General features: G+C 43.1%; 36 protein-coding genes and 2 pseudogenes. 17 read left to right on the plus strand and 21 right to left on the minus strand.

All coding sequences use genetic code 11. From position 1 onward, the window contains the following. Positions 1 to 195 (plus strand): annotated as a pseudogene (locus CKO50_RS24285) (hypothetical protein); the annotation flags it as partial. Between the two features lie 24 nt (positions 196 to 219). Here the strand turns inward: CKO50_RS24285 and CKO50_RS24910 are convergent. Further along, the gene (locus tag CKO50_RS24910) at positions 220 to 1,479 is read right to left on the minus strand and encodes a hypothetical protein (protein WP_255230516.1); all 1,260 of its coding nucleotides are present in this window, start codon (positions 1,477 to 1,479) and stop codon (positions 220 to 222) included. An 81-nt stretch (positions 1,480 to 1,560) separates the two neighbouring features. Continuing rightward, positions 1,561 to 3,123 (minus strand): hypothetical protein, encoded by a 1,563-nt coding sequence (locus tag CKO50_RS24915; protein ID WP_255230518.1) that lies wholly within the window; start codon positions 3,121 to 3,123, stop codon positions 1,561 to 1,563. Between the two features lie 371 nt (positions 3,124 to 3,494). Between CKO50_RS24915 and CKO50_RS19270 the strand changes: the two genes are divergently transcribed. Then, positions 3,495 to 4,325: a polyphosphate kinase 2 family protein gene (locus CKO50_RS19270; protein ID WP_095729470.1), complete on the plus strand. Its 831-nt coding sequence runs from the start codon at positions 3,495 to 3,497 to the stop codon at positions 4,323 to 4,325. A gap of 3 nt (positions 4,326 to 4,328) precedes the next feature. Next, the gene (locus tag CKO50_RS19275) at positions 4,329 to 5,636 is read left to right on the plus strand and encodes a DUF2252 family protein (RefSeq protein WP_095729471.1); all 1,308 of its coding nucleotides are present in this window, start codon (positions 4,329 to 4,331) and stop codon (positions 5,634 to 5,636) included. 2 nt (positions 5,637 to 5,638) lie between these two features. On the opposite strand, the gene CKO50_RS19280 is transcribed toward CKO50_RS19275, so the two are convergent. Further along, on the minus strand, positions 5,639 to 6,592 hold the full coding sequence (locus CKO50_RS19280; RefSeq protein WP_217989663.1) for a ribonuclease Z: 954 nt from the start codon (positions 6,590 to 6,592) through the stop codon (positions 5,639 to 5,641). A gap of 103 nt (positions 6,593 to 6,695) precedes the next feature. Between CKO50_RS19280 and CKO50_RS19285 the strand changes: the two genes are divergently transcribed. From CKO50_RS19285 to CKO50_RS19310, 7 genes and pseudogenes are all read left to right on the plus strand, one after another. Then, a complete protein-coding gene (locus CKO50_RS19285; protein WP_255230521.1) occupies positions 6,696 to 7,235 on the plus strand; it encodes an isochorismatase family protein in 540 nt (179 codons plus the stop codon). Between the two features lie 44 nt (positions 7,236 to 7,279). Beyond that, complete coding sequence (locus CKO50_RS19290; protein WP_095729474.1) at positions 7,280 to 7,543, plus strand: DUF3081 family protein; 264 nt, start codon at positions 7,280 to 7,282, stop codon at positions 7,541 to 7,543. Then, a complete protein-coding gene (locus tag CKO50_RS19295; protein WP_095729475.1) occupies positions 7,536 to 7,865 on the plus strand; it encodes a hypothetical protein in 330 nt (109 codons plus the stop codon). The genes CKO50_RS19290 and CKO50_RS19295 overlap by 8 nt, the downstream gene beginning before the upstream one ends. Further along, complete coding sequence (locus CKO50_RS24920; RefSeq protein WP_255230524.1) at positions 7,858 to 8,343, plus strand: deoxyribodipyrimidine photo-lyase; 486 nt, start codon at positions 7,858 to 7,860, stop codon at positions 8,341 to 8,343. The genes CKO50_RS19295 and CKO50_RS24920 overlap by 8 nt, the downstream gene beginning before the upstream one ends. Continuing rightward, positions 8,270 to 9,340: an FAD-binding domain-containing protein gene (locus CKO50_RS19300; RefSeq protein ID WP_255230526.1), complete on the plus strand. Its 1,071-nt coding sequence runs from the start codon at positions 8,270 to 8,272 to the stop codon at positions 9,338 to 9,340. Before CKO50_RS24920 ends, CKO50_RS19300 begins: the two co-directional genes overlap by 74 nt. 124 nt (positions 9,341 to 9,464) lie before the next feature. Further along, a pseudogene (locus tag CKO50_RS19305) lies at positions 9,465 to 11,058 on the plus strand (AbgT family transporter). A 222-nt stretch (positions 11,059 to 11,280) separates the two neighbouring features. Beyond that, the gene (locus tag CKO50_RS19310) at positions 11,281 to 11,898 is read left to right on the plus strand and encodes a glutathione S-transferase family protein (protein WP_095729476.1); all 618 of its coding nucleotides are present in this window, start codon (positions 11,281 to 11,283) and stop codon (positions 11,896 to 11,898) included. Here the strand turns inward: CKO50_RS19310 and CKO50_RS19315 are convergent. The 3 genes from CKO50_RS19315 to CKO50_RS19325 all read right to left on the minus strand — a co-directional run bounded on the left by CKO50_RS19315 (position 11,895) and on the right by CKO50_RS19325 (position 13,643). Then, on the minus strand, positions 11,895 to 12,344 hold the full coding sequence (locus CKO50_RS19315) for a DMT family transporter (protein ID WP_095729477.1): 450 nt from the start codon (positions 12,342 to 12,344) through the stop codon (positions 11,895 to 11,897). The two genes, CKO50_RS19310 and CKO50_RS19315, sit on opposite strands and share 4 nt — an antisense overlap. Positions 12,345 to 12,346: 2 nt before the next feature. Beyond that, complete coding sequence (locus CKO50_RS19320; protein WP_095729492.1) at positions 12,347 to 12,982, minus strand: nitroreductase family protein; 636 nt, start codon at positions 12,980 to 12,982, stop codon at positions 12,347 to 12,349. A 61-nt stretch (positions 12,983 to 13,043) separates the two neighbouring features. After that, entirely contained in the window at positions 13,044 to 13,643 is a 600-nt protein-coding gene (locus tag CKO50_RS19325) for a Crp/Fnr family transcriptional regulator (protein ID WP_095729478.1), read from the minus strand. 53 nt (positions 13,644 to 13,696) lie between these two features. Between CKO50_RS19325 and zapE the strand changes: the two genes are divergently transcribed. Further along, on the plus strand, positions 13,697 to 14,779 hold the full coding sequence (zapE, locus tag CKO50_RS19330; protein ID WP_095729479.1) for a cell division protein ZapE: 1,083 nt from the start codon (positions 13,697 to 13,699) through the stop codon (positions 14,777 to 14,779). Between the two features lie 435 nt (positions 14,780 to 15,214). Continuing rightward, positions 15,215 to 15,646: a nuclear transport factor 2 family protein gene (locus CKO50_RS19335; RefSeq protein WP_095729480.1), complete on the plus strand. Its 432-nt coding sequence runs from the start codon at positions 15,215 to 15,217 to the stop codon at positions 15,644 to 15,646. Between the two features lie 68 nt (positions 15,647 to 15,714). Here the strand turns inward: CKO50_RS19335 and CKO50_RS19340 are convergent, their stop codons facing one another. The 6 genes from CKO50_RS19340 to CKO50_RS19360 form a co-directional block, all read right to left on the minus strand. Further along, the gene (locus CKO50_RS19340) at positions 15,715 to 16,911 is read right to left on the minus strand and encodes an alpha/beta hydrolase-fold protein (protein WP_095729481.1); all 1,197 of its coding nucleotides are present in this window, start codon (positions 16,909 to 16,911) and stop codon (positions 15,715 to 15,717) included. Between the two features lie 263 nt (positions 16,912 to 17,174). After that, a complete protein-coding gene (locus CKO50_RS24925; protein ID WP_255230532.1) occupies positions 17,175 to 17,972 on the minus strand; it encodes a S41 family peptidase in 798 nt (265 codons plus the stop codon). Between the two features lie 16 nt (positions 17,973 to 17,988). Next, the gene (locus CKO50_RS24930) at positions 17,989 to 18,957 is read right to left on the minus strand and encodes a tetratricopeptide repeat protein (RefSeq protein WP_255230534.1); all 969 of its coding nucleotides are present in this window, start codon (positions 18,955 to 18,957) and stop codon (positions 17,989 to 17,991) included. Between the two features lie 131 nt (positions 18,958 to 19,088). Beyond that, entirely contained in the window at positions 19,089 to 19,985 is an 897-nt protein-coding gene (locus tag CKO50_RS19350; protein ID WP_095729493.1) for an AraC family transcriptional regulator, read from the minus strand. Between the two features lie 245 nt (positions 19,986 to 20,230). Then, on the minus strand, positions 20,231 to 21,514 hold the full coding sequence (locus CKO50_RS19355) for a DEAD/DEAH box helicase (RefSeq protein WP_010605367.1): 1,284 nt from the start codon (positions 21,512 to 21,514) through the stop codon (positions 20,231 to 20,233). Positions 21,515 to 21,569: 55 nt separating this feature from the next. Continuing rightward, on the minus strand, positions 21,570 to 22,484 hold the full coding sequence (locus tag CKO50_RS19360) for a dihydrodipicolinate synthase family protein (protein ID WP_095729482.1): 915 nt from the start codon (positions 22,482 to 22,484) through the stop codon (positions 21,570 to 21,572). A 174-nt stretch (positions 22,485 to 22,658) separates the two neighbouring features. On the opposite strand from CKO50_RS19360, the gene CKO50_RS19365 reads away from it, so the two are divergent. Then, positions 22,659 to 23,312, plus strand: a complete 654-nt coding sequence (locus CKO50_RS19365) for a DUF6058 family natural product biosynthesis protein (protein WP_095729494.1) — start codon at positions 22,659 to 22,661, stop codon at positions 23,310 to 23,312. A gap of 46 nt (positions 23,313 to 23,358) precedes the next feature. Here the strand turns inward: CKO50_RS19365 and CKO50_RS19370 are convergent, their stop codons facing one another. Continuing rightward, positions 23,359 to 23,613: a hypothetical protein gene (locus tag CKO50_RS19370; protein WP_010373062.1), complete on the minus strand. Its 255-nt coding sequence runs from the start codon at positions 23,611 to 23,613 to the stop codon at positions 23,359 to 23,361. A gap of 457 nt (positions 23,614 to 24,070) precedes the next feature. Here CKO50_RS19370 and CKO50_RS19375 point away from each other — a divergent pair, with 457 nt between their 5' ends. After that, positions 24,071 to 24,328, plus strand: a complete 258-nt coding sequence (locus tag CKO50_RS19375) for a type B 50S ribosomal protein L31 (RefSeq protein WP_010373063.1) — start codon at positions 24,071 to 24,073, stop codon at positions 24,326 to 24,328. Positions 24,329 to 24,333: 5 nt separating this feature from the next. Beyond that, complete coding sequence (gene ykgO / locus CKO50_RS19380; RefSeq protein WP_010373066.1) at positions 24,334 to 24,474, plus strand: type B 50S ribosomal protein L36; 141 nt, start codon at positions 24,334 to 24,336, stop codon at positions 24,472 to 24,474. Between the two features lie 342 nt (positions 24,475 to 24,816). Here ykgO and CKO50_RS19385 read toward each other — a convergent pair whose 3' ends face one another. From CKO50_RS19385 to CKO50_RS19400, 4 genes are all read right to left on the minus strand, one after another. Then, positions 24,817 to 26,892, minus strand: a complete 2,076-nt coding sequence (locus CKO50_RS19385; RefSeq protein ID WP_095729483.1) for a basic secretory protein-like protein — start codon at positions 26,890 to 26,892, stop codon at positions 24,817 to 24,819. 17 nt (positions 26,893 to 26,909) lie between these two features. Then, positions 26,910 to 29,738 (minus strand): TonB-dependent receptor, encoded by a 2,829-nt coding sequence (locus CKO50_RS19390; RefSeq protein ID WP_095729484.1) that lies wholly within the window; start codon positions 29,736 to 29,738, stop codon positions 26,910 to 26,912. 195 nt (positions 29,739 to 29,933) lie between these two features. After that, positions 29,934 to 31,382 (minus strand): basic secretory protein-like protein, encoded by a 1,449-nt coding sequence (locus CKO50_RS19395; RefSeq protein ID WP_095729485.1) that lies wholly within the window; start codon positions 31,380 to 31,382, stop codon positions 29,934 to 29,936. A gap of 279 nt (positions 31,383 to 31,661) precedes the next feature. Further along, positions 31,662 to 32,054, minus strand: a complete 393-nt coding sequence (locus CKO50_RS19400) for a cytochrome b562 (protein WP_095729486.1) — start codon at positions 32,052 to 32,054, stop codon at positions 31,662 to 31,664. Positions 32,055 to 32,254: 200 nt separating this feature from the next. Here CKO50_RS19400 and CKO50_RS19405 point away from each other — a divergent pair, with 200 nt between their 5' ends. Both CKO50_RS19405 and CKO50_RS19410 read left to right on the plus strand, forming a co-directional pair. Continuing rightward, a complete protein-coding gene (locus tag CKO50_RS19405) occupies positions 32,255 to 33,316 on the plus strand; it encodes an ABC transporter substrate-binding protein (RefSeq protein WP_095729487.1) in 1,062 nt (353 codons plus the stop codon). A gap of 142 nt (positions 33,317 to 33,458) precedes the next feature. Next, positions 33,459 to 35,102: a S8 family serine peptidase gene (locus CKO50_RS19410; RefSeq protein WP_095729488.1), complete on the plus strand. Its 1,644-nt coding sequence runs from the start codon at positions 33,459 to 33,461 to the stop codon at positions 35,100 to 35,102. Between the two features lie 26 nt (positions 35,103 to 35,128). Here the strand turns inward: CKO50_RS19410 and CKO50_RS19415 are convergent, their stop codons facing one another. The 4 genes from CKO50_RS19415 to ybaK form a co-directional block, all read right to left on the minus strand. Next, positions 35,129 to 35,707: a hypothetical protein gene (locus CKO50_RS19415; RefSeq protein WP_255230549.1), complete on the minus strand. Its 579-nt coding sequence runs from the start codon at positions 35,705 to 35,707 to the stop codon at positions 35,129 to 35,131. A 241-nt stretch (positions 35,708 to 35,948) separates the two neighbouring features. Next, the gene (locus CKO50_RS19420) at positions 35,949 to 36,887 is read right to left on the minus strand and encodes a phosphotransferase (RefSeq protein ID WP_095729489.1); all 939 of its coding nucleotides are present in this window, start codon (positions 36,885 to 36,887) and stop codon (positions 35,949 to 35,951) included. 346 nt (positions 36,888 to 37,233) lie between these two features. Next, complete coding sequence (locus CKO50_RS19425) at positions 37,234 to 39,489, minus strand: acyl-CoA dehydrogenase (protein WP_095729490.1); 2,256 nt, start codon at positions 39,487 to 39,489, stop codon at positions 37,234 to 37,236. 278 nt (positions 39,490 to 39,767) lie between these two features. After that, the gene (gene ybaK, locus CKO50_RS19430; RefSeq protein ID WP_095729491.1) at positions 39,768 to 40,226 is read right to left on the minus strand and encodes a Cys-tRNA(Pro) deacylase; all 459 of its coding nucleotides are present in this window, start codon (positions 40,224 to 40,226) and stop codon (positions 39,768 to 39,770) included. Positions 40,227 to 40,418: the final 192 nt, after the last annotated feature.

Raw genomic sequence — 40,418 nt, forward strand, 5'->3', positions numbered from 1 at the left:
TCCCCAGAACAGGATCCTAAAGGGCCAAAAGAAGGCACAAAAAAGGTCATGCGTGGCGGGATGTTTTTAGAGTCTCCCCGTGGCAGTAATGTATATACACGGCAAGAATCTGAGAAACTAAAAAAGGCATACAGGGCAACTGGATTTCGCTGCGTGCTCAATCAGTCTATGCCTTTAAATGAGCAACCAAAGTAGCTAACTTTGGTTGCTCATACGCTGTTATGCCAGTGCTACAAATGGACTGATATTAAGCATCGCGACAGCAACCGAACCGGAGCGAGCTCGGCTTGGTAGTTTGCGTCGCCATGCATCAAACTCTCGCTGCTGAGCACCTTCTAAAATACTATTAAGCTGAGATAAGCCCTCTTCTTGGCTACACTTAGTTCCTCCTTTACCCATATGCTGCAACACCTCGTCTAATTCCTCTGTGCAAAGTATATGCTTGAGTATGATAATAATCGTATTTTCACGCTGCTCATTTAAGCCCTGCCAGCTGTAGGTCTCTGAGTCGATAAGGCTAGCGAGGTTAGGGTTCGCTAATAAGTTTAGAAATGCCCCCTTGGACTCAGGTACCGTAAACTTCAACATTTCGGGTGCTTGTTCAACTCTTTGCATGATAGCCTTGGCTTGTTCATGAATTATTACTTTAGTTCGCCACCATTCATCTATGTCTTTAGCAGTTCCACCAACAAACTCAGTAATATCTTTACCTGTTGCTATATGCATGGCTACTGCTTTATAAAGCACGTTAAATGCCAATGGCTGTATAAACTCGAGATAATCATAATCATTATTTTTAAGCTGGTGATAAACAAATTGGGCAAGCGTGACGATTTCATCGACACCTATCTCACAGACTAACTCTCCGCCAGCACCTACGCCCCAGATAAGTCCCAATTTCGCGCGAAGTATAAACCTTCCGTCTTCATAACCAATAAAACACCCGGCATGTGCACCGGCGCCAAATGCGCCTTCTGCCTTTCCACCTAATTTAGCTAAATCACAAAAGCTAGATTTACCGGATTTTTCTGGGTTATCCCATTGCAAAGCACCTGTTAACTCACAGCCTGCGGATACCCCAGCAAATGCACTGAGCTCGCCTTTTACAGGTTCAAACTTGCGATCGGCGCGGCTAAGTGCTTTTACTTGTTCAGGGGTTAATCCCTCAAGCATCATTTTACCTTGCTTTACTGTACAGCCTATATTTGCCGCCGCTTGTAATTTAGCGCCTGCATAGCCAAAAAAGGCAATGGTCGCATTTAATCGGAGCGCGCCTAAGTTTATCTCACGCTCTTTGGTCGTATTTTTAAGCGGCATCATAAACTTAAATTCATACCCTTTGTTATTAGGGTAGTAACCACTTATTGCAGCTTTTGCTTCACCGACAGCAAAATCGACTTTGCCATCAGCTTGAAATGAAAAGACACCATCCTTTGGGCTAAAGTTTGCAGCAATGCCTGCACCATGGGTGTAGCGCATTAATCGCGCCTCTGCACTGGCATCAAAATAGTCGCTTTTTTCAAACCTTTTTATCTTTAGATCTTCATTTAGCTCCCTAGCTCATTCGCCCCATATGGTTGTATACGTGTCGACAAGCTTCTTATCATACTTAAAATTGACCTTTAGCTTGCTCAAATCATTTTTAAGCGCTTTGTTCAGTTTGCTACGGTCTAAGTTGCCATTCGCATCGCTAAAACGACGACCGTTTCGAATGTCCGTATCAATTTTATAGCGTCTAGTATGATTGGCGATTTTATCACTGCGCACATAGGTATACTTTCGGCCTTTAAAGCCAATGACTTCGGTAATTTTATTAGCGGTAGGGCCTGAAACAAGTGGTTTTAGGGTCTCGTTTAACGCCTTTTTTGCGTCAATTACTTTATCATCTTGCTTCGAGAGGTCTTGTTGTCCAGCCAGCGCTTGCTTTAGCTGCTCCATGGGAGGGTTAAGTACTTCCATTTCTTGCTCTAAAATATCGGCAAGTGACTGCGTGACCGCTATAAAGCTGTTATCTTCTGGAATATATATAAAATCAATAATTTCCAGTTGGTCTTCGGATTCTTCAACCGAAAAACTCACGGAGTGCGTCGCACCTCCGGCTTCAGCGGTTAATGTGTATTCCCCCGCCACAAGCGGTAGCGCCAACTCCCAATCATAACCTCTGTCTGGTATGTAGTTGCCATTCACTTGCTCCAATATGGCTGATTTTGAACCCGACGTTGGCCCTTTCCAGATTAGGTTAACGCTGTTGCTATTATAGAATTGTCCTTTAACTAGTACGTCAAAGCCGGTATTCACCCTGACTTTATCACCCGCTTTGGGAGGATTTTTTATAGTAAACTGAGGATGGTTGAAGCCATATATACGGCTTTCATTTGGTGTGCCAGTATACTGCTCGACAACACTCGCGGCAGTTTCTCCCGGTCCTAATACATGATTTGCAAAACGTCTTTTAGTGGCTTGGTTTTGCTCTAGTTTTACGATTTGCTTTGGATTAGGTTGACCAATAATAACAGATGGCGCAATAGTATCTATGGGTTGTGCTGTACTTTCTAGCTTAGTGGGTGTTTTTTGAATGCCAGCGTTACTCTTACCCATTGACGGGCGCGTTGTACCTGCTCCTTGGCTACTATTGAAGCCCACACCATCATTTTTTGAGTAATCGCTTGTAGCAGCATATTTAGCTGCGGCACCTAAATGTGCACCGTTTTGGCTTAACTCTCCCGCCCCACCCGAGAAGCCTTTACTGCCACCAGAACCGAACTGACCTTCCACTTTAGCCTCAAGCGCTGACTTTTTAATAAACGCAAAGATCTCCTTTATATTGCCTTGAGAAACCGTTTTGAGACGTTGTACTTGGTTATTTGAAATAACAAGTAGTTGTCTATCGTCATGGTGATGAAGTCCACCATGCCAGTAACGAGCTTCTTTTGGGTCAATACGAATATAGTCAGTGTGATGGGGGTTAAGTGCTTTAAGAATGATGTTGGGCACTTTAGCCATCGGCAATCTGGTTGGTTGTGCCGAATTTTTTACGTCTGAATCTGACTGAAAAAGTGAATCATCGAATGTACCTTGCTGTGCGTCTTGCGCAAGCGCAGGCCAGTTGTCAAAAGGCTTCATGCCAATCCTTCCTTGTTTATTCCGGTTGTTCCTCATCAATGCAATTTGCTACTCATCAATGAGCGCGAGATATTATTCGGGGTAGATTTTATACTGATGGAGTTAGTTATTCAATCAAGGAAGAATTTTGCTATTTACCTGTTCTAAATGATGAGAAATTTTTAACGCCGTTAGCGCCTGATTAGCTCCCTCAAATTAAGGAAGTTTAAGACAAAATGGTATGACATATCATTGTCAAAAACTCCCTGTAGAGTTTACTCTAGGTTACTCTAACACGCTCAAAAGTTAGTTGGTGCGATAATATTTTCGCGTTGAACAGCACTTTGATGGCAACAGGGCCAACTTAACCAAAGGCGATTAAAGGAGTTAGCATGACCAGTTATGTATCAGAAATAAAGGCGCTAAATCGCGGGCTAAGTGTTAAGCCTCCCATGACACATCCTGCTATTGATTCAAAAAAACACTACAAAAGCGAGTTAAAGTACTGGCAAACCCAACTATTACATGTGCAACAAGCCTATTTTCATCAAGGGAAGCGCGCTATTTTAGTGTTTGAAGGCTGGGATGCGGCTGGTAAAGGAGGCGCTATTCGCCGCATGACAGAAAAGCTCGATCCGCGCGGCGTTAAGGTCTACCCAATCGCAAAACCAACGCCTGAGGAACAAGGCCGGCATTACCTTTATCGGTTTCAAACAAAGCTACCTCCTCGGGGTACTATGACTATTTTTGACCGTTCATATTACGGCCGAGTGTTGGTAGAACGGGTTGAAGCATTTGCTAATGAGCAAGAGTGGCACCGCGCCTATCAAGAAATCAATGAATTTGAACGTCTGCTGACAGATGATAATGTCCGCATTGTTAAGCTATTTTTACACATTAGCGAAGACGAACAACTCAAGCGCTTTACAGAGCGTTTAAATAATCCGTATAAGCGTTGGAAACTAACGGAAGAAGATATTCGCAACCGCCAGAAGCGACAAGATTATGAGCAAGCAATTGATGATATGTTTGCTAAAACCGATACAAATTTAGCGGGATGGCATTTGATCCTCGCGGAACATAAATGGTATACCCGCGTACAAGTGATGAAAACCATTGTCGAAGCACTAAGCAAGGGGGTTGATATTAGTCCCCCACCTATCGATAAAGCCGTTGTAAAACTGGCAAAATCTCAATTGGGTATTGTTCAAAGGGAGGACTAATCCATGAATCGTCACGACTATCTTGCATCGTACTTTAATGAGCGTGAAGGTATCCATGCAAACAGTGAGTGCAGTAAATTTGACAAAATGAGACTCAGTCCATTTCGGTTCTTCCGTGGTAGTGCCGCGCTTATGTATAAGGACTTACTGGAGCAACAACTGCAGTTACCTGAAGCGGCCACCAGCCTGCCACTCACCTACGTAATGGGCGATTGTCATACGGGCAATTTTGGCTTTCATAGCGAAGAAGGCAGCCACGGCGATACCCTAATCTTTGAACCTAATGACTTCGATGATGCCTGCGTCGGACACGCTGTGTGGGACCTGTTTCGCTTTTTAGTGAGTTTACCGCTTACTCAACTAGAAGGCGGGCGTATTCAAGAGCAAGCTCAGGATATTAAAGACCGAAGTAAACCTTTGGTCAGTAAAGAGCTAGTTGCCCAAGCACAATTGGACTTTTTACACAGCTACCTAAAAGCCTGTCAGTTGTCGCTGGAGTATAAGGTCGATAGCAACACAGGCTTAACCGAATTTGATAATAATCATATACTGCATAAACGATGGCAAAAAGGGTTGCAAAGAATGGCGGGTGGCGCCGCGTTTACGATAAAAAGCACACTTGCTAAGGAAATCGACCTCAGTATTAAGCCGCTACGTTTTCGCGAAGACAAGCTGAAGTTTAAGCAACTTGATCCCGATTTAAAAGAAAACCTTATTCATCACTTTGCGCCCTACGTTGATGACGAAATTTTAGATTGTGTTGAGCGTATCGACCAAGGCACAGGCTCATTGCATCTAAGCAGATATTATTTGTTGGTTGGCCCAAACGTACAAAAGCCGACTAAAGATATTTTGCCGCTATGCCACATTGTGGAGGTAAAACAACAGCAACTCGCTTCGCCTCTTGCTTACTTTGCAAATTTAAGCCCAGTGAATCGCTTAGATCCCGCACACTTAACCGTCAACAGTCAAAGAAAAATGCAGCGCCGTACCGATCTCATTTTAGATAATGCACTGTGGCAAGGCAGCCATTGGCTGGTACGCTCGCGCCATCATGCTCGCGTTGGTATAGACCCAGAAGACATCACCATTGGTAAGCGTGCAGCGACTAAGTCGGGCTTTAGCCAATATGCAGAAGCTTGCGGTGAAGCACTTGCCCTTTCACATATGCGAGCAGATAGACGATCGTTACAATTTCAGGAGGATGCCGTCGCCATTTTACCTAGTCTCATCGATGAATTGGTCAAATCGGCCAGTCATTACAGCGAGCAAGTCGTAGCCGACTGGCGTTGGTTTTGCGAGCAATCCTAGAGCTAAGCAGTTGCGCACTCAACTTGCTTTTGCTTTGGAATGTCTACAATCAGACCATCCTCTGCGATGATGAGTGCATTGCTAAAGTGCAACTTGGCCTCTTCAATAAGAGGCTGCAGCATGCCCTCACCATGATAGCGCACGCTAAAGTGAGTGAGCGCGAGCATGGGTACTTGATGTAATTGTGCAAATTGAGCGATGCGCTTGGCATCGCTATGCCCTGTATGAAAGCCCACTTTATGAAGATCTGCAGCGGTAAAGGTAGCTTCATGAACAAGCAAATCGACCTCTTTTATCATCTGCGATAGCAAGCCGGGCTTTTCGTTATCACCACAAATTATTGCAACTCGAGGTTGCCAACTATAAAAACTGTAGTCATCTGAGATTAAAAGTCGGCCTTGGTATTCCACGTCTTGGCCCTTTTGCAACAGGTTGTAGTGGCCGCCAGACGCAATGCCATCTTGCTGAAGTTGGTCTATTTTTAACTTGCGAGGAATGCACTTTTCCGTGAGCTTATAGCCAACACTGGGCACTCTGTGTTGTAGCGCTATGGTTTCGATATCGCAACATTCAAGCGGTAGCTTATCGTTTATTTCTTCAAGGGCGATGGTGATTAGGTCAAAACTTAGCCTCACCTCTGTCAGTGTAAAACAGCTTTGCACAAACTGAATAACGGCCCTCGGCGCAATTAATTTTAGCGGCGCTTTGCGAGAGTTTAATGCCATGGATGAAATGAGTCCGGGTAATCCATAGCAATGATCCCCATGAAGGTGGGTAATACAAATCGCTTCGAGATGATATAGGGTTAACTCACTGTGCAGCAGCGCATGCTGGGTTGCTTCGGCGCAGTCAATTAGTACCCAGGCTTTGGTATTTTCAAAGCTTACTGCCGCTGCCGACATATTACGTTGTTTAGTTGGGCTACCTGAAGAAGTGCCAAGAAAATGTACTTTCACGCCAAAACCGTTTACTTTTTAAGTGGGTATACCATTGTAACGAATAAATAACGTATTAGCGAAGCGCGCGTGCTCGCTTTGCAACGTAATCTCTAAGGAGAAGATGATGAATTTGATACCTTCGGACAGCATGATCTTAGTGATCGATATTCAAGAAAAATTTCGTCCTCATATTGAGGTATTTGGCGATATCGAGTGCCAAGTAACCACCCTACTACAAGCTGCAAAACATTTGTCTGTTCCCGCACTGATTTTTGAGCAATATCCCAAAGGGCTTGGCCATACAGCACCGAGTTTACTTGAATTTAATCTCCCGGTTATCGAAAAAACTGCGTTTAGTGCTTACCACGTTGAATCTTGCAAGCAAGCTATTCAAGAATATAAACGCGACACCATCGTCGTGGTTGGCCTCGAAAGTCATATCTGTGTACAACAAACCGTCAATGACCTGCTTGCGGACAATTTCAACGTTGTGATAGTTGCCGATGGTATTTGCTCACGCAATCCAAAACACACTGATTGGGCGCTAATGCAAATGCAGGCAGATGGCGCACGCTTTTTGGCTTTAGAGTCTATTTTATTTCAGTGGCTAAAATCGGCCAAGAATGAGCAGTTTAAGGCAATTTCAGCGTTAGTTAAGTGATCGGCTAGCACAGTGAAAGCGTATTCCAAGTATCGAAGTGAACAATGAAAAATGAATTAGATAGCAAGTTCTTGTTAACGGTGTTCGAGCATATTCAAAAGCACGGTGAAGTAACCGAGGAAGGCAAACGCTATGAGGGCATAGTGGCCTATTCAGATCCTGATGGTTACACCATATACCTGCAAGGCAGTGGTGTGTTGCTGCGCTCTGGATTTCATAATACTTACCACTTGGACTATGAACAGGATAAACACAAAGACGATTTTGTTAAGAAGCTAGACTACATTTTTAAAGAGGCGAATGAGTAGCTTATATCCAAATACCAACCGAGGACGTCGCGTTAGACGTCCCCGCCCCGAAAGCAAACAAACCCGAGCATACCTAAACAAGGTAGTCGAAGCGCTTAGGGAAAACCCAGATAAACTCAAAATAATCAAACAGAACTGCGATGAATTTCGCCAACAACGCTTTTTAAAACGTGGCTTTTTGCTCGCCATTGAACGCTTTGATTGGGTGTTTGCAGTGGACGATGATGTAGAGCGAATATGCCAGCAGATCCTCGCCGACGACTACATCGGCAAACGCCTACGCCGTTACCCTTTATTGTTTAAGGGGGTGTTAGATGATTAATCTCGTTTGGCTCAAACGTGATTTAAGAGTGTTCGACCATAAACCACTTTACGAAGCGTGTAATAATGGCAGACCAACCCTGATATTGTATGTTGTTGAGCCCGAATATTGGCAACTCCCCGATACCAGCGAAAGACAATTTCAATTTGTAAAAGAGTCGCTGCTAAACCTTGCTGAGCAGCTGCAGCTTTTAGGTGGCACGCTGACGATTCGCCAGGGCGATATCATTGAAATACTTGAAAAGATCCATCAACACATCGCGATCGCAACCCTTTATTGTCATCAAGAAACGGGGAATACATGGACATTTGAGCGCGATTTGCGTGTTATTGCCTGGTGCAAAAAAAGATACGTATCGTATGAAGAATATCGCCAACAAGCCGTATTCAGGGGAAAAGTGAATCGTGATAAGTGGCAACAGCAAGCCGAAGACTGGCTGCAAAGCGACNGACTGTCTACCAACGCCTTCAAAAATTAATCCTCTGCTGCAACAGCATAGTGGTATTGCACTTTTAAATGATTACCCTGGGAATGACAGCAACTCAGCGCTAAAGCCACAATTAGGTGGACTCAAAGCCGCGCAGCAAACCTTGTATAGCTTTTTTAATCATAGGATAGACAACTATTTATTTGGTATCTCAAGCCCGGTAAAAGCTGTAAACAGTAGCTCCAGACTCAGTCCGTATTTGGCCTATGGCGTGCTAAGCCTCAGGGATGTTTTACAACAAACTCTTGCATTAAATGTTGATTCAAAACGCAATAAGAGCGGTTTTTTATCACGGCTCTACTGGCATAGCCATTTTGTGCAAAAGCTAGAATCAGAGCCGCTTTATGCAGAGCGTGCTGTGCATGCATCCTTAATTGATATGCGTGCGAGTGAATTTAATCCGCAACGCTTTGAACTTTGGGCTCACGGTAACACGGGCGTCCCCTTTATTGACGCCTGTATGCGAATGCTGATCACCACAGGTTGGATAAACTTTCGCATGCGCGCCATGTTGATGGCGTTTTCAAGCTATCACTTATGGCTTGATTGGCAGAGGCCAGCCGCAAGACTTGCCGCTCTGTTTGTCGATTATGAGCCTGGGATCCACTATCCTCAGGTACAAATGCAGTCAGGCACTACTGGGATAAATCCGTTTCGTATCTATAACCCCATAACTCAGGGACAAAAATATGATCCTGAAGGCCAATTCATTCGCCGCTACATTCCTGAGCTTGATCATGTTCCTACACATTACTTGCATACACCTTGGCTTTATACTGGTTTAAAAGAAGACCAATATCAGCGCCCTGCCATATTACCCGATGACGCAGCAAAAATTGCCCGTGAAAAAATCTCTACGTTTTATAAACAGCACCTAGATAAAGACGAAACAGGCAGAGTGCGTCACACTCACGCTTCAAGACGTCGTTCAAGTCGTGAATGCAAAAAACAAGCAAGTCCTGATAAAAATCAGCTTAAGCTATTCTAACTGATTTGTTTTTGCACAACGCCCCACCTTTCAACCCAGAAAGAGGACAAATAGCCGCTTAAACATGACCTCATGTAAAAAAAATGCTAAGGTTGCGCCATTTTTTGGAACTGAGAATTTAGCTATGTCAAATGCTGTAGAGACGCAAGCTGATAGTCAGGACCAACAGGGGCAAAAAGGGGGATTATTTAATCGCTTCTTGGCAACTGTTGAGTTCTTAGGGAATATGCTTCCCCACCCTATTACTTTGTTTGCAATGTTTTGTATCGCCATCGTGGTATTCAGTGGTATTGCCGATTGGATGGGGTTATCTGCCATCGATCCTCGCCCAGAAGGCTCCGCTGGTCGCGACCCCGACGGTGTCATTGAAGTCGTAAGCTTGATGAGTGCTGAGGGTCTGCAACGCATTGTGACAGGTCTTGTAACTAACTTTACTGGCTTTGCACCACTTGGCACTGTACTTGTTGCATTACTAGGGGTTAGTGTTGCAGAACACTCAGGCATGCTATCTGCTGCAATGCGCGGCATGGTAATGGGTGCATCAAAACGCTTGGTTACGTTCATGGTTGTGTTTGCTGCTATCTTGTCTAACACCGCATCAGAACTTGGCTATGTAGTGTTGATTCCACTTGCCGCAATGATTTTCCATAGCCTTGGTAGACATCCACTTGCCGGTTTAGCCGCCGCATTTGCTGGCGTATCTGGTGGCTACAGCGCAAACCTATTGCTTGGCACAATCGATCCACTACTAGCGGGNCGCGGCGCAGATGATTGACCCTAATTATCAGGTGGGTCCTGAAGCGAACTGGTACTTTATGATGATTTCAGTATTCCTAATCGCTATAGTGGGAACCTTAGTCACCGAGAAAATCGTAGAGCCACGTTTAGGGAAATACGACTCTAAAGAAGCCAGCGTTGATTTAAGTGAAAATAATATCGAGAAACTTTCTGAAAAAGAAAAATCAGGCCTCAAATGGGCGGGCGTATCACTACTCGTAGTAAGCATTCTACTTGCCTTAACCATAGTGCCTGAAGATGGCATTTTACGTCATCCGGTAACAGGCGAAGTGGCAGGTTCACCATTTTTAAAAGGGATCGTGGTATTTATCTTCGTAACCTTTGCTATCCCGGGTTTTGTGTACGGCCGTGTGGTTGGCACCATGAAAAATGACCGCGATATTATTGATGCAATGAGTAAAAGCATGAGCTCTATGGGTATGTATATCGTGTTGGTATTCTTTGCCGCCCAGTTTGTTGCATTTTTTAAATGGACGAACTTAGGTACTATTCTTGCGATAAATGGCGCAGCATTGTTACAGGCGCTAAACCTAACCGGCCCAGAAGTATTTGTACTGTTTATATTCATGTGTGCACTAGTTAACCTAAGCCTTGGCTCATCATCAGCTCAATGGGCTGTCACGGCACCGATATTCGTTCCAATGCTTATGCTTATAGGCTATGCGCCAGAAACCATTCAAGCAGCGTACCGTATTGGAGATTCAGTTACTAACCTTATCACTCCCATGATGAGCTACTTTGGTTTGATATTAGCGGTTGCGACGAAATACAAAAAAGACATGGGTATAGGTACATTAGTAGCCACTATGTTGCCGTACAGCATGTTCTTCTTTATAGGTTGGGTAGCACTATTCTACGTGTGGGTATTTGGCTTTGGCCTACCAGTTGGACCTAACTCTCCTATCTACTACAATCCGTAGCTAATACTTTAAAATTATCTAAATGCCAGCATTTGCTGGCATTTTTATTTGTGAAAACCTCAACCCTCACCTAAGGTTGAATAGGAGACAGCGAAGAAGGAGCCGATTTTGGATACCAATAACCTTGCAATTATTACATTGGTATTAAACTAACTTCACGTGATCACTGTTATTTTATGCCCTGTTCCTGAGTGATACACGTGACCTAACATTAGGTGAATTATGTATACACTCTTTTACTATCCACAAAGTGCGAGCCTTGCGCCTCATATTTTATTAGAGCTCATTGGTGAGCCTTATCAACTTGAATTGGTGGATATCAAAAAAAATGCCAACCGCAGTGCACAATACTTAAAACTAAGCCCTGCCGGACAAGTACCAGCCCTCGTTGACGACGACTTTACCTTATTTGAAAGCGCTGCAATTTCTCAGTATCTTGCTGAAAAGCACACTGACAAGCAGCTTATCCCAACTGAGCTAAAACTAAAATCACAGTGCCTGCAATGGATGCATTTTATGAGCGCTTCTATTCACAGCGACTTATTGATGTACACCTACCCCGAACGACACACCCAAAGTGCTTTGATGTATGACGACCTTATTCGCTCGCAGCAAGGTCGACTAGAAGAAGGATTTGGAATTATTGATACCTTACTTGCAGACAATCATTACCTGTTTGCAAATCAATTTACGCTGTGCGACAGCTATTTATTTATGCTTTGTGAGCGTGCGAAGACATTTTTAGAAAAAACGCCTTCGCTTAAGAATTTGCGCCGTTATTATCGCCAAATTGCGGCAACACCAGCTATTAGCAAAGCCTTAGAAATGGCCGAGCTTTAGCCTGAACGATTAACGTTAATAAGTACTATACCGGTCAGCACAGCAATCACGCCCACGACTTTTTGTAGGTTAATAGGCGTATAAGGGACGCCAAAGAGACTAAGCTGACCGATCACCATAGCTACCACCATTTGACCACACAAGTAATAAGCCATTAAATTACCTATACCCATTTTAGGAATTAAAAAATAACAGAGTCCCACCCCAGTTGCACTTAGCACCCCACCTAAACACCACAAGTACCAAGGCACGGCTTTTAGCTCTGAGGCTGCTGGCAGCACGTTATCAGATACCCGAAAGGCAATAAAGGCATAGAATGCGCTGACGGTAAACGCCACTCCAGCTGCCAATATCGGACTTTTTAATAAACCGCCAAGCTGTGCATTCATGCTTGCTTGCACCGCGATTGCCCCCCCTGCAAAAACAGCTAATATGGCAAAAATCATCGTCACACCTCAATATGTAGCAAGTCTCTCGATTTCCTTACTTTGCTTGTATTCGCGTTCACATCCGTACTGTCACGAATGCCAATCGGCGCAATTAATACCGTGCGTAAGTTTAAGGATGAGAGACCCAGTACGTCATCGTAGGCAACCTTATCGATACCGGTCATTGGGCAAACATCAATTTCCATACTGGCGGCTACCAGCAGTAATGTACCGAGGGCCAAGTGAGCCTGCTCAGAACACCAGCTATATTGAGACGCACAGTCCATGGTGTGTAGCGCGTCTTTCATACCCGATTCCATCTGCGCATAGATAAGCTCATCAAGGTTTCGATTCGCCTTAAAGTCTTGAATGTAGCGCTCTATTTGGCTATCAATAGGTGACATATCGGCAGCAAAAACTAATAGATGACTATTATCAAGCACCTTTTGTTGCCCATACGAATGCGGTAGCAATGCTTTTTTTATCGATTGCTTGGATATTTGAATAATCTTGTAAGGCTGTAAGCCAAATGCTGAAGCACTCAACCCCGTCAGTTCAATTAACTTATCTACTTTGTCCTGAGCAATGGTTTGCTCAGAAAATTTGCGGACGGCGTAACGCCAATTTAATAATGATTCTAATTGTGATGTATTCATAAGTTGCTCTCCATTATGTGTTGAGACAACTTTAACAAGGTGAAAAGCTTGGCTCATTTACCTATGTAAACGAGCCAGAGTTTTTTAACGATTTTCTTATTCGACTTAACTGCGTAGGAGTGATCCCAAGGTGTGACGCTAAATGGTATTGTGGTACACGCTCAGCAAGTTCTGGCTGCTCTTTTAAAAATGAGAGATAACGCTCCGTGGCATCTAACTGCACCATATAAAGTTCTCGCTTATCCTTTTCTAACAACCAGTTCTTCTCAAGATACAATATTTGAAACCGCATTAATTCCGGATTATCCATAAGCAGTGTTCTAAACTGTTTAAAATTGATTAGGACAACCTGTGATGTTTCAAGCGCTTGGATCCCTTGATTGGCAGGCTCTTGGCGATGTAGCGCATGCATAACACCAGGAAACTCCCCCGCTACAAAAAAGCGTTTGTTGTATTCCTGCCCAGCAGCATTGGTGTTTACTAATCTAACTAACCCTTGATGTAAAAATGCAAAAGTTGTTAGGTATTCACCCTCTTGGTATAGCCACTCATCTTTAGCGAGTACTTTAGTACTCGTTATCTCAGCCATGGCAGACCAGGTTTCTTTCGAAATTTCATAATAAGCTTCTATAGCTTGTTTTAATTTTATTAGTGCATCCATGAGTTCTAGCTTTATGATACTATTCGGATTAACTATTCCTATTTGCAGTGTCTATGTCAATCTCTAGCCATTACCAAGCACAAATCAAATGTGGAAATCTTACTCCTGATGCAGCGCAGCAAGCTGCAATTTCAGCTTTAGATGCCCTTTCTCGTTCACTCGCTAGTGGTCACTCGAATAAAGGCATCTATTTTTATGGCCCTGTCGGGCGTGGCAAGACAATGCTGATGGATTGGTTTTATGAATTCACTGACGTCACAGACAAAACTCGCCTACACTTTCATCACTTTATGCAACAGGTGCATAAAGAACTCAATCAAATACAAGGTGTGAGAGATCCTTTAAAGCGGATCGCCCAAAATTGGGCAGAGCACACTTCTGTGCTGTGCTTTGACGAGTTTTTTGTCACCGATATCGGCGATGCCATCATTATGGCGAGATTGTTTGAAGCCCTTTTTGAAGCTGGCGTGACCTTAGTTGCAACCTCTAATTGTCACCCAACCGAGTTATACAAAGATGGATTACATAGAGACCGCTTTGAGCCAACGATAGCACTGCTTATAAGTCACTGCGATGTCATACCTGTATGTGGTGAGACAGATCATCGATTTAGCAAAGGTACAACGGCAAACCACTACTTCGTCAACGATAAACAAGCATTTTGGGACGCCTTTACTAATGCAGGTGGCATATTCAAACCGGGCGTCCTGGAGATTAATCATCGTCTGATTAACGTGCTTGGCGCAAATGAAAGCGTCGTATGTTTTGATTTTATGGAGATCTGCTCAAGCCCTCGCGCTACCAATGACTATATTGAGCTTGCAGAGCAATTTAGTTGTATTTTTATTTCTGAGTTACCGCTACTCGGTGTTACTCCAGAAAATAAAGATGTAGCACAAGGGACTGAGGAAGGCTATATCCGCCCAAATAACTCAATGCAACCTAGGATTGGCGACGATGAGGCCAGACGACTGATTGCGCTTATCGATGAGTGTTACGAAGCCAAAGTACCGGTTGTTTTTTTGGCAGATGGGCCCATAGCGCAAATCTACCAAGGTGAGCAACTGGCATTTGCGTTCGCTCGCTGTATTAGTCGAGTGACAGAAATGCAAAGTTGGACTCTTAGCGCCTGCTGAGCTTACAATTTTTGTCATTGTATAAATTACAACCGAGTGCTAACCTGTTGCAAATAATAATAAAAAAGATACTTTCATGAAAAATACCGCACTCATTGCTCTTTTTCTCATTCCCTTCACTAACAACAGAAACACTGTGCGACAACACGTGCATGCAAACTCAAACACAGAATTATCTCGACAGTCTTGCTAAGGTTTTTATTAAAGGTTCAATAGTCGAAGATATCAACGCGCTACTGTCTCAATGACATGACAACGAAAAATATGAACACGAAGAATATGATGCAGACTTCAATAAAACTAAATTGCGTAAAGCATTCATCAAACAATTACTCATTGGTTAAAAACGGCATGGCCATTTTCTAAACTTGCATTTCCCGGTCGAAACATTGCATTCAATACAGAGTAAAAAACAATAAATTAAGGAAAATTATAATGAAAGTTCGATATGCACTGCTGCCACTCATGCTGGTTTCAAGTCTTTGCTCCGCAGATACACTGAGCGACAAGGTCAACGCTTACTTCGACGCACAAAAAGCCGTTGAACACCAATATTCAAAAGAGTCTGATGTTACCCACCTACTTACGCTTTTAACGCCAGACGCCTCATTCGAGCACCCTCGCTTTAATGCCGTATTATCAAAAGAAGAATACAAAAAAGGCCTACTCAACGATCTAGGCCAATACAGAAAATGCGATATCGAAGTCACAAACATCATTGAAGGCCTTAATGCGGTGACCGTTGAGTATCTACATCCTTGCGTTGATCAGCAAGGTAACACGGATGAAAAAGAAAATAAGCAAAAGCTTATGACACTGTTTGAGTTTAGCGGCGAAAAAATAAAGCGTATTCGCCACTATTTTTAAGTGGCAATAAATACCCAACAAATAGACCACATCGATCACCTAAGTGGTCTATTTACGCATTTTGATTATCACTCACCTAGTAATTTAGTTAGCCGCTCTTTACGAGCAACAAAGACATCGTAGCCACCATCACCCTTTGATGACAATGCCAGCGCTTTGTTTACTTGCTCTAAAGATGCTTGGTATTGTTTGTCGGTTTCATAGCCATATGCTAAGCCGTTGTAGGCATCTGCATTATTTGGATAGCGTGAAACGCCAAACTTAAACAACTTAATTGCTTCTTTCACGTTACCCATACTTACGTGGTAATAGCCAAGCTCTCTGATCACTGCTTCCTGTGGCTCAAAAACCTCGCCATATTGAGCAGACAGTTGTTGATAATACTTAGTAATAGAGCTCAATTCACCGGTATACGCACGAGCAGGCATTCGAGTTGGCAAAAACAGCTTTTGATACGCGCTAAACATACCTGCTGCAGACACAAGTCCATGAGGAACATTGTCGTAGGACTCACTGAAAAAGCGCAAATCATGTGGTTGATTTGCTGCTAGAAAGCGCGCCATATCGTCGTATCTTTCGCGCATCACGCCGCCTTCCTCACCAATTGTGATATATAGAAAGTTATTTAGCTGCTTCGTTTTGGAAATAAACGCTTTGGTACTCTTTGCTGTCGCGCCAAAGTTCCACCATACCGCTGGGCTATAAGCAATATGCGCTTGAAATAGCTCAGGCTTTGCCTGCAAAGCATAAAGCGCAAAAGTACCCGCTGCAGATGCACCGGCAATGACTTTAAAATCATGAGTGCGGTAGGTCTGGTTCACATAAGGAATAAGCTCAGTCTCGATAAACTCTAAAAACTTGGGTGCTCCTCCACCAATATCCATAGGTCCTGCAGGCTCTTTATTCTTAGTTGGATAGAGATCTCTTAACCTGTCTGTATTTTCGATTGCAACAATAATAACTTCAGGTGCCGCAGAAACGTTTGCTCCGTGCAAACGCTCGAGTACTGCGGTCATCAACGGAAGGTTGCCTTTACCATCAAGGCGATAAATCACAGGGTATTTTTTATTGGGGTTGGTGTGATAGCTTTTGGGTAGTTGAATTGTAAAAGTTCTCTTTTCATCAAGCACTTTTGACATCAAGGTTTTTGTTTGTTGCTCATATTCTTGTTTTGTCTTTTCTTCGGACTCCGCCATCGCAGCTCCCGAAAAGAAAGCCGCTAACGTCACAGCAAACAAGCACTGAACTACCTTACCAATTCTCATTATTATTATTCCATTTAGTTGATTTCACTAACAAAGCTAGCATAATGGTTCAGGAATTGATAGCACCCCATGTCCCTCTTTTTGCTAGCTTACTTTTAAGATAGTCACCGCATGCACTTAAACGGAGAAATACAGCAAAGCGGCAATCACAAAGAAAACAACCCTCTCAAAAACACCGGCAACAACAACGTTGCCGGAATTATCATTTATGCCACTTCCATTTTATGATTTTACCTAAAAAATGCGCTCAACTAACGCGCGGCTTACTTAACTAAACCATCGACGTTTTTATCCAATACACTATAAATGGCTTTCATAGCCGGATCGACACCATTGAAGTAGCTTGCAGAGTCCGGCAATACCGGCATATGTGGTGCAATCCAAATACGGTGGTCTTCTGCGCGAGAAGTTTGGTGAAACTGCGACGAAACGAGTCCAAACACCCCACTGAACGGTAAACGGAACCTTCCAGCTTCACCAATATGATTTGGCCGAGAGCCACTTGGTTCTCCAACCAAGATTGCATTGGTAAAGCTATCAATATTGGTTAAGAGGTTTTGCGCTGCTGAGAAGGTATTACGTCCCATCACTACAAATAACTTGCCTTCTGGCTTTGCCGCTTCAAAATAAATAAGTGCCTTTAGCAATGGTGGTAATATGGATCCATTGCCACCACTGTTGTGTCGTAAGTCCAGCACCAAGTGGTTTACTTCACCGTCTTTTATTGTCTCAATCAACTCCGCACTAAATTGCGCTAACGACTGCGCTTTCATCTGTGCAACGGCATTAAATTGTACGTACAAAACTCCATTGCTTTTATCCACTTCGTACCAATAAGGTTTAGTGACGTTTTGCAGGTATTGTGGGGTTTTTTGATGATTATCCGGCAAAGTCGGAAAGCCGCGAAACTCAAATGTTCGACCACTAAGGCGAATGGTCTTTTGCGCGCTCTGCGCATTTTCTACCGTGATAGACACTTCATTTGACGCATCGCTCAACTCTAGTCCAGCGAGTACTTCGGGCATGGCGAGATAATAAGGCGCAAGCCAAAGCTGCTGCATTTCATTATCTCGCGGATTAATCTCGGCANGCCATTGCTTCTGCGGCTGGTGTTTGCCCAAAAGCTGTGACTTTATAGCCGATTAAATCACTAAACTCAGCTTCGGCGTCAACAATATACAGACCATCGCTAAAGGCATAAAACTGCACTGGCAAACGAGTGAAATTCCCTTTTTCTCCGAAGGTCGGCACGAGAAAGTTATGTCCGTTATCAAGCGTGCCTATCATTCGCATCATACCAAAAACAATTTGCTGATCAGTTAACTTGGGAATATCTGAGCGCAAATTATTTGCCAACGTAATTAAATCCGGGTTGTTACTTGCTTGCTCGTTAACATGCAAACGCTTAATTTCTGAGAACAAGAAATCTAAATCTGCATTCCACTGCTGATCCCGAGTGAGCGAAGTGTCTTTATAGTTACCTGTAAGACGCTGAAATTGCATATTATCTTTGATGGAGTCGAAAACGCCTTTATTTGCTAAGCTACTGCGTTCGTCGTACCGCGCTGACAAAGACTTACTCAGCCACTGATTAGCTTCATCCACTTTACCTAGTGCAGCATACGCGCCTGCAATCTTTATCATAATGTCATTTGAGGGGCGCGAACCGGTAGGAATATTGGTTAGGTTTACACCCAGTGACAACGTCCTTTTCAGCGCAATGATAGCTTGCTCATAATGCGCTAATTGTATTTGCGTTAATCCCAATAGATACCAAGTGTCTCCGTCATCTTGATACGACTTAGTAAGCTTTTGCAGTTGTGGTAACGCCTGCTGCCAATTTTTGCTACGTACCAACGCTAGTGCGTTTATCCGTGTATTTAGATAATCCACTGGGGATTTAACATTTAGTTGCTGTGCAACATGCACTTGTTCGCTCGTTGATGTCAGCACCCGAATAGGTTCAGCCTTTGCAGGCTGCGCGATAAACAAACTACTAAAAGTCAGGTAAGTGGCCACATGAGTGAGAAAACTTGAATACATCATCTTTATCCTTGTTATCGATTTAACTCCAGATTACCTATAACGACTTTATATAGCGTGCAATATCAGGATTTTGTACTTCTAGGACTTTTAAAAAACACTCAGAATTAAGCATAAGCAATTGTTTAATATACTTATATTAATTTTGAAAATTGACTCGGAGTGTAACCCGTTTGCTTTTTAAAAACACTGTTAAACGAGGATTTTGAGTTAAACCCAGCATTCATTGCGAGCGCTAACAAGTTGGGCGTTATTTGCTTTTCGCACTGTAGTTGCTGTTTTACCTCATCGACCCGCAGGCTATTGATATACTCATTAAAGTTGTAACCACCACAAGTATTGATGGCCCAAGAGATATCCTTTACCCCAAGTCCAATAACCTCAGCAACGTCGTGAATAGTCAGGCGTGGCTGGCGATATAAATAGTGCTGCATAATCGTGTTATGAATTGCATTGAATATCTCGGTTGGATCTTCTGGCTGTTTATCCACCTTATTGAACGTTATTTCTTGGGCTTGGGTTATAGAATCTTCGAGGTGTGGTTGATTGTGTACTTTGACAACTAGGTAAAGATTAATTGCAAGTAACCAAACTAAGTCAATAAAATACCAGAGTGCTTTAGTGCTGATGTCGTTGTATGTTTGCATATTGAGTCTAACCAAATCCACCAGAGCAAAGATCACAAACATGACAACCGTTGTTCTGATCCACTGTAAATCGCGCGTATTGACGTCCGCTCTGATCTCCGCGGATGCTCGCTGGTAAAGACCAACAAGTTGCACCGTAAAAGCAAAATAAATCAACTGACTGACAGTGCCAAACACAATCACAAGCTGGGTGTATTCAGTAAATGGAAGCGCCAGCAAAACAGGTAAGAAATGGACTAATCTTCGCTCTTGCTTATCCCGATTAGCATGCAGTAGATTTTTAAACAGAAAATAGACTAAAGGCCCAGTAGCTAGGGTAAATACAGGCGTGATAAGTAAATAGCTTCTAACCCCTAACGCTTCTTCAGCGAAGTTGGTTGTCATCAGCACACATTGAAATAACAAATAGATTACGAGCATTCTTGCGCGTGGTTGATTGGCAAAAATTAACATTGCGAGGAGATAAGCCCCAACAGAGACGAGTTGGATTAGATTAACTGGAACAATGTGAAATGACTGAAGCACAAGCCGTATTTTTATAATTATTTTTCGCTATTGTACGCCACATTGGCTAAAAACAACAACGCCAGCGTGCTAGCTGGCGTTGTAAATAAAGCAAAAAAACAATCTTACTTCTTCTTTTGCTGCTTACGTACATTTGCAATACGAGAGCGGTTTTTTAATCTTGCTTCTGCACTTGCTTGATTCGAAGGCTTATTCACCCGAGCCTTACGACGTTGATGCGCGGGTTTCTTCTGGATTGTTTCAACCAGCCTTTCACGGTTTGCCACTTCGTAGCCTGGCAGATAATAGCGTGAAATTTGCTGCTCGATTAACTGTTCAATATGAATAAGATCAGACTCTTCTTCACGGCTTACAAAGGTGATTGCATAACCAAACTGACCTGCACGACCAGTTCTTCCGATGCGGTGAACATAATCTTCGGCAAGATAAGGTACATCGTAGTTAACCACGCGTGGCAGGCCAACGATATCCAATCCTCGAGCTGCGACTTCGGTTGCAACCATAACGCGTACTTTGCCTTCAGTAAACTCTCTTAAAGCGCGACGACGAGCGCCTTGAGTTTTGTCGCCATGACATACATTTGCATCTATACCATCAAGCTTTAGCTCTTCAACTAGCTTGTCTGCGGTTTCTTTCATATTGACGAACACTAGCACTTGTTGCCAGTTTTTGGTACCGATAAGCTCTGATAGTAACTCGCGCTTACGTTCTTCTTTAACTGGATAAACAACGTGGCGAACCGTGTCGGCTGTACTATTTTCTGGCGTCGCTTGGATTAACTTAGGGTGTTCCAACACTTGTTTCGCGAACTGCTTCATTGCCGACGGGAAAGTTGCAGAGAACAACAATAGCTGCTTTTGCTTATCCACCAGTTCAATGATTTTTTGCATGTCGGTGATAAAGCCCATATCTAACATGCGGTCAGCTTCATCTAACACTAAGTGTTTAACGTTACTTAACGTGACATTACCTAAGCGGATATGATCTAACAAGCGTCCAGGGGTTGCCACTAAAATATCCACGCCCTGCTTTAAGCGCTCAGCCTGGCCATTGGCGTTAACTCCGCCAAACAGTGCCTGCACTTTTAAGTCTGTGTACTTAGCAAATGTCGCACAGTTGTTGGCGATTTGCTCGGCAAGCTCACGCGTTGGCGCCAAAATCAACGCTCTTGGCGTCGACTGTGCTTCAGCCTCAAGCAATTTTTGGATGATAGGCAAGGCAAAAGCTGCGGTTTTCCCTGTTCCAGTTTGCGCTGTTGCGAGCACATCACTACCTTGACGGACAGCTGGGATAGCCGCCTGTTGAATTGGCGTTAATGTATGAAAATTGATGTCTTGCAGCGCATCTAAAAGAGGCTGTGCGAAACTAAATGAAGAAAACGTTGCCATAATAACCTACGACCGAGTCAAAAACGGTCGCAGATTATAAATGACAAACCGACTTTTAACAAAACTTAAGCAAGGTTTCATCAATTAATTTTGGTGTAGAGCCGACAAAGTCACTTTCTTTTAACTGAGAAAGGAATTCAATCCCCTCTTTTTGCTGTGCTTGCGACAGTGGCACATAAGGCAATCTAAATACCGGTTTGACCGCGCCGGTCATAATCAAAGCCGAATTGATAGCAATTGGATTTGGTTCGCAGAAGAGCCAGTTTATCAACGGTTGCAATGATTGGTTAAGCACTTGGTTAGGCGTATCCATCAATTGTCTGAATAAGCCCGGAATGATGTTTGAAGCAACAGAAATAACGCCATGAGATTGGCTGTTATGGCGGCTATCGTGGGCTTGATCATCGTTACCTGACCAACATGCAATGCCTTTTGCTTCATAGTGCGCGATACGCTCATCACCCGCACATTCTTTCATGCCAACAAAATGCTTGTGGCTGGCTAGCGGTTCAATGATATCAGGCGTAATGTCTTGTCCCGTTCTGCCAGGCACATTGTAAATAAAGCCAGGACCGATTTCTAATACTTCTTTCAAGTGTGCCTTCACACCCGCAATTGAGGTTTTACCATAATACGGGTTTATTTGTAATGCACAGTGCATACCTGATGCAAACCCATATTCTGTCGCTTTTTTTGCTTCTCTGGTGTTATTGCTGCCAGTGTTACCAACAATGAGCAATTTATCACCAAACTTATTCGCAGAATGGGCAATGAGCATTAAGTGCTCTTCCCAATTCATCAGTTGGCCTTCACCCGTGGTGCCACCGACAACAATACCATCGACACCGCCTGCGATTTGCGCTTCGACTAGCTTGTCGTAAGTATCTAAGTCAATTTCACCCGCCATTGTGTAAGGGGTTTTAATAGCGGTAATTAAGCTTGCTTTTTTTATTGATTGGATCTGATGCATGGTCTTTCTATTACTCTTCCAGTTGACAGCCATTTTTACCATAAATCTGACTGAGATCCGACCCATAAACCTGAGTAAATCGGTTAAATCTAACGAAATTTAACTTTAGTGCTTGTTATTTGCGTAAAGATCCAGCAAAATCAAAAACACTGTATATTTATCCAGTTTATTTTTATGGGACTGACACATTTTCTAAATACGCACTTTTATACCACTATGGAGCTGAGCAGCAGCTTAAAGATACCTGAAGAACAGCTCTTAGAATGGCAACAAATGAGCCTATTCCCAAACCCGAGTTATAGTATTCAAAACCAAATTAAGTGTAGTTCGTACTTTGGCCTGTACGAATGTGAAGAATATACTGATTTTTATGCCCGAGGCCTACTCAATTGGGGGCAACTTTTACTTAAACATAAAGTAGATCAATCAAGTAGTGCATTTGAGTTATTTCAACAGCGTTACTGTGAAGCACTTGCGAAATGTATTGAAAAAGGCTTTTACACCGAAGATCCAAGCTTTAGTGATGACCTTACGGAGCATGTACAACAAGTTTGGCAACAGTTTTTATGCGGCAAGTATGGGGTGATCAGCCAAAATGGTCTCGTAGAGGAAGCACTTTATATCGACCTAGGCCGCGCGATTATCGACGACATCACAGAAGCAAGAACCGCCAGCAGCATTGCCCCAGAGCAACGTATTCAAGTACACAGCGCCATGAAGCTACTAAACAAAGCATTGGCAGCCAATACTCAAGCTGAGCAAACAGAATCGCTACGCACTCGATACATTGACCAATTGATTAGTAAGTACGACTTATCAATCAAATAATCTGTTGTCTGGCGCACAACAGTTCCGCCAGACAATCTATGGGTATTTATATTTGCTGTTCTATGTGTGCACGAATTATTTCAAATGCTTTTAAGACCTTTAACTGATCTTTACATAAGCTGTCGTACCAAGCATCGAACAGTTCATCATCTTGCTCACTGAGCGTTTGATACTGTGCCAGTAGTGTCACTATGTCACTATGTGTGCAAGAGAGTGTGTCTAATTCTTGCTGTAACGCGCTGTCATCGCTGCTGTGAAGCTTAGCTAAAATTGAGTTATCTAACTCAGCATGTTTATCCATAATAAATGCTCTATATCTGTATTGCGTTGGCGAATAAAGTACCTTCGCGAACGTACTAGGTTTTAATTATTTGCTAGACCTCTCTCATTTAGTGAAGGTTATTAACCGTTAAGCCAGCCTCAATTGGATCTCACTCTTTTATCTCATATCTATCAAACCAAAAGGCTTACATCGATAGCTATATTCCAAAAAAGTCTATTCGCTACTATTCCGGTTAGGTGTCAACACCAATATGACTACTTGAGAAACTATCTAGAACTAGTTATATCAGGCAATTTTAAGGAAAGTAAGCCCCTTTTAATCAACTGCTCAAGATGCATTCAGTTTAGTTCCGCATGCGTCGACAAATTAAGCGTATCGCACTAAATAACGGCAACAATAAATTAGTTGTTGAGAATAGTTTTTATTTGATTTATATTGATACAATATAACAACACATTATTTAGGAGTCGTTGTCGTGAAACCCAATATCCACCCTGATTATCAACTTGTTGCCTTCCATGATACATCGGTTGATAAGTACTTTATTGTTGGTTCAACCATTAAATCAGACAGAACCGTTGAACTAGATGGTAAGACTTACCCTTACTTCCCAATTGACGTATCTAGTGCGTCTCACCCTTTCTACACTGGTAAACAGAAGTTGGTGGCAAGTGATGGTCGCGTTGCACAATTTAACCGTCGCTTTAAAAACCTTGCGACTAAAAAAGGATAAACCAAATGAAAGTACTGAGCTCACTCAAAAGCGCTAAAAATAGACCGGGGTGCCAAGTCGTAAAAAGACGCGGTCGGGTTTACGTGATTTGTAAATCTAATCCGCGATTTAAAGCAGTTCAAGGTAAAAAGAAGAAGAAACGTTAAAGGTCAAAATAAGTAACCTGAGCTGCGGATAATTAATGCCTTTCTAGCAGCCAGTTTTAGCGCTAACTGCGTTGAATTCACTTCCAATAGCCAGCTATTGGTGCGTACATTCGCCTTGCCTACAGGATGTAGGTACCTTAGCGAGAGCGGGACGCGGAAGCGGTGTTTTCCCTAAAACTCTCTGGCTAGACAAGGAGAAAACTAAGCTGTGCTTTAGCAACAATGAGTTGGAACATTCCTTATCCAAGCCTCAGGTTAAGTACGTTTTAAAGGTGGGCATTACCCACCTTTAGACTATTTAAGGCTAGGGCCTGTTTATCTTTCAAGAAAGGTCAACAGGCCCTATTCTTTTGCTTCCCACAATGAGAATTCGCCTAGTTGAATTAGCCGTCCACTAGCGCCGCCAATTCCACCGCCTTCACGGGTATGCTCAAGTTCCAAACGATACTGGGTATACGCATTTGGACTCTCGATAGCAAAGCTATAGTATTCCATCGTATTAGGTAGTTCGTCGAACTGTTGAGTATCTAGCGTAATCCAATTCGTACCGTCATTTGAGCCCTGTAGCTGCCACGCATTAGGAAAGCGATGAGGGTTGTCTCCCGCTGTCGCTAATGAGTAGTATTTTGCTGTTTTAGCGCTGTCAAACACATAGTTAACCTGGGCCTTATCAACCTGTTTTATCGGCAACAAGTCAGGCGCATATTGTGCAAGCCAAGCGGGGGCTTCCAACACCACATTAAATTTAGAGATAATATTTCTATCATTAAGCTTATCTGCTCCCTCATTAAAAGGCACAAGTGCAGTACCGTTTGTTGTTACCTGAGTGCTAGTGGGTGCAAAGTTCTGATAGCCAAGTGGTACTGGTGGTAACTTACCGACGCTTGCAAGGTAGACTTGATACTCTTCAAATACCGTATCAATCCCACGTTGTTCACCAAATATAGATTTAAAAGCGGTGTCTAAACTCCACGCATCAAGCGTTTTTGCTGCCGCATTAAACTTACGAATAAAATCCGTGTTACGGTGACTTTTTTCTACCCACTCAAAGAAGAATGCTGTTTGATCGTAAGCATCAACATTGTAGTGTTCCATCCAGCGAACTCCACCGCGTCTATGCTCTAAGTAACCAGCATCTATTCGAATAAAGTTAGCTAGCGCTTCAAGATAGGTGTGATAATCCGTGCCCGGACGATATTCACCTTCAGCCGGAACATTATTGTAGCCATGAGTCAGCTCATGCCACAGCACGCCAATGACTTCGTTACGGATAGCTTCATCTCCAAGACCCTCTAGGTTGGCGATGTGCTTAACATCAAACCTAAGCTCCATAAATTTGCCTTCACCAGCCTTTGAAGCAGGCGCATCAAAGTCTCCAGTGATAAAAGTAACGTGCTCAAAAACGTTTATTTCGGTTACATTATTAAATAAGCGCTTGGCAATCTTCAAAGAGATCTCATGAATAAGGGCATTTAGATCTGGTACCGCACGTTCAAGCGCCAGCTGTCCTGGGTGCTCTGGTAGTTCCTTTTTCACTTCAATCACAGGCTCTGGAAACCCTGCCCATGGCGAGACTGGATCCCACACACGGATAAAGTCTTGCTGAACTAATGTCGCTTCCCCTTTGTCGTTACTCGCAACCAGTGTAATGGTTTTTGGCCCTAAAGCTTCAAACTTAACCAATGGGCTTTGCTCTGTACTTGTCGCAGGAATACCACCTTCAAACGTCCACTGCCAGCTAGTCGGGTTAACTAACGACTCATCTCTAAAAACAATATACTCAGAGACTTCAGGAGTCGTGTTTGTCGCATTAAATGCGACGATAGGAATATCCGATACCGTTTTGATTTCGAGTTCCGCTAGTTGCGTAATATCAGCACCATAGCTATCTGTACCACCATGTACTAAATCAAATTTGAAATAGCGATACTTTTCGCCGCTTTCGGCCAATTCAAAATGGCGAGTCAGTCCTCGAGCAGAGAATACTTCTCCCGCTCTTGAGTCCAGCTCAATCCAATCTGATTTATCATTTGAGCCATATACGACCCACTGTTTTGGATCTCGGTTCGCTTCATCGTTTGCTGACGTAAAGCTATATTCTCTAAGTTCAATCTCTGTCGCGGCTTTAAACACTACAGTGACGTTTGACGCAAAAGCGAGGAATTTTGTACTCGTGTTAGCGTCGATAAGTTTGTCGACACTTTCACCTGCAGGTGAGGCTTGTACACCATCCGCTAAAATAGCCTCTATCTCAATCCCAGTATCTAAGGTGATATTACGCAATGCGCCAGAGTCTGGCAGACCGGATGATTGAGTTTGCTCTGGCTTATCACGTTCAACAAATTCAGACCCATCATTACAGCCTATTAGTGTCGCAGCGACGGCCATTGCCACCGTTGATAGCATTAATTTTCTCATTTCGTTACCCTTTATTATTAAAATTGGTAGTTAACTTTTAGTAAGAACTCACGCCCGTTCGTGTCATAATTACCCGCTTTATAAAATGGGTAACCTCTAAACGAGTCATCTTGAGGCGGCATCGCATTTAATAAGTTTTGAACCGTAAACATCACTCGCGTATTGTCATTGATGTAATGGCCAATGGTTAGGTTATGCTTTATCCATGCAGGTAACTTTTCTCTTTGACCAAAATCAGCACCGTTCCAATTTTTTCCTTTATAATTTACCTGCCATGAAATTGCGGTCTTTTCCAACTGCCAAGTCAGGTTAAACGATGCCATATCTTTGAAGTTATAGTTATCTTGACTGTCTAGCACATCCTCAAGCGGATCTTCGGGACGAAGCTTTTCTTTTTTCTTTAAAACATGGCTGTAATCAAGCTTATAAATAAACTCACCAAGCTCTGACTCAAACGTGCCCTTCACACCAAAGTTGACGCCGCCATGCTGCCTTTCCGCGGCGTTTATATAACCTTCTCTGATAATTGCTGCGGTGTACGGTAACCCTTTTTTCGTGTTCCCTAACCAGTCGGTTGCCAGACCATCTTGATCAAAACGCTGTACTCTGTCTTGCATATTGGCGCATTTAGCAGAAGATGAATCAATTAGGCCGTTTTCACACTTCCAGACATTATCGAGAATTTCGCCAGACCCAAGTCGAGTAATTTTGTCCTTTAGGACAATGTCATAAACATCAACATTGAATGACAGCTCAGGGGAGTACTCATACACCAGACCGAACGTTAATGAATGACCTGACTCTTCTTTTAAAGTTGGATCCCCTGCCGAGATTGTCTCAAAGTCAGCATCTAGCTTTGGCTCATTGCTATTTGTTGTGTCTAAGTCTGCGCAGCTGATAGTTAATGCATCAGCATTATATTGAGCGGGATCCCCTGTGGTTTGAAAACGTAGGCAAGCATCTGCAATCACTCTGTCCGAGCCTCGTCCAAAGTTACCAGCAAACCCTTGATATACTGAGCTCATGCTAGGACCACGGAACGTTGTTCCATACGCACTTCTTAGCATCAGCGCGTCAGTGGGAGAGTATTTAAAACCAACTTGATAAGTGAATGCTCCACCAACATCAGAAATATCATCATAGTGGTCATAACGCAGCGCAATTTCACTAGAGATCTGTTCAGTAATAGGGATCATAAATTCTGTCGCCGCAGCATAACGGTTACGTTCACCATCGGTGATAACACCAGTCAGACCGACAAATTCTTTATTTAATATTCTGCTATCGGGCGTCGCTCTCGTCCCTTCTTTCATCAGCTCAATATAAGCTGCAAAAGACACAAACCCTGCTGGCAATTCAAATAAATCCCCGGACAGATCTGCAGTTAGAGTTTCATTGAACGATAAGCCATCATAGGTTGCCCAATCAGCCATGTTATACATATTGTCTTGGGTCAGAGGTGCAAAAAAAGCTTGGTAATTTGGACGGTAGATTGGCATGCCATCAACCTCTCCCAACTTAGGGCCTTTTAGCCAGTTATTTCCTTCAACCGTGTGATGCAAGTACCTATCAGAGAAATCGTATTGTGAACGGCTGAAGCCAACGGAGTAATAGTAATCTGCTATCTCCCCTTCAAGACCAAAACTAAATGAATAAGATTTATCATCGTATACCCGACCTAAGCCATCATTTGTATATTCTGAATCATTCACTATCCGCCACATATACTTAACTGGAGCGCCGTAGCCACCAGCTTTATTTTTTATATCAGGATCCCAAAACATAGATCCGTGAATTGACTCTGCATGAGCAAAGAAGAATGGGTTTCGTGCCCCTTTCTTTTCTTGATCGATATAAAATCCGTTAACAAAAAAACTGTGTTCGTCGTTGATACTGTACACCGAGTTGATATACAAACTCATGGTTTCAACTTGGTTACGTAATAAATTGTTACCGGTTTCATCCCACCCACAGCTTAGGCCATAATCATTGCGGCTAATAAAGTGCTGAACCGCAGTCGGGTGTGGATTATCATCTGTATTACAGTACTGCGCTGAATATTGATTTTTGAACTCGGTATTCTCAGCCCATACGGTAATTGAACGATTAAGCTCTCGCTTGTTTGTTGGATCTGGATTATCCCAAACACTGTCATGAAAAGGTCTGTCGGCACCAGTCAGCGCCTCTTCCGTTTTATATTCTAGCGAGTAGTCAAACGTAAAGTCGTCTTGCTCAAAACCACCGACAAACGACAAGCCTTTTTTATCACCCGTACCATAAGTATCCTGGCCATAGAATGCTTCGACGACATGCTCGTCCATACCTTTTTTGGTAATAATATTGACTACCCCAGCCATTGCGTCTGAACCATAGATTGCAGAGCCACCGCCGGATTGAATATCGATGCGCTCAACCATCGCCGTTGGCAACATATCGAGATTAACAAAATTGGTTTGGCCACCGTAAGGCATTGGGTAATAGGCCAAGCGCTTGCCATTAACTAGAATAAGTGTGTACTCAGGTCCAACGCCTAACAGGTTTAACTCTTTGGCGCCAGGTGTATAGGAGCCAGTTTCTACTTCACCGAGGACGGCACCACTGGCGGCTGAAATACTACTCAGTGCATCATACACTGTGTTAAAGCCACTTCTGACCATATCAGCGGAAGAGAGACTTTGGACATTGGTAACACCTTCTATGGCGATACGCTTGATACGAGATCCTGTCACCTCAACGCGTTCTATTTCTTCTGCTTGTTCTTCTGTTGCGGCTGTTACTGAGTTAGTTGCTACCGCTGCTAGGACAGCAGCGGCGATCAGGCTATGTTTATATATTATTGTTGTCATAAGACCCCCACAATTTAAAGGAACGTTCCAATTTTTTATTAAAATTTCATTTCTCCCTTAGCAAAACCAACAAAGCTTCAGGCAGAAATAAAAGAGGGAACGTTCCAATTATGAGTAATAAAATAAACCTGTCAACAAATTATGTACATTTACAGCATAGTGATGACAAGTTGTAATCATCTAGTTTTTGCTAGTTCACTGCAATTTCTTGGCAGTTAGCTCATTTTGATAGCGAGACCAGAGCTTATCAAGAGACTCTCCAGTAACTGATTTTATTGCATCTTCAAATGACCAATCTTCTATTTCTACCGCAGTTTGATTAAAACGATAGGCAAAATCTGGATAAGACTCAGCAAGCCACGCAAGAAAAAACCCTGTATTTGTGTATCCACCAACCCAAGAATCCGATGGCTTAGGTGAACGGGTTTTATGGTATCCCGCTTGAATGCGAATGAGATCCGCCATTCCTTCAATAAATGCATGTACATCGGGCTCAGAATAACTTCTCTCTTTTGGAAATAGCTGATATCCATGGGTAAGTTCGTGCCAGAGCACACCAAGGAGTTCGTATTCCACTTGCTCATCTGGCTGCGCAGCGAGTTTTTCGGTGATGTACTTTGAACTAAACACGATTTCCATATTTGTTTCGTCTCCAGAACGATACGCTATTGTGTCCATCCACTTTAGCCTAAATGTGACTTGCTCAAACTCTGGTAACTCTGCAAAGTGTTTGTACAACCTTGGGGCCAGTTGGCGAGTTACGTCATCCACCGTAGTGGCTATATCAGGAAATAGCGCTTGCAGGCGTTTCGACCCTGCCGACTCTGTATCTTCAATAACTACTTTGACCTTTGGCGGCTCAAAGCCTTTCCATGGTTGAGTTGGATCGTAGATTTTTAAATAGTTCGCACGGGTTTTTAGGTCCGAACCATGCGTATTTTTAGTGGCTAGAGTAACATCGTAGTTACCAGGCTTGTCATAAACTACTTCAACACTTTTTGTGGTTGGCAGCATCGCTTTACCCTCAACCTTCCAATTTAGTGCTGTTGGTGAGTTTTCAGATATCGACTGCAGAGAAATTGGCTCATTAAGCTTGGCAACCTTTTTATCTGCAGTAAAGTTTGCCAGTGGTAAGTTTGTTTGCGCATAGAGCGCCAGATCGGCGATTTGCAAAAAGCGGTCGCCCCATTGCGTTTTACCTTCTTGTGCTACAGTAAAGCGCACGTACTTCGCATCCGTTGTTTTAGAGAGGTCGAAAGCGAGCGTTTCACCCCGCCTTGAAAATACGATATCGTTGCGTTTATCAGCCACTTGCCACACCTTACCATCTTTAGATACGGCTACAGTCCAATGCTTTGGATCTCGCGCGGGGGCATCTTGGGCTGAAGTGAGACGATACTGTCTAAGCGCTTTTACGTCTTTCAGATCAAATACAATCTCAGCGCTAGATTGCTTAGATAAGAATTTGCTTTTTAGCGACCTATCAACAAGTTGCTCTATCCCCTCACCTTGAATTTGCTCCTTTACGTCACTCGTTACAGAGAATACATCACGTTCGGTGATATCGTAGAGCACATTGGCATTCGCTAATGAGGAGCCACAAAATGAAAGTAAAATTAGACTAGCTATTGAGGAGGATTTCATCGAAATTTCCCAGATTAAAAACAAATATACTGGATCGTTCCAATTTATAATGCAACTTCTTTTGAGCAGATTTTTATGTAATTTCTAATAAGTGCAGAAAAGAATATCGCTATTTCACCGCTTTTAGATCTTATAAAGAACTAGCAAGCTTTAAGGTCAAGCCACGACTCGCTAGTCTTTTGCCATATTCAACTAAAGCCAAGACCGATAAGCAAAGCCGCTGTGATAGCACAAGGAATAACCACAGCGATAGGATAAGTTAACTATTCGAATCTCAGGTTAACTACCAAATAGTAACTCCCAAAAGCCCGGTGGCTCGTGTAGTTTGTGGTATTTCTTTCTCAGCTCATCAATTTTTAATAGCATTTCACGGGCTTTCTCGACTCTTCCCGAGTCTATTTCATGGCTCGCCTTAGTAATGGCTTCGAGTACTTTATCCAAGCCCTCAACTGACTCGGCAGACACCTCTTGCTTAAACTGAAATTGCTTACTTTCATTAACGAGTGTAGTCAGCTCAGTTAAGTGCGCCTGCATTTCTTGAGCAGATTGCGCTTTCATAGCCTGCTTATAAATATGGCCCATTTCCTTCATGGTTTTATTCAATTCGCTTGACTCATGCGCAACCCCTGACACCGAAAACAACAACACGAATATAAATACGATTTTTCTCATCAAAGTCCCCTTACTCTTTGCGCGCTAGTATAAAGCAATTAACGCATGAGCTAAATTCAATGCTATGAAAAATATGCTGGTTCCGAATAGCATTCAAAAAACAGGCAGATAGCGCAACGATTCTAGCGTAAACTATACTTATATTAATGACGTCGCGTATTTAGCAGCACACTTTTTGAATATCAAAAATGTAGAGATTTATGATCCGAAAATTGTTGTTCATCTTTTTATTTTTATCGCCGATGGCCGCGCTATCTGCACAACGATTCAACGTTCAATTTGTAAACCCCGGTTTTGCAACAAAAAACCCTACCGGAGACTTTTGGTATAACGTCAGCAACGTGATGACTGCGGCCGCTAATAACATGAATATTTCCCTCAAAATTAGTTATGCGCAGCGCAACCATATTTTGATGAAATCGCTCGTAGAGCAAGCCTTGAAAAGTGATGCTGATTACCTTGTGCTGGTTAACGAAAAATCGAGTGTCGTTCCCTATTTGTTAAACAGCAAAGCCACCAAAATCAAGATTATTTTCTTGCTCAACGGACCGACTAAAACAGAGGAAGTGGCTTTGTTAAAGTCAGGACACCAAATTATTGGCACCATTGAGCCAGACAATTTCCAAGCCGGTTTTAAATTAATGCATCAACTTGCGCGAAAAGCACTTAGGTCCTCCAATCCATCGCAACATGTATTAGCTTTGCTAGGAGACGTGGCGACGACTGCGGCATTAGACCGACAAAAAGGCATGCGCGCTTATCTTGAGCACCATACAAAGCTAGAATTAATCGCAGAGGCAAATTGTCAATGGTCTCAGAATGAAGCTTATCGTCTCACTAAAGCGTGGTTACAGCGAGATCCCGCAATCACAACCGTTTGGGCTGCTAATGATCCTATTGCTTATGGCGCGTTACTCGCTGCTAAAGAGTTAAATCGTAGGATCGTCATAGGTGGGATTAATTGGGATGAAGATATTGCACCTAAGTTAGATGTGTCGATTGGAGGGCATGTGTTGCTTGGGGCCTATACCTTAGCTCGACTAGCGCAATATCATAGAAAATTCACACCGATAGACAGCGTGACCCTATCTATTTTCGAATCGCTAGATGACGCTCATTTACCTTTGTATCATGCCATACATGGAAACTTTCCTGAACACCTGGACTTTTTACGTTACATTCACGATCCAGCGCAATTTACCATCACAGAACTAACTCACTCACTTAATAAAAGTAATCAGAATAATAATGTAAAAAATTGAAAATTTCAGAATGATTAATTAATGCATTAAACAAAACCCAGAAAGATAATGCAATTTAAACCAGTCTAATCTTTACGCATTGACAGCGATGTCAACACCTGTTTTAGTAACAAACGTAAACAACATGTAAAACAGGTGAAATATGAAAAACAGTAATACCGTAGTAAAATTTCTTAAGCTTTCAACCCTTAGCGCCTGCGTTTGTGCAAGCCTTTCAGTTGCTCACGCAGATACACAGCGCGTTATTGTCACATTAAAAGACAACGCAACACCAAACGTTCTGCCAGTGCGTTTAAATCGGGCAGAAACAGCGCAGTTTAAAGCACAGGCTTTGTCTGAAGCAGCCTACTCCACCTTGGGCACTGCTGCAGTCAACACCTTGCCAAGCATTAATGCATATGTCGCCGAAGTTTCTTCTGCGCAAATGCAACAACTACAAGCAAGCGATAATATTGCACATGTAGAAGTTGACCCTAAACGTTATTTGCCAAATGTAAAAACTTCGGCAATTGACTTACTTGCTGAAACCACACCTTACGGCATTAACATGGTGCAAGCTAATCAAGTATCTGACGGCTACAGCGCCAACCGTAAAGTCTGTATTATGGATACAGGTTATACGCTAGGTCACCAAGACTTACCTAGCACAGGCATTACTGGCAATGACGGCTACGGTAACTACGACACTGGTGTGTGGAGTAATGATGGTAACGGCCACGGAACACATGTTGCCGGCACAATCGCCGCTTTAGGTGGTAATGGTACAGGTGTGGTCGGGGTAAACCCATCAGGGCAACTAGGTCTTCATATTGTTAAAGTGTTTAATGACCAAGGCCGTTGGGCATATGGTTCCGATCTCATTAAAGCAATTGAGCAGTGTGAGCAGGCTGGCGCCAATGTAACCAGCATGAGTTTAGGTGGCAGCGGCAGCTCTACGGCAGAACGAAGTGCATTTGAGCAGAGTTATCAGCGTGGCATGCTACATATCGCAGCCGCTGGCAACGCGGGTAATAGCTCGTTGAGCTACCCAGCATCGTATAATGCAGTTGTATCTGTGGCAGCAGTAGACAGTTCTGAGTCAAAAGCCTCTTTCTCTCAATACAACAGCCAAGTAGAAATTGCAGGCCCGGGGGTTGGTGTAAACTCAACATGGAATAATGGCGCGTATCGCAGTATTAGTGGGACTTCTATGGCAACGCCGCATGTCTCTGGTGTCGCTGCCTTAGTGTGGAGCCACTTCCCGCAATGTACTGCTCAGCAAATTCGCCAAGTATTGAATACAACAGCAAAAGACAAAGGCCAAGCAGGTCGTGATACTTCTTACGGTTATGGTATTGTGCAAGCAAAAGCGGCGGTTGATTATTTAACAAATAATGGTTGTGATACTTCAGGTGCAGTCAATGCAAACTTTAACTTCAGCGTGTCCGGCCTCACGGCGACATTTAACAACCAATCAACAGCAGGTGGTTATCAGTGGGAATTTGGTGATGGTGCAACAAGCTCACAAACTAACCCATCACACACCTACGCTAGTGCTGGCACATATCAAGTAACACTCACTGTGACAGCTGCAAACAACAGAACTGCTTCTAAGACTCTAGCAGTTACCGTTAGTGATGCACCAGCTGGCTGCAATGGTATCCAAGAATGGAGTGCAACTAAGTTCTACAATACGGGCGACCGAGTTTCATTCAAGGGCTTTGAATACCGTGCTACGTACTGGTCACAAGGCGCAAGCCCAGAGATCTACTCAAACGTTTGGACTAAAGTCGCGCAATGTAAGTAATACCAATTAGTCATTTTAAGTGGCGCTTAAGCGCCACTGTTTAATGCTAACATTGCACTACAACACAGAATAACAGAGATCATAAGCCATTCTTTTGTTGAAATTATCTCTTTAAAAAACCACATCCCAAGCATACTCGCGCTGATTATGCCAATGGCTCTTTTCAATCCTTCAACAAGCCCCGGCTGAATTTCGGTTAACGCCTGCATTTGGAAGATAACAGCGACAGCGAATACCACTGCAGAAATAGTCCAGAGCAACCAATGTGCGCGGAAATTTTGATTTTTAAACTGTGGTCGTAACAAGATTAGATTAACAAAAAATACCATAAAGGTTAGAAACCCAGCATGAAAAGAGAGCGAGCTGTATTGCAAAGCCTGTTTATCGAACACGATGCAAAGCCCCCAGCAAAAAGCCGTGATTGCAACTTGTTTTGCACCTGGCTCTTGAAAAGAGAATCTGCCTCCTTGCAATAAAAATGAAGCGAGAACAATCGCAGCGATCAACATTGACTGCAGCGTGGTTAAAGGTTCTCCAAGTAGCAACCAAGCAAACACACCTGCAAGTGCTGGAGTGATAGATAACAGAGGCAGGATAACCGCCATTCGCCCAAGNAAAGTTTACGCTACCAATTGCAGCCAACATTCCGCTAGCTATCGCAGGCGCTAGATAAGCAGAACTTGGGGGCTGTTTGTCAACAACCAACCAATAGCCTATGTATGCAGGTAAAACTAGCAGGCTAAATATCACCGACATTTGCGCGGCTGAATAATGGCTCGCTAGCCTTTTTCGTAAAAAATCAAATACCGCCCAATTTAACGCACTGAATAAGGCTATGATCATTTCTTATCTCTGTTGTAGTGCAATTTCCGTTTGAAATTTCATGTAATCATTGATTTTTACATGGTCCGGTTTCCAACCCAACAGAAAACGATAAAAGTCAGCCCACACCACAGGCCACAACGATTTCCACTCAGAAAGGATCTGAGCAATATCGATAGAAGCAGCTTTGCCTAATAATTCTAATCTCAACATATCTAAATACAACTTGAGATACTCGTCGGCATGGAGGAGTTGTTCTTTTTCGTCTAATACCGACGTAATAAACAGCATTAAGTCTGACACACCAATACCCTTTCCGACATACTGAAAATCGAATCCTAGTGCTTGGTCGCCATTAAAGGCAAAGTTAGCAAGTTTAGCGTCGCCATGTATCCAAGTATGCCAATGGCTATTTTTGATACTATCTCGTAATCGCGGTGCCGCTTGTTTAATACTACTGTGCTGCATTCGCTCAAGCTCATCTGGCCGTGTATCTAGGTGCCAATAGTTTCCTTGTTCCCACACATGCTCTGCAGGGCTTTGTAAAAAGTGAGCATGGAATTTAGCTAACCATCCTATCACTGCTAATATTTGTGACTCGGACGGCTTGGCAGTTTGCGAAAAACCTTGAGTTGAGAAGTCTCTAAAGACGATGTAGTCCATCCCTTCACTTACCCCTTCACCTAAATAACTAGGCGTATTGCAAGGTGAGAGTAACTCGCATGCATGATGCTTGTAAAAGTGACGTTCTACTTGATAAGACTTAGCTTTACGCGCAAGCGCTACTGAAGATTGTTCAATTCGCCGATGTGCAATGTCATTAGGCACTTTAGTGCGCTTAATTGCAAGCTTCCCAGCATCATGATTGATAAATAACATATCACCACAACCGCTCCACAATTGGTGCTCTTGCTGTGTTGACATAGGCGCAGAAATTACATCGTTCGGAATACTTATTTTCACTGCGTTACACCTTTTTGTTATTTAACCCGAGAATTGTTCAATAAACAGACAAACCTCTTTATTGTATAACTCAGGTTACTTAAACACAGTACAACCCTTTACTTACTATTACGAATACCAATTTGCTTAATTAAGTGATCTATTCTGAGGCGAGAAAATCTTGCCTTGCTAGCGTCAGATCTGCTCCTTCAAATTGAGCATGTATTAAGACAAATTGGTATAATAAGCAAACCGTTTTACAGTGCTTGTTAATTATAGCTGGTGTTATTATCTTTACCCAACATGAAAAAGCCCTTAACCAATTAGTTAAGGGCTTTTACTTTTACAGAAAAGTTATTTGTTTAACTTACTCATTCACAGCTTGCTTGACTGTTTCTTTCGCGCTTTGTTCATCTAACAAGTTTAAATCGAAGTCGAACTCATCCACTCGGATTGCTTTTTCACGCTTGCGGTTGTAATCAATCAGTTTTGCGTACTCTTCTTCGTTGATAAGGTTACCAACGAGTGCATTATCTAATGTTTGCTCAAAACGCACACCTGGTTGGATCTCGCGCTTACGCACTGCTTTCTTCACTTTAGCCAGAAGATCAAGGCAACCCATCTTAGCTTTATATGCTTGCTCATTGATATCATGACCATCACCTGCTGTAGGCTTCACCAGATGAGTAAGCTGCGCTTTGATTGGCGTATCCATTTGCGCCGCGGCGGCCAACTCCCTGATCATATCATCACTAATTTTAGGCATTTGTTTGCCACTAAACTGCATCGTGATCACACGCATAAATTTACGAGTACCACTTGCCGGGAAGTTATCTAAGAACTTATGAAGCGCTTCTTCTGCACTGATAAGTGCATGCCTTGTCGCATAATGGAAATAAGGTGCTGCTTGCTCACGCTCTGCTACTGCTACTTTTTGCTCATAGTATTTGATTGAAGCCATCGCTGCATACAAGTGACTCATTACATCACCAAGGCGTGCTGAGAGCATTTCTGCTTGTTTCAGTTTTCCACCTAGTACGAGCAATGAAAAGTCTGCGTATACCGCAAGCTTAGCTGCTAATCTATGCGCGGCTTTTTCATACGCACGCACTTCAGGTAATGGTGATTTTGCATCAGCAGTGAATGGCATAAGACCATATTTGAAAGCACGTAAGCTGTTGGCAACACTATAGCTAACTGTTTTTGTCAAGATACCACGGAATTTACTGTCTGCGTCTTTCTCTTCGCTGTGAATAGATTCAACCATCGACTGCAAATATGGGTGACAGCGCATTACACCTTGACCAAAGATCATCAAGTTACGCGTTAGGATGTTTGCACCTTCTACGGTAATCGCTATTGGCTGGGCAACATAACCGCTTGCAAGGGTATTCTGAGGACCATTTTGAATAGCCTTACCGGCAAGAATATCCATTGCAGAGTCCAATACGTCACGACCAGTTTCAGTCATGTGGTATTTTGCAATTGCAGTTACTACAGATGGCTTAAGGCCCATGCCTAAGCCTTCTGTTGTTAACACTCGCATTGCCTCTTGCATATATGCTTTGCCTGCAATGTCCGCAAGCTTTTCTTGAATACCTTCAAACTGGCCGATCGAAAGGCCAAATTGCTCACGTACCGCAGCATATTCAGATGCAGATTTCAGTGCGACTTGGCTAGTTGATACGCCTAGCGCTGGTAATGAAATACCACGTCCAGCACCTAAGCAGCTAACCAACATCTGCCAGCCGCGACCGATATTCTGCTGGCCACCGATTATAAAGTCCATTGGGATAAAAACTTTTTCACCACGCGTTGTGCCGTTATAGAAGCGTATTCCCATAGGGTCATGACGATTACCAAGTTGCACACCCGGATGGTCATGTGGAATTAACGCACAGGTGATCCCTAGTTCTTTCTTACCGCCTAGTAATCCCTCAGGATCCAATACTTTAAATGCTAAACCGAGTACCGTCGCAATCGGCGCAAGTGTGATATAACGTTTGTCCCATGTCACTTCAAGACCAAGTACTTCTTCACCGTTGTACATGCCTTTTTTAACAATACCTTGGTCCGGAATGCCACCGGCATCGGACCCAGCTTCAGGGCTTGTTAGCGCGAAACACGGTATATCACGACCGTTTGCTAAGCGAGGAAGGTAGTGCGCTTGCTGCTCTTTAGTACCATAATGGAGCAATAACTCACCCGGGCCTAGTGAATTAGGAACCATCACCGTTACCGCTACCGCTGAGGATTTAGTCGCAATCGTACCCACTATCGTTGAATTTGCGTAAGGGCTAAACTCTAGACCGCCGTATTCTTTTGGAATGATCAAAGAGAAAAACCTCTCTTTTTTCAAAAATTCAAGCACATGCTCTGGCAAGTGTTTGCCATTTTGAATTTCCGAGTCATCGATCATACCCATTAATTCTTTAACTGGACCTTCTAAAAAGGCTTGCTCCTCTGCACTTAGCTTAGCTTCAGGTACAGCACGAAGCGCCGAGAAGTCGGGCTTACCCTGATAAATTGACCCTTCTAACCAAACATCACCTGCATCTAATGCTTCTTGTTCTGTGATTGAAATGCTTGGGAGGATCTTTCTTAAATTCGTTCTTAGGCTCATAATTAACTCATCCGACCAGATAGATATACCTACATTACGGCATAAAAATTCGTTTAGATCAATTGCTCTACTTAACTTTTTAACGGCTTTTTTACTGAGTTATCGAGTGATTAATATAAATGACTGCGAAATTAATGGCTTACAGCTGTAAGTCGAAAAAAGTAAATTACTGTTCTTAGGGGAAAAATAGGAATGAACGAGAAGCTTTGACAGCCTGAGCAGTTCTAGACTGACATTTTATCTATAATCTAGATGGTTTTTTAAGGCCAACACTGCCGTTAAAACAGTGCGACTTTTGCTTTACATAGTTGCTCTATCGTAGCAGGTGAAACAACCACTTCAACTCCCCGCTTGCCCGCACTAACATAGATTTGTTCAAATGCTAAAGCACTCTCGTGAAGTAAAGTGGGCAGCTGCTTTTTCTGCGCAAACGGGCTTATACCACCAATTAAATAACCGGTTACCTTTTGCGCATTCTGCTGATCTGCAAGCTGTGCTTTTTTCCCCTTACACGCTTTGGCAAAAGCCTTTAAATCCACTTGTTGCGTGGCGGGAGAAACGGCTACATACAATTTACCATCAACGTCAATCAATAGGGTTTTAAATACTTTTTCTCGGTCTAGGTTGAGCTTTTTCGCTGCTTCATTAGCAAAGTCGTGATCGTTAGGGTCGTGCTCAAATTGCAGCACTTGGAACGCCACTTTCGCCTTTTTAAGTAGGTTAATTGCCGGTGTCATTACAAACTCCTTTTAAGCAGATGTTGATTTCTGTTATACCAAGAAACAAACGCTTATGCTATCGCCTTACGATGAGACCCATCATCCGTCAAAACAAAAATGCCCGCTATCGCAGCGGGCATTTCAGACTGTTGAAAAAGGGCTGGACACAGATCTAGCCCTTTGATCTAATAAGCGTAGTGAGTTTAGAGA

Source organism: Pseudoalteromonas sp. HM-SA03 (assembly GCF_002289345.1).
Classification (GTDB): Bacteria; Pseudomonadota; Gammaproteobacteria; order Enterobacterales; family Alteromonadaceae; genus Pseudoalteromonas.

What these genes read in the sequence shown, in the direction of transcription:
- CKO50_RS24910 (WP_255230516.1), bottom strand. Translation starts at nt 1,479, where the DNA reads ATGCGCTACACCCATGGTGCAGGCATTGCTGCAAACTTTAGCCCAAAG.
- CKO50_RS24915 (WP_255230518.1), bottom strand. Translation starts at nt 3,123, where the DNA reads ATGAAGCCTTTTGACAACTGGCCTGCGCTTGCGCAAGACGCACAGCAA.
- CKO50_RS19270 (WP_095729470.1), top strand. Translation starts at nt 3,495, where the DNA reads ATGACCAGTTATGTATCAGAAATAAAGGCGCTAAATCGCGGGCTAAGT.
- CKO50_RS19275 (WP_095729471.1), top strand. Translation starts at nt 4,329, where the DNA reads ATGAATCGTCACGACTATCTTGCATCGTACTTTAATGAGCGTGAAGGT.
- CKO50_RS19285 (WP_255230521.1), top strand. Translation starts at nt 6,696, where the DNA reads ATGATGAATTTGATACCTTCGGACAGCATGATCTTAGTGATCGATATT.
- CKO50_RS19290 (WP_095729474.1), top strand. Translation starts at nt 7,280, where the DNA reads ATGAAAAATGAATTAGATAGCAAGTTCTTGTTAACGGTGTTCGAGCAT.
- CKO50_RS19295 (WP_095729475.1), top strand. Translation starts at nt 7,536, where the DNA reads ATGAGTAGCTTATATCCAAATACCAACCGAGGACGTCGCGTTAGACGT.
- CKO50_RS19310 (WP_095729476.1), top strand. Translation starts at nt 11,281, where the DNA reads ATGTATACACTCTTTTACTATCCACAAAGTGCGAGCCTTGCGCCTCAT.
- CKO50_RS19315 (WP_095729477.1), bottom strand. Translation starts at nt 12,344, where the DNA reads ATGATTTTTGCCATATTAGCTGTTTTTGCAGGGGGGGCAATCGCGGTG.
- CKO50_RS19320 (WP_095729492.1), bottom strand. Translation starts at nt 12,982, where the DNA reads ATGAATACATCACAATTAGAATCATTATTAAATTGGCGTTACGCCGTC.
- CKO50_RS19325 (WP_095729478.1), bottom strand. Translation starts at nt 13,643, where the DNA reads ATGGATGCACTAATAAAATTAAAACAAGCTATAGAAGCTTATTATGAA.
- zapE (WP_095729479.1), top strand. Translation starts at nt 13,697, where the DNA reads ATGTCAATCTCTAGCCATTACCAAGCACAAATCAAATGTGGAAATCTT.
- CKO50_RS19335 (WP_095729480.1), top strand. Translation starts at nt 15,215, where the DNA reads ATGAAAGTTCGATATGCACTGCTGCCACTCATGCTGGTTTCAAGTCTT.
- CKO50_RS19340 (WP_095729481.1), bottom strand. Translation starts at nt 16,911, where the DNA reads ATGAGAATTGGTAAGGTAGTTCAGTGCTTGTTTGCTGTGACGTTAGCG.
- CKO50_RS24925 (WP_255230532.1), bottom strand. Translation starts at nt 17,972, where the DNA reads ATGCAGCAGCTTTGGCTTGCGCCTTATTATCTCGCCATGCCCGAAGTA.
- CKO50_RS19350 (WP_095729493.1), bottom strand. Translation starts at nt 19,985, where the DNA reads ATGACAACCAACTTCGCTGAAGAAGCGTTAGGGGTTAGAAGCTATTTA.
- CKO50_RS19355 (WP_010605367.1), bottom strand. Translation starts at nt 21,514, where the DNA reads ATGGCAACGTTTTCTTCATTTAGTTTCGCACAGCCTCTTTTAGATGCG.
- CKO50_RS19360 (WP_095729482.1), bottom strand. Translation starts at nt 22,484, where the DNA reads ATGCATCAGATCCAATCAATAAAAAAAGCAAGCTTAATTACCGCTATT.
- CKO50_RS19365 (WP_095729494.1), top strand. Translation starts at nt 22,659, where the DNA reads ATGGGACTGACACATTTTCTAAATACGCACTTTTATACCACTATGGAG.
- CKO50_RS19370 (WP_010373062.1), bottom strand. Translation starts at nt 23,613, where the DNA reads ATGGATAAACATGCTGAGTTAGATAACTCAATTTTAGCTAAGCTTCAC.
- ykgO (WP_010373066.1), top strand. Translation starts at nt 24,334, where the DNA reads ATGAAAGTACTGAGCTCACTCAAAAGCGCTAAAAATAGACCGGGGTGC.
- CKO50_RS19385 (WP_095729483.1), bottom strand. Translation starts at nt 26,892, where the DNA reads ATGAGAAAATTAATGCTATCAACGGTGGCAATGGCCGTCGCTGCGACA.
- CKO50_RS19390 (WP_095729484.1), bottom strand. Translation starts at nt 29,738, where the DNA reads ATGACAACAATAATATATAAACATAGCCTGATCGCCGCTGCTGTCCTA.
- CKO50_RS19395 (WP_095729485.1), bottom strand. Translation starts at nt 31,382, where the DNA reads ATGAAATCCTCCTCAATAGCTAGTCTAATTTTACTTTCATTTTGTGGC.
- CKO50_RS19400 (WP_095729486.1), bottom strand. Translation starts at nt 32,054, where the DNA reads ATGAGAAAAATCGTATTTATATTCGTGTTGTTGTTTTCGGTGTCAGGG.
- CKO50_RS19405 (WP_095729487.1), top strand. Translation starts at nt 32,255, where the DNA reads ATGATCCGAAAATTGTTGTTCATCTTTTTATTTTTATCGCCGATGGCC.
- CKO50_RS19410 (WP_095729488.1), top strand. Translation starts at nt 33,459, where the DNA reads ATGAAAAACAGTAATACCGTAGTAAAATTTCTTAAGCTTTCAACCCTT.
- CKO50_RS19415 (WP_255230549.1), bottom strand. Translation starts at nt 35,707, where the DNA reads ATGGCGGTTATCCTGCCTCTGTTATCTATCACTCCAGCACTTGCAGGT.
- CKO50_RS19425 (WP_095729490.1), bottom strand. Translation starts at nt 39,489, where the DNA reads ATGAGCCTAAGAACGAATTTAAGAAAGATCCTCCCAAGCATTTCAATC.
- ybaK (WP_095729491.1), bottom strand. Translation starts at nt 40,226, where the DNA reads ATGACACCGGCAATTAACCTACTTAAAAAGGCGAAAGTGGCGTTCCAA.